55 protein-coding genes (1 of these 55 cut by a window edge) are annotated in these 55,756 nt (G+C 72.8%); 33 read left to right on the top strand and 22 right to left on the bottom strand.

Annotated elements, in window-relative coordinates:
• Positions 1 to 2,158, top strand: the 3' portion of a protein-coding gene (locus tag IH09_RS05375) for a vWA domain-containing protein (RefSeq protein WP_052854549.1). It extends 518 nt beyond the left edge of the window; only the last 2,158 of its 2,676 coding nucleotides appear in the window; its start codon lies beyond the left edge, outside the window; the stop codon is at positions 2,156 to 2,158.
• On the top strand, positions 2,155 to 3,573 hold the full coding sequence (locus tag IH09_RS05370) for an extracellular solute-binding protein (RefSeq protein ID WP_052854548.1): 1,419 nt from the start codon (positions 2,155 to 2,157) through the stop codon (positions 3,571 to 3,573). Before IH09_RS05375 ends, IH09_RS05370 begins: the two co-directional genes overlap by 4 nt.
• A gap of 63 nt (positions 3,574 to 3,636) precedes the next feature.
• On the opposite strand, the gene IH09_RS05365 is transcribed toward IH09_RS05370, so the two are convergent.
• The 3 genes from IH09_RS05365 to IH09_RS05355 form a co-directional block, all read right to left on the bottom strand.
• Positions 3,637 to 3,873 carry a hypothetical protein gene (locus tag IH09_RS05365; protein WP_052854547.1) on the bottom strand — a complete coding sequence of 79 codons (237 nt, stop codon included), beginning with the start codon at positions 3,871 to 3,873 and terminating at the stop codon, positions 3,637 to 3,639.
• A gap of 25 nt (positions 3,874 to 3,898) precedes the next feature.
• Positions 3,899 to 5,155: an inorganic phosphate transporter gene (locus tag IH09_RS05360; protein ID WP_052854546.1), complete on the bottom strand. Its 1,257-nt coding sequence runs from the start codon at positions 5,153 to 5,155 to the stop codon at positions 3,899 to 3,901.
• A 139-nt stretch (positions 5,156 to 5,294) separates the two neighbouring features.
• Complete coding sequence (locus IH09_RS05355; RefSeq protein WP_052854545.1) at positions 5,295 to 6,038, bottom strand: lysozyme; 744 nt, start codon at positions 6,036 to 6,038, stop codon at positions 5,295 to 5,297.
• 275 nt (positions 6,039 to 6,313) lie between these two features.
• Here IH09_RS05355 and IH09_RS05350 point away from each other — a divergent pair, with 275 nt between their 5' ends.
• The 6 genes from IH09_RS05350 to IH09_RS05325 all read left to right on the top strand — a co-directional run bounded on the left by IH09_RS05350 (position 6,314) and on the right by IH09_RS05325 (position 13,165).
• Positions 6,314 to 7,000 (top strand): class II aldolase/adducin family protein, encoded by a 687-nt coding sequence (locus IH09_RS05350; RefSeq protein ID WP_052854544.1) that lies wholly within the window; start codon positions 6,314 to 6,316, stop codon positions 6,998 to 7,000.
• 105 nt (positions 7,001 to 7,105) lie between these two features.
• Positions 7,106 to 8,233 carry an alpha/beta hydrolase gene (locus IH09_RS05345; protein WP_052854543.1) on the top strand — a complete coding sequence of 376 codons (1,128 nt, stop codon included), beginning with the start codon at positions 7,106 to 7,108 and terminating at the stop codon, positions 8,231 to 8,233.
• A gap of 203 nt (positions 8,234 to 8,436) precedes the next feature.
• Entirely contained in the window at positions 8,437 to 9,897 is a 1,461-nt protein-coding gene (locus IH09_RS05340) for a hypothetical protein (protein WP_094795499.1), read from the top strand.
• 229 nt (positions 9,898 to 10,126) lie between these two features.
• Positions 10,127 to 11,725 carry an ABC-F family ATP-binding cassette domain-containing protein gene (locus tag IH09_RS05335; RefSeq protein ID WP_052854541.1) on the top strand — a complete coding sequence of 533 codons (1,599 nt, stop codon included), beginning with the start codon at positions 10,127 to 10,129 and terminating at the stop codon, positions 11,723 to 11,725.
• Positions 11,726 to 12,048: 323 nt separating this feature from the next.
• Entirely contained in the window at positions 12,049 to 12,270 is a 222-nt protein-coding gene (locus IH09_RS05330) for a helix-turn-helix domain-containing protein (protein ID WP_052854540.1), read from the top strand.
• A 115-nt stretch (positions 12,271 to 12,385) separates the two neighbouring features.
• Positions 12,386 to 13,165, top strand: a complete 780-nt coding sequence (locus tag IH09_RS05325) for an enoyl-CoA hydratase/isomerase family protein (RefSeq protein WP_052854539.1) — start codon at positions 12,386 to 12,388, stop codon at positions 13,163 to 13,165.
• Between the two features lie 59 nt (positions 13,166 to 13,224).
• On the opposite strand, the gene IH09_RS05320 is transcribed toward IH09_RS05325, so the two are convergent.
• Positions 13,225 to 14,211 (bottom strand): hypothetical protein, encoded by a 987-nt coding sequence (locus IH09_RS05320; protein ID WP_318279391.1) that lies wholly within the window; start codon positions 14,209 to 14,211, stop codon positions 13,225 to 13,227.
• Between the two features lie 220 nt (positions 14,212 to 14,431).
• On the opposite strand from IH09_RS05320, the gene IH09_RS05315 reads away from it, so the two are divergent.
• From IH09_RS05315 to amaP, 5 genes are read left to right on the top strand one after another with little or no spacing between them, the layout of a single operon-like run.
• The gene (locus tag IH09_RS05315) at positions 14,432 to 14,896 is read left to right on the top strand and encodes an Asp23/Gls24 family envelope stress response protein (RefSeq protein ID WP_052854538.1); all 465 of its coding nucleotides are present in this window, start codon (positions 14,432 to 14,434) and stop codon (positions 14,894 to 14,896) included.
• Between the two features lie 56 nt (positions 14,897 to 14,952).
• On the top strand, positions 14,953 to 15,153 hold the full coding sequence (locus tag IH09_RS05310) for a hypothetical protein (protein ID WP_052854537.1): 201 nt from the start codon (positions 14,953 to 14,955) through the stop codon (positions 15,151 to 15,153).
• A gap of 6 nt (positions 15,154 to 15,159) precedes the next feature.
• The gene (locus tag IH09_RS05305) at positions 15,160 to 15,552 is read left to right on the top strand and encodes an Asp23/Gls24 family envelope stress response protein (protein WP_052854536.1); all 393 of its coding nucleotides are present in this window, start codon (positions 15,160 to 15,162) and stop codon (positions 15,550 to 15,552) included.
• Positions 15,549 to 16,211 (top strand): DUF6286 domain-containing protein, encoded by a 663-nt coding sequence (locus tag IH09_RS05300; RefSeq protein WP_052854535.1) that lies wholly within the window; start codon positions 15,549 to 15,551, stop codon positions 16,209 to 16,211. Before IH09_RS05305 ends, IH09_RS05300 begins: the two co-directional genes overlap by 4 nt.
• A gap of 5 nt (positions 16,212 to 16,216) precedes the next feature.
• Positions 16,217 to 16,822: an alkaline shock response membrane anchor protein AmaP gene (gene amaP, locus IH09_RS05295; RefSeq protein ID WP_052854534.1), complete on the top strand. Its 606-nt coding sequence runs from the start codon at positions 16,217 to 16,219 to the stop codon at positions 16,820 to 16,822.
• Between the two features lie 236 nt (positions 16,823 to 17,058).
• On the opposite strand, the gene IH09_RS05290 is transcribed toward amaP, so the two are convergent.
• The 5 genes from IH09_RS05290 to IH09_RS05270 form a co-directional block, all read right to left on the bottom strand.
• Positions 17,059 to 17,814 (bottom strand): SDR family oxidoreductase, encoded by a 756-nt coding sequence (locus IH09_RS05290; protein WP_052854533.1) that lies wholly within the window; start codon positions 17,812 to 17,814, stop codon positions 17,059 to 17,061.
• 4 nt (positions 17,815 to 17,818) lie between these two features.
• Positions 17,819 to 19,603, bottom strand: a complete 1,785-nt coding sequence (locus IH09_RS05285; protein ID WP_052854532.1) for a glycoside hydrolase family 15 protein — start codon at positions 19,601 to 19,603, stop codon at positions 17,819 to 17,821.
• Positions 19,604 to 19,659: 56 nt separating this feature from the next.
• On the bottom strand, positions 19,660 to 20,493 hold the full coding sequence (locus tag IH09_RS05280; RefSeq protein ID WP_052855070.1) for an SURF1 family cytochrome oxidase biogenesis protein: 834 nt from the start codon (positions 20,491 to 20,493) through the stop codon (positions 19,660 to 19,662).
• 83 nt (positions 20,494 to 20,576) lie between these two features.
• The gene (locus tag IH09_RS05275; protein ID WP_052854531.1) at positions 20,577 to 20,810 is read right to left on the bottom strand and encodes a hypothetical protein; all 234 of its coding nucleotides are present in this window, start codon (positions 20,808 to 20,810) and stop codon (positions 20,577 to 20,579) included.
• A gap of 63 nt (positions 20,811 to 20,873) precedes the next feature.
• A complete protein-coding gene (locus tag IH09_RS05270) occupies positions 20,874 to 21,917 on the bottom strand; it encodes a DEDDh family exonuclease (protein ID WP_404827231.1) in 1,044 nt (347 codons plus the stop codon).
• A 202-nt stretch (positions 21,918 to 22,119) separates the two neighbouring features.
• On the opposite strand from IH09_RS05270, the gene IH09_RS05265 reads away from it, so the two are divergent.
• Complete coding sequence (locus IH09_RS05265; RefSeq protein ID WP_240151071.1) at positions 22,120 to 23,091, top strand: sterol desaturase family protein; 972 nt, start codon at positions 22,120 to 22,122, stop codon at positions 23,089 to 23,091.
• Entirely contained in the window at positions 23,088 to 23,876 is a 789-nt protein-coding gene (locus tag IH09_RS05260; protein ID WP_052854530.1) for a lysoplasmalogenase family protein, read from the top strand. The genes IH09_RS05265 and IH09_RS05260 overlap by 4 nt, the downstream gene beginning before the upstream one ends.
• Positions 23,877 to 24,052: 176 nt before the next feature.
• On the opposite strand, the gene IH09_RS05255 is transcribed toward IH09_RS05260, so the two are convergent.
• Positions 24,053 to 25,558: a S8 family serine peptidase gene (locus IH09_RS05255; protein WP_052854529.1), complete on the bottom strand. Its 1,506-nt coding sequence runs from the start codon at positions 25,556 to 25,558 to the stop codon at positions 24,053 to 24,055.
• A gap of 331 nt (positions 25,559 to 25,889) precedes the next feature.
• Between IH09_RS05255 and IH09_RS05250 the strand changes: the two genes are divergently transcribed.
• The 3 genes from IH09_RS05250 (at position 25,890) to moaA (ending at position 29,032) form a co-directional block, all read left to right on the top strand.
• The gene (locus IH09_RS05250; protein ID WP_404827230.1) at positions 25,890 to 26,261 is read left to right on the top strand and encodes a DUF485 domain-containing protein; all 372 of its coding nucleotides are present in this window, start codon (positions 25,890 to 25,892) and stop codon (positions 26,259 to 26,261) included.
• Positions 26,258 to 27,895, top strand: a complete 1,638-nt coding sequence (locus IH09_RS05245; RefSeq protein WP_052854528.1) for a solute symporter family protein — start codon at positions 26,258 to 26,260, stop codon at positions 27,893 to 27,895. The genes IH09_RS05250 and IH09_RS05245 overlap by 4 nt, the downstream gene beginning before the upstream one ends.
• Positions 27,896 to 28,042: 147 nt before the next feature.
• Positions 28,043 to 29,032, top strand: coding sequence for a GTP 3',8-cyclase MoaA (gene moaA, locus IH09_RS05240; RefSeq protein ID WP_052854527.1), 990 nt, complete (start codon positions 28,043 to 28,045; stop codon positions 29,030 to 29,032).
• A gap of 10 nt (positions 29,033 to 29,042) precedes the next feature.
• Here the strand turns inward: moaA and IH09_RS05235 are convergent, their stop codons facing one another.
• Both IH09_RS05235 and IH09_RS05230 read right to left on the bottom strand, forming a co-directional pair.
• Positions 29,043 to 29,288, bottom strand: a complete 246-nt coding sequence (locus IH09_RS05235; RefSeq protein ID WP_052854526.1) for a hypothetical protein — start codon at positions 29,286 to 29,288, stop codon at positions 29,043 to 29,045.
• 197 nt (positions 29,289 to 29,485) lie between these two features.
• Positions 29,486 to 29,860: a DUF3099 domain-containing protein gene (locus IH09_RS05230; protein ID WP_052854525.1), complete on the bottom strand. Its 375-nt coding sequence runs from the start codon at positions 29,858 to 29,860 to the stop codon at positions 29,486 to 29,488.
• Between the two features lie 220 nt (positions 29,861 to 30,080).
• On the opposite strand from IH09_RS05230, the gene IH09_RS05225 reads away from it, so the two are divergent.
• Positions 30,081 to 30,359 (top strand): GlsB/YeaQ/YmgE family stress response membrane protein, encoded by a 279-nt coding sequence (locus tag IH09_RS05225; protein WP_052854524.1) that lies wholly within the window; start codon positions 30,081 to 30,083, stop codon positions 30,357 to 30,359.
• Between the two features lie 100 nt (positions 30,360 to 30,459).
• Here the strand turns inward: IH09_RS05225 and tyrS are convergent, their stop codons facing one another.
• From tyrS to IH09_RS05210, 3 genes are all read right to left on the bottom strand, one after another.
• Positions 30,460 to 31,872, bottom strand: a complete 1,413-nt coding sequence (tyrS, locus tag IH09_RS05220; RefSeq protein WP_052854523.1) for a tyrosine--tRNA ligase — start codon at positions 31,870 to 31,872, stop codon at positions 30,460 to 30,462.
• Between the two features lie 121 nt (positions 31,873 to 31,993).
• On the bottom strand, positions 31,994 to 33,424 hold the full coding sequence (locus IH09_RS05215) for a metallopeptidase TldD-related protein (RefSeq protein WP_052854522.1): 1,431 nt from the start codon (positions 33,422 to 33,424) through the stop codon (positions 31,994 to 31,996).
• On the bottom strand, positions 33,421 to 34,956 hold the full coding sequence (locus IH09_RS05210) for a metallopeptidase TldD-related protein (RefSeq protein ID WP_052854521.1): 1,536 nt from the start codon (positions 34,954 to 34,956) through the stop codon (positions 33,421 to 33,423). The genes IH09_RS05215 and IH09_RS05210 overlap by 4 nt, the downstream gene beginning before the upstream one ends.
• A 267-nt stretch (positions 34,957 to 35,223) precedes the next feature.
• Between IH09_RS05210 and fabG the strand changes: the two genes are divergently transcribed.
• Both fabG and fabI read left to right on the top strand, forming a co-directional pair.
• The gene (fabG, locus tag IH09_RS05205) at positions 35,224 to 35,928 is read left to right on the top strand and encodes a 3-oxoacyl-[acyl-carrier-protein] reductase (protein WP_052854520.1); all 705 of its coding nucleotides are present in this window, start codon (positions 35,224 to 35,226) and stop codon (positions 35,926 to 35,928) included.
• 5 nt (positions 35,929 to 35,933) lie between these two features.
• A complete protein-coding gene (fabI, locus tag IH09_RS05200) occupies positions 35,934 to 36,704 on the top strand; it encodes an enoyl-ACP reductase FabI (protein ID WP_052854519.1) in 771 nt (256 codons plus the stop codon).
• Positions 36,705 to 36,761: 57 nt separating this feature from the next.
• Here the strand turns inward: fabI and IH09_RS05195 are convergent, their stop codons facing one another.
• Positions 36,762 to 37,466: a FadR/GntR family transcriptional regulator gene (locus IH09_RS05195; protein WP_052854518.1), complete on the bottom strand. Its 705-nt coding sequence runs from the start codon at positions 37,464 to 37,466 to the stop codon at positions 36,762 to 36,764.
• 145 nt (positions 37,467 to 37,611) lie between these two features.
• On the opposite strand from IH09_RS05195, the gene IH09_RS05190 reads away from it, so the two are divergent.
• From IH09_RS05190 to IH09_RS05180, 4 genes are all read left to right on the top strand, one after another.
• Complete coding sequence (locus IH09_RS05190; protein ID WP_052854517.1) at positions 37,612 to 38,931, top strand: CynX/NimT family MFS transporter; 1,320 nt, start codon at positions 37,612 to 37,614, stop codon at positions 38,929 to 38,931.
• Between the two features lie 16 nt (positions 38,932 to 38,947).
• Positions 38,948 to 39,064: an SGM_5486 family transporter-associated protein gene (locus IH09_RS39635; protein ID WP_275126370.1), complete on the top strand. Its 117-nt coding sequence runs from the start codon at positions 38,948 to 38,950 to the stop codon at positions 39,062 to 39,064.
• 193 nt (positions 39,065 to 39,257) lie between these two features.
• Positions 39,258 to 39,467: a hypothetical protein gene (locus IH09_RS05185; protein ID WP_052854516.1), complete on the top strand. Its 210-nt coding sequence runs from the start codon at positions 39,258 to 39,260 to the stop codon at positions 39,465 to 39,467.
• 88 nt (positions 39,468 to 39,555) lie between these two features.
• Complete coding sequence (locus IH09_RS05180) at positions 39,556 to 40,074, top strand: SixA phosphatase family protein (RefSeq protein ID WP_052854515.1); 519 nt, start codon at positions 39,556 to 39,558, stop codon at positions 40,072 to 40,074.
• 154 nt (positions 40,075 to 40,228) lie between these two features.
• Here the strand turns inward: IH09_RS05180 and serB are convergent, their stop codons facing one another.
• Entirely contained in the window at positions 40,229 to 41,476 is a 1,248-nt protein-coding gene (gene serB / locus IH09_RS05175) for a phosphoserine phosphatase SerB (protein WP_052854514.1), read from the bottom strand.
• Between the two features lie 350 nt (positions 41,477 to 41,826).
• Here serB and IH09_RS05170 point away from each other — a divergent pair, with 350 nt between their 5' ends.
• Complete coding sequence (locus tag IH09_RS05170; protein ID WP_052854513.1) at positions 41,827 to 44,421, top strand: ABC transporter ATP-binding protein/permease; 2,595 nt, start codon at positions 41,827 to 41,829, stop codon at positions 44,419 to 44,421.
• A gap of 103 nt (positions 44,422 to 44,524) precedes the next feature.
• On the opposite strand, the gene IH09_RS05165 is transcribed toward IH09_RS05170, so the two are convergent.
• Both IH09_RS05165 and IH09_RS05160 read right to left on the bottom strand, forming a co-directional pair.
• Entirely contained in the window at positions 44,525 to 45,229 is a 705-nt protein-coding gene (locus IH09_RS05165) for a transglycosylase SLT domain-containing protein (RefSeq protein ID WP_052854512.1), read from the bottom strand.
• A gap of 313 nt (positions 45,230 to 45,542) precedes the next feature.
• Complete coding sequence (locus IH09_RS05160) at positions 45,543 to 46,244, bottom strand: nitroreductase family protein (RefSeq protein ID WP_190233208.1); 702 nt, start codon at positions 46,242 to 46,244, stop codon at positions 45,543 to 45,545.
• 302 nt (positions 46,245 to 46,546) lie between these two features.
• Here IH09_RS05160 and IH09_RS05155 point away from each other — a divergent pair, with 302 nt between their 5' ends.
• The 3 genes from IH09_RS05155 to IH09_RS05145 all read left to right on the top strand — a co-directional run bounded on the left by IH09_RS05155 (position 46,547) and on the right by IH09_RS05145 (position 48,817).
• The gene (locus tag IH09_RS05155; RefSeq protein WP_052854510.1) at positions 46,547 to 47,737 is read left to right on the top strand and encodes a GAF domain-containing sensor histidine kinase; all 1,191 of its coding nucleotides are present in this window, start codon (positions 46,547 to 46,549) and stop codon (positions 47,735 to 47,737) included.
• Positions 47,730 to 48,377, top strand: a complete 648-nt coding sequence (locus tag IH09_RS05150) for a response regulator (protein WP_052854509.1) — start codon at positions 47,730 to 47,732, stop codon at positions 48,375 to 48,377. Before IH09_RS05155 ends, IH09_RS05150 begins: the two co-directional genes overlap by 8 nt.
• Before the next feature lie 194 nt (positions 48,378 to 48,571).
• Positions 48,572 to 48,817 (top strand): chaplin, encoded by a 246-nt coding sequence (locus IH09_RS05145; RefSeq protein ID WP_052854508.1) that lies wholly within the window; start codon positions 48,572 to 48,574, stop codon positions 48,815 to 48,817.
• Between the two features lie 84 nt (positions 48,818 to 48,901).
• On the opposite strand, the gene IH09_RS05140 is transcribed toward IH09_RS05145, so the two are convergent.
• Complete coding sequence (locus IH09_RS05140; protein WP_052854507.1) at positions 48,902 to 49,720, bottom strand: hypothetical protein; 819 nt, start codon at positions 49,718 to 49,720, stop codon at positions 48,902 to 48,904.
• An 89-nt stretch (positions 49,721 to 49,809) separates the two neighbouring features.
• On the opposite strand from IH09_RS05140, the gene IH09_RS05135 reads away from it, so the two are divergent.
• From IH09_RS05135 to IH09_RS05125, 3 genes are all read left to right on the top strand, one after another.
• Entirely contained in the window at positions 49,810 to 50,619 is an 810-nt protein-coding gene (locus tag IH09_RS05135) for an ABC transporter ATP-binding protein (RefSeq protein ID WP_052854506.1), read from the top strand.
• Between the two features lie 59 nt (positions 50,620 to 50,678).
• Complete coding sequence (locus IH09_RS05130; protein WP_052854505.1) at positions 50,679 to 51,089, top strand: NfeD family protein; 411 nt, start codon at positions 50,679 to 50,681, stop codon at positions 51,087 to 51,089.
• Positions 51,090 to 51,210: 121 nt separating this feature from the next.
• Positions 51,211 to 52,146, top strand: a complete 936-nt coding sequence (locus IH09_RS05125) for an SPFH domain-containing protein (protein WP_052854504.1) — start codon at positions 51,211 to 51,213, stop codon at positions 52,144 to 52,146.
• Between the two features lie 304 nt (positions 52,147 to 52,450).
• On the opposite strand, the gene IH09_RS05120 is transcribed toward IH09_RS05125, so the two are convergent.
• Positions 52,451 to 52,954 carry an HNH endonuclease gene (locus tag IH09_RS05120; protein WP_052855064.1) on the bottom strand — a complete coding sequence of 168 codons (504 nt, stop codon included), beginning with the start codon at positions 52,952 to 52,954 and terminating at the stop codon, positions 52,451 to 52,453.
• A gap of 580 nt (positions 52,955 to 53,534) precedes the next feature.
• Positions 53,535 to 54,074 (bottom strand): YbhB/YbcL family Raf kinase inhibitor-like protein, encoded by a 540-nt coding sequence (locus IH09_RS05115; RefSeq protein ID WP_052854503.1) that lies wholly within the window; start codon positions 54,072 to 54,074, stop codon positions 53,535 to 53,537.
• Between the two features lie 754 nt (positions 54,075 to 54,828).
• On the opposite strand from IH09_RS05115, the gene IH09_RS05110 reads away from it, so the two are divergent.
• Positions 54,829 to 55,476 (top strand): DNA-3-methyladenine glycosylase, encoded by a 648-nt coding sequence (locus IH09_RS05110; protein ID WP_052854502.1) that lies wholly within the window; start codon positions 54,829 to 54,831, stop codon positions 55,474 to 55,476.
• Positions 55,477 to 55,756 lie beyond the last annotated feature (280 nt).

The following is a 55,756-nucleotide window of genomic DNA, read 5'->3' as shown; positions in this document are numbered from 1 at the left end:
CGGCGGCACCCTCTTCACCGGCGCCGTGGTGCGGGTACTCGAACACGGCATCCCCGGCAAGCCGTTCGTCACCTTCGAGGACCTCGTCCGCACGCTGCGCGAACGGCTCGCGCCGGAGCGGACGCCGATGGGCGACGTCTGGGAGCCGCGTTCGGCGAAGCAGAACACCGACGACGACGTCATCCTCTCCTTCGCCACGCCCGAGGTCCGGCCCTCGACCCCGCTCCGCGTCCGCCTGCGCCGCTGGTGGAAGCTCCGCCCGCACCACCGGTTGCGCGTGCTGCTCGTCCTGCTGGCCGTCCTCGCGCCCCTCGCCGCCAGCCTGGCCGTGCTGCACGCCAGGAGCGCGCCACCGGACTGCCCGCCCGCCCTCGAACTGCGGCTGCTCACCGCCCCCGAGGCCGAACCCACCCTGCGCCGGGCGGCCTTCGCGTACGAGATGTCCGCGCTCAACACCCGCCCGCTGGACGGCGAGGACGACCTGCCCGACGGCTGCCGGCGTACCCAGCTCACCGTCTACTCCGCCGCCAAGGACCAGGTCGGCCAGGGCTTCGCCGCCGCCGACCGCTGGCAGGGCGAGGCCCACGGCGGCGCCGCGGACACCTCCGCCGCCAAGGGCACCGACCCGCTCCGCCGGCCGGGACCGCAGCCCGACCTGTGGATCCCCGAGTCCACCGCCGACTACCTGGCGGCCCGCCGCACCATGCCCGCCGCCGGATCCCCGGCGACCCTCACCGACACCGGCCCGGTCGCCTACTCCCCGCTGGTCGTCGGCATCCCCGAGAGCGCCCACCTCGACGACGTCGAACAGGTCGGCACCCCCTGGCGGGACCTGCTCACCGGCACCGACGGCACCCACGGCGACCGGCACGCGCTCAGGCTGCTGCGCCCCAGCCCCGTCCTGTCCGGCACCGGCCTGCTGCACACCATCGGCCTCTACCTCGCCGACGACGGCTCGCCGATAGGCCCGGCGGGCACCCCCGAACCCTCCGTCGCCCAGAGCGCCGAACGCCGGCTCTCCGCCCCCGGCAGCCAGTACGCGGGCAGCACCGAACTGCTCTGCTCGCTGCGCCCCGACGCGGACGGGGCCGACGCCAACCGGCGCGCCCGGTCGGCGCCGCTGGTCTCCGAGAAGTCCCTCGCCGACTTCAACCTCGGCCGCGCCACCGGCAGTTGCCCGGCCCTGGGCGGTGCGCTCGCCCCCGCCGACCGGTACGCCGCCTACTACCCCAAGAACGTCCCGGCCCTCGACCACCCCCTGATCCGGGTCGGCTGGCAGGGCGCCGCGGACGCCGCACCGCGCCGGGCCGCCGTCGATCGCTTCGGCCGGTGGCTCCGCGATCCGGCGGGCGGTCAGCGCACACTCGTCGCGGAGGGCTACCGCGGAGTGCCGGACGAGGACGGCGCGATGCCCCGCCCCGGGGCGGGGTCACCGCTGCTGAGCAGCCGCGCCGACGCCGACCTCGACGCCCCCGTGGTCCCCTTCACGGCCGGCGGGGACCAGGTGGCGCGGGTGCTGGCCGGTTACGACAAGGCCCAGAAGGCCAGCCAGGTGCTGATCCTGCTGGACGCCTCCACCTCCATGGCGGCCGGCGGCCGGCTCCCGGCCGCCGTCGCCGCGGCCGGCCGCGTCCTGGAGATGGTCGGCGTCCACCACACCTACGGCCTGTGGACCTTCCCGGACCCCGCGCACCCCGACGCCCCCGACGCGGTGCGCCGGGCCGTCCCTCTCGGCAGCGCCGACCCGGCCCCGGGCAAGGCCGAACTGGACCGGATCGCGAAGGGCGCCCTGGTCGGGCACGGCGCCGCGATGGAGGAGGCGCTGACCGTCGCGGTGGGCGAGCTGAAGCGGTCCGATGTGGCCAACAAGGCCGTCGTGCTGATCATCGACCAGGACGACGGCGCCCCGCGGCGGGCCGCGGACGTCGAGCGGAGCCTCGTCGCGCTCCTGAAGAAGGCACCCGCGGTGCCCGTCCTGACGCTGGTGCTGGGCAGGGCCACCTGCGACGCCTTCGTCTTCAAGGGGCTGGCCGACGCCTCCCGGGGCCGCTGTGTCCCCGCCGGGCCCGCCGCCCCCGATCTGCTGGCCGGACTGGTCGCCTCGGTCGGTTCGGCGGGCGGCGCGGCCGGCACCCCGGCGGCCGAGGGGGGCCGGTGAGCGCCCCGCGCACCGCGCTGCCGGCCGCGCTGGTGTGCCTGACGCTCGCGGTGGCGGTGGGCGGCTGTACGGCCGGCCCGCCGCCCGCCCCCGAGAAGGGTGCCATCGTCCTGGCCACCGGCAGCGACCTCAGCAGCTCCGGCGTCCGCCGGGACCTGATCCGCGACTGGGAGCGGCGTACCGGCCGGGCGGTCCGGATCGTCACCCTCCCGGACACCGCCGACGGCCAGCGCAGCCAGCTGCTGGCGGCCGGGCAGTCCGGCAACAGCGGCTATGACGTGCTGAACATCGATGTGGCCTGGACCGCGGAGTTCGCCGAGGCGGGCGTCATCCGCCCCTGGGGCACCGCCCTGGACGGCGACTTCCTCGGCAGTGTGGTCAAGACCGCCGAGCACGGCGGCAGGATCTGGGGCGTCCCCTTCAACACCGACGCCGGGCTGCTCTACTACCGCAAGGACATCCTGCACGACTACGGATACGACCAGCCGCCGTCCAACTGGGGCGAGTTGAAGAACATGGCCGCCCAGGTCGCGGCCGCCTACAACCGCAAGGCCGCCAAGGACAGCACGTCCGCCGAGGCCGGTAAGGACGGCAAGGCCGCCGAGGGCACGGCCTCCGGCGGCGCCGTGCCGAAGATGTACGGCATGGTCGCCCAACTGCGGCCCTACGAGGGGCTGACCGTCAACACCCTGGAGGCCGCGTGGGCCAACGGCGGCGACCCGGAGGCGACCAGCTTCACCAAGGGCGAGCAGGTCGGCGCGCTCCAGCAGGGCGTCGCCGACATCAAGGACCGGCTGGACTCGATCATGCCGCACGAGGCCACGGCCATGGACGAGACGGAGAGCCGCCGCTGGTTCGCCGACGGCCGCGCCCTGTTCATGCGCAACTGGCCGGTCGAGTACGCCTCGGTCGCCGGGAAGCTCAAGGCCGGCGTCCAGTTCGACGTCGCCGAGCTGCCGGGCCGGCCCACCGACGGCAAACGGATGTCCGTCCTCGGCGGCCAGAACCTCGCGATCTCCGCCGACAGCGCCCGCCCGGACGGCGCCCGTGCCCTGATCGAGGCGCTGACCGGTCCGGCCGCCGAACGCTGCCTGCTGGAGCGGGGGTTCGCCGCGACCCGCGACTCGGCGTACCGGGAGGCGGGGAAGGCGCCCGTCTGCCCGCTGGCACCGGCGGCCGCCGACCGCGGCGAGTCCGGTGCGGCGCGGCCGCCGGCCGACCGGGAGCCGCCCTACACCCGGACGCTGTACGCGGCGCTGCGGGCGGCCGAACCACGTCCGCGCAGCGCCCACTACCAGACCTTCAGCAAGGTCGTACAGGTCCGGGTCTCCGAGTACCTGGGCAGCCGGGGCGGTACGGCCATCGCGGACGCGCTGGCCAGAGAAGCGGACGAGGCGCTCAGCGGCCGCGGCTGATGCCGCCGGCCGCCGAACGCCTCGCCGGGGTACCGGATCCGGGGCGCGCCGGCCCCGGGCGGATCAGGTGGCGACGATCAGATAGATGCCGTACGCCACGGCCGCCGCGCACAGCGCGAAGGCGGCCACCGCAGCGGCCCGCGCGCCCGCGCCGGGTCCGTCGGCCACCGCCGTCCCGCCCTCCTGGCGCGGCCTGCGGGACGTACCGACGATGCCGACGGTGAACAGGCCCACGATGCCGACCGTCACCACGAGGCTGACGCCGAAGACCTGGCCGAGAGCTGCCCATTCGATGTTCATGGCTGACTTCCTTGACTGAGGGCCGCTAGTGGCCGGCGGTCGCGGCACCGGCGTGCGGGGCGGCCACCTGGACGGGCGGGCCGGCCTGCGCGACGACGGCCGCGGGGGCCACCGGACCTGCCGGGGGAGGGGAGACGGTCTGCAACGCGGTGGTGACGACGCCCGCCGGCTCGGCGGGAGCGACCTCGTTGACGTTGGTGTGGTCGACCGGCTTGCGCCGGGAGGCGGCCCAGATCGCACCGCAGACGGCGAGCGCCAGGACCGCGACCGTGGCCACGCCCCAGTCGCCCTGGTCGGCCAGGAACGCGGCGCCCGCCGCGACGAGACCGGCGGCCGGCAGCGTCAGGCACCAGGCGATGACCATCCGGCCGGCGGTGGACCAGCGCACCACGCCGCCCTTGCGGCCCAGGCCCGAGCCCATCACGGAACCGGAGCAGACCTGCGTCGTGGAGAGCGCGAAGCCGAGGTGGGAGGAGGCCAGGATGGTGGCCGCGGCGCCGGTCTGGGCGGCGAAGCCCTGCGGCGGCTGGATGTCGGTGATGCCCTTGCCCATCGTGCGGATGATCCGCCAGCCGCCCAGGTACGTGCCGAGCGCGATGGCGATACCCGCCGAGGCGATGACCCACAGCGGCGGGTCGGAGTGCGGGGCGATCACACCGCCGGTGATCAGCGCGAGCGTGATCACCCCCATCGTCTTCTGGGCGTCGTTGGTGCCGTGGGCGAGCGAGACCAGGGCGGCCGAGGCGATCTGGCCCGCCCGGTAGCCCTTGGCGGTGTCCGCCTCGTCGCGGTTGCGGGCCAGCCGGTAGGTGAGCCGGGTCGCGGCCATCGCGGCGAGGCCCGCGACGATCGGGGCGGCCACGGCCGGGATGAGGACCTTCATGACGACGGCGTCGCCGTGCACCCCGCCGGTGCCGACGGACACCAGGGTCGCGCCGATCAGACCGCCGAAGAGGGCGTGGGAGGAACTGGAGGGGAGGCCGGCGAGCCAGGTCAGCAGATTCCAGACGATGGCGCCGACCAGTCCGGCGAAGATCACTTCAGGACGGAGGCCGGCGGACTCGTCGATGATGCCGCCGGAGATGGTCTTGGCGACCTCCACGGAGAGGAACGCGCCGCCGAGATTGAGCACCGCCGACATCGCCACCGCAGTCTTGGGCCGCAGCGCCCCGGTGGAAATGGTGGTGGCCATCGCGTTGGCCGTGTCGTGGAAGCCGTTAGTGAAGTCGAACACCAAGGCCGTGACGATCACGATCCCGATGAGAAGCGTGATGTGTTCCATTCACCCAGGCAATCAGTTCGAGGGCAGTTGACGCTGGGGACCGTACGGAGGGTGGGTGAACGGAAAGTGAACTGGGGCGGGCGTAGTGGTGACGCCCCCGCAGTGTTCACGCGGAGGCGCCTCCTGCGTCACCTGGGCATCACCCGGTGGCGAACTTCATGAGCTCTGCGGACGACCCCTGCCAGCGGTCCTGATCGCCGGGCAGCGGACCGCTCGTGGCGTACTGCCACAGGCTCAGGGCCGACCATCCGGCGGGCAGCGGCCCCGGCGAGCCCTGCCGGCTCGCCAGCCAGAGCGGATGGGTCGCACCGAAGGACCGGTCGCCGCCGGTGCAGTCGTTCCACCAGTGCGTCGTGGTGTAGATCACGGGCCGCCGGCCGGTGGCGCGGTGCACCTCGTCGGAGAAGGCGCGGATCCAGTCGGTCATCGCGGTCCGGCCCAGCCCGTAGCAGGGCTTCCCCTTGTGGTAGGGGTCGGGCTCGATGTCCAGGGCGGGCGGCAGCGTCCGGCCGTCCGCCGTCCAGCGGCCGCCGTTGCGCAGGAAGTACCGGGCCTGCACGCCGCCGGTGGACGCGTTCGGCAGCGCGAAGTGGTAGGCGCCGCGCAGCAGACCGGCCTGCCGGGCGCCGTCGTACTGCCCGCGGAAGAGGGGGTTGCGGTAGGTGTGCGACTCGGTGGCCTTGACGTAGACGAACCGGGCGCCCTTCGCGCGGGCGGCCGGCCAGTCGATGTCCTTCTGGTACGCGGAGACGTCATGGCCCAGGGGCCGGCTGTCCGCGGCGGCGGGGCGCTGGGCGAAGGCGGCCCCGGTGAGCGCGGCTGCCACGAGGACGACGGCGGTGACGAGGGAGGCGGCTACGGCTGTCGGACGGGCATGGGCCATGGGGTCCCTCAGTGCTCGCGACGTGCATGACAACGCTGAGCGTAACCGGACCTGTACGCAGGGCAGTTGCTCTCCGGCCAATTACCGCCGGCGGGCCGGTATCCCTATATGGGGGATACCGGACGGGCGGCCCCGTGCCGTACCGTGCCCCGGCCCACCCCGTACGGTGTCGCGAACGCTTCCCTACTTGCTGTCGTCGCTGTCGTCGCTGTCGTTGCTGTCACCGCGGCCACTGCCGCCGCCGCAGCCACTGCCGCCACCGTGCCGGAGGACATATGAAGGACCAGCCGGAGCCCGTCCAGCAGCCGGACCGCACCGCCCGCGCCTGGGCCGATCTCGTCGCCACCGCCCGCCGCACGGTCACCGACGGCCTCGTCGTCGGGACCTCGGGCAATGTCTCGGTCCGCGTCGGCGACCTGGTCCTGGTCACCCCCAGCGGCGTTCCCTACGACCGGCTCGGCCCCGCCGACCTCACCGCCGTCGACCTCGAAGGACACCAGGTCACCGGCGATCTCCGGCCGACCAGCGAACTCCCCATGCACCTGGCCGTCTACCGCACCACCCCGGCCACCGCCGTTGTCCACACCCACGCCCCGTACGCCACCGCCGTCTCCACCCTCGTCCCCGAACTCCCCCCGGTCCACTACATGGCCGCCGACCTCGGCGGCCCGGTCCGGGTCGCGCCCTACGCCCTGTACGGCAGCGACGAGCTCGCCGCGCACCTGCTCGACGCGCTGCGCGACCGCACCGGCTGCCTGCTCCGCAACCACGGCACGGTGACCTACGGCGACAGCCTCGACCAGGCGCTGGACCGCACCGCCCAGCTCGAATGGATGTGCCGGGTCTGGCTCACCGCCGCCTCCGTCCCCGGCCACACGCCGCAGCTGCTGTCGGCCGCCCAGCTCGACGAGGCCGGGGCGCGGCTGCGCGGCTACGGCCAGCGGACGGACCGCCGGGACTGAACCGGACCGGCCCCGCGCTGTCCCCCCTGGGCCGTCGCCACCGCCGTGTCACCCGGCCGCCGCCGCCCGCTGGCCGCGCCCGACGGCCCCGAGCACACTGGGGAGGTGCGCCTGGGGACCGTGGCGGCCGTGGCCGCCACCACTGTGATCGGTGCCGGCGCGGCCGCGGTGGCGGTCGGCCGGTACGCCGGCGACATCGCCCTGAAACCCTCGCCCGACCACCCGCTGCCCGGCGACCCCCGCCTCACGGTGCACTCCGCCACCGACGAACGGATCACCCTCACCCGCAGCCTCGTCTCCCTGCGGCCCGGCACCTACGGGCTCACGGGCGCCGGCTGCCACGCGGTGGTCGGCCCCGTCGTCCGGGACACCCCGCACGCCGCCGACGCGGTCGTCCGCCGCCTGGAGCGGGTCACCCACGGCGTCCTCACCCCGGGCGCCCGGATGCGGCTGACCCCGCAGGTGTACATCGGCAACCCGCGCGACGCCCTCGGCATCGACTGCGCCGACGTGGACATCCCCGGCGAACTGGGCGCCCTCCCGGCGTGGTTCGTGCCCGGCGTCCGCGACACCTGGGTGATCACCACACACGGCCTCGGCACCACCCGGGAGCACCCGATGGTGATCATGCCGTTCCTCCGGCGCCACCGGCTCCCGGTCCTCGACCTCGCCCACCGCAACGACATCGGCGCCCCGCAGACCGCCGACGGCTTCCACCACCTCGGCGACGCCGAGTGGCGCGATCTGGACGCCGCGATCCGCTACGCGATCCGCTACGGCGCCCGCGACGTCATCCTGCACGGCTGGTCCACCGGCGCGACCATGGCGCTGCGCGCCGCGACCCACTCCGCGCTGCGGGCCCGGATCAGCGGGCTCGTCCTGGACTCCCCGGTCCTCGACCGGCACGCCACGGTCCGCGCGCTGGCCGCCGCCCGGGGGGTGCCGCGCGCCCTGCTGCCGTTGGTCGTACGCGCCGCCGAGGGCGCCACCGGGCTGCCCGTCGACCGGCCGGCGGACGCCGCCGACCCGGCCGCGCTGACCGTCCCCACCCTGCTCTTCCACGGCCCGGACGACATCCTCGCCCCCTGGGAGGCGTCCCGGGCCTTCGCCGCCCGGCGCACCGAACTGATCACCCTGCGCCCGGTGCCGCACGCCCCGCACGCCGCGATGTGGAACGCCGACCCGGCCGGCTACGAGGAAGCCCTCCGCCGCTTCCTGATCCCCCTCATGTAGCCGCCCGGCCCGGCCGGGGCCCGCGACACCGGCCCGAAAGGGGTCCGCAACGCCCCGGGCGGCCCCGCCGCCCCGGTGGCGCGCAGGCGTCCAAGGGGACAACTCCGCACATCAGGGATGGGTCGCCGGGGTGGCGCGCCCCGGGGAAAGCACAACCCGGGTTCCGATTGGGCTTTCGGGCCGCCAGCGGCAAGACTGCTCCCGTGACGTCCCGTACTCCGCGCGACTCCCGGCTCCGAATCGTCCCCCGCCAACCGATTGCCGCCGCCCGCCGGGCGGTGAGCACCAGGGTCACCCGCCCGGCCCCGCGCCCGCCCGAGGGCACCCCGCCGCCCGCGGAACTGGCGCGGCAGGCGCGCGCCGTCCTGGCCGGCGCGGCCCGCCTGGCCCGCTGGGCCGAAAGCGCCGGCGGCCCGGACGCCGGTCTGCGGGCCGGATCCGACGGGGCGCTGCCGGCGGCCGCGGTCGAACGCGCGGCGCGGGCGCTGGAGCTGACCCCGCGGCGGGTCCGTGCCGACTGGGACCGGGCCCGGCTCTCCGGGCTCATCGAACTGCACGGCGGCGTCGCCCGCCCCGGCTGGCGGCTGCGCGCCTGGGACCGCGACGACACGGCCGCCCTGCGCGGCTGGGTCGCGCTCTTCGACGCCTGGTCGCTGGCGCGCGCCACACCGCCCGGCGCCGGACCGGCGCTCGTCGCCGAAGTCGTCGAGGCGGTACCGCAGTTGCTCTCGCTGCTGCATCTGTCGGCCGGGCCGGTACGGCTGCCGGTCCTGCTGGACATGCTCGACCAGCGCGTCACCGAGCTGCGCACGGAACGCTGCGAGGTCCCCAGCGGCCCGGCACCGGCCGCCCGGCCGCCGGCGCCCGGACCGGCCGTCCACGCCGCCGACGAGGCGGTGAGCGACGCCGCGGGGGCGTCGCTGACCGAGCTCCTCGGCTGGGCGCTGGACGCCCTCACGGCCGTCGGCGCGCTCGTCCCGCGCGCGGGCACGGACACCGCCGCCGAGGACGGGCCCGAGGCGCAGCTCACACCCCTCGGCAACTGGTCGGTGTGGGTCAAGCTGGAGCAGATCTGCGTCGCCGCCCAGAGCCCGGCCGGCCATATCGAACAGTCCGCGGAGGCGATGCTGCGCGGCTGCGCCCGGCTCACCCCGGGCCCGGCCCGCGCCGAGTACCGCGCCTGGCTCGCCGCCCGCTCCGTCGGCGCCGCCGTCGAGGAGCTGCTGACCGTCGCCCGCGGCGAGGACGCGCTGCTGCGCGGGCTGGCCTTCGAGGCGCTGCGCGCGGTCGGCGCACCGGCCGAGCCCGCCGTGCGCGCCGTGTCCGACGAGCCGGGGCTGCGGCCGTACGCCCTGCTGTGGCTGGTCGAGCACGAGGGCGGCGACCCGGAGACCGCGCCCGATGTGCTCACCCGCGAGGAATCGACCTGGCTGTGGGTGGACACCGCGGCGGCCGTCGCCGACCACGGCGAGATCCAGCTGCTGGTCCGCCACCTCGACTCGGCGGTCCAGGGCTCCGTACCGCGGCTCCTGGAGGAGGTGCGTGCCGTCGGTCACCCCCGCACCGTGCAGGTGCTGGTCGCGCTGGCCGCCGCGCACCCCGACCCGGCGCTCGCCAAGGCCGTGCGCCGGGCGGCGTTCCAGGTCCACACGGGCGGCGTCTGACCCGGGCGGACCACGGCGCCCACCGCGCCGGCGGGGCCGCGCCGTACGGCGTACCCCCGCCGGCCGCCGCCTGCGGCAGCCGTCCGGAAAAGCTGCTTGCCCGGAAAAAGTGCTTGCACAACACCGTTAGACTGCCCGTATGGCAGTTCTCCTCTGGGTTCATTAGACGGCGTAGACCGCTCTCGGACCGTCCGTCCAACCCGCCGTCTTCCTGCCCTGGAGTTTCCCCGTGATCACCGCTTCCGGCCTTGAGCTGCGCGCCGGCGCCCGCATCCTCATCGAGTCCGCGTCCTTCCGTGTCGCCAAGGGCGACCGCATCGGCCTGGTCGGCCGCAACGGCGCCGGCAAGACCACCCTGACCAAGGTGCTCGCGGGCGAGGGCATCCCCGCCGCCGGCACGGTCACCCGCTCGGGCGACATCGGCTATCTGCCGCAGGACCCGCGCACCGGCGACCTGGACGTCCTGGCCCGCGACCGCATCCTCTCCGCCCGCGACCTGGACTCGGTGCTCCGCAAGATGCGGGAGAACGAGGACCGGATGGCCAACGGCAAGGGCGCCACCCGCGACAAGGCGATGAAGAAGTACGAGCGCCTGGAGACCGAGTTCCTGACCAAGGGCGGTTACGCGGCGGAGGCGGAGGCCGCGACCATCGCCGCCAGCCTCGGACTGCCCGACCGCATCCTCGGCCAGCCCCTGCACACCCTCTCCGGCGGTCAGCGGCGCCGCGTCGAGCTGGCCCGGATCCTCTTCTCGGACTCCGACACCCTGCTCCTCGACGAGCCCACCAACCACCTCGACGCCGACTCCATCGTCTGGCTGCGCGACTACCTCAAGACCTACCGAGGCGGCTTCATCGTCATCTCGCACGACGCCGACCTGGTCGAGACCGTCGTCAACAAGGTCTTCTACCTCGACGCCAACCGCTCGCACATCGACGTCTACAACATGGGCTGGAAGCTCTACCAGCAGCAGCGCGAGGCCGACGAGAAGCGCCGCAAGCGCGAGCGGGCGAACGCCGAGAAGAAGGCCGCGCAGCTCCACACCCAGGCCGACAAGATGCGGGCCAAGGCGACCAAGACCGTCGCGGCCCAGAACATGGCCAAGCGCGCCGACAAGCTGCTCTCCGGACTGGAGGCGGTACGCGCCGCCGACAAGGTCGCCAAGCTGCGCTTCCCGGACCCGGCACCGTGCGGCAAGACGCCGCTGACCGCCGAGGGCCTGTCCAAGTCCTACGGCTCGCTGGAGATCTTCACCGACGTCGATCTGGCCATCGACAAGGGCTCCCGGGTCGTCATCCTGGGCCTCAACGGCGCGGGCAAGACCACCCTGCTGCGGCTGCTCGGCGGCGTCGAGGATCCGGACACCGGCGAGGTCCGTCCCGGCCACGGCCTCAAGCTCGGCTACTACGCCCAGGAGCACGAGACGCTGGACCCGGACCGCACGGTCCTGGAGAACATGCGCTCGGCCGCCCCGGACATGGACCTGGTCGCCATCCGCAAGACGCTGGGCTCCTTCCTCTTCTCGGGCGACGACGTCGACAAGCCCGCCGGGGTGCTCTCCGGCGGTGAGAAGACCCGGCTCGCCCTGGCGACGCTGGTGGTCTCCTCCGCCAATGTGCTGCTCCTGGACGAGCCGACGAACAACCTCGACCCGGCCAGCCGCGAGGAGATCCTCGGCGCGCTGCACACCTTCACCGGCGCGGTGGTCCTGGTGACGCACGACGAAGGCGCGGTGGACGCCCTCCAGCCGGAGCGCATCATCCTGCTGCCCGACGGCGTCGAGGACCTCTGGGGTCCGGACTACGCGGACCTGGTGGCCCTGGCCTGATCAAGACTGTCTGGATCATTCGGCCGACGCGTGATCCATCATCTGAGTGAGAGTGGCTCGTACACCGGCGAGCCTGCGAGGGAAAGACCGGGCCCGGCGGCCCGGTCTTTCCCTTTTCCGCCGCATACCCCCTGACCTGCCGGTTTTCGGAGCGCGCGGGGCGCGGACGGTCCGTAGGGCCGGGTGGAGGAGGGAATTCCGGGAGCCGTGACCCCGCGCGGAAGGGCAAAGGATGTCCTACGGACCTTGCTGAATGGGTGGCCAGGAAGCCGGGGAGGGGTGATCATGAGAGTCCAGAGCGCACTTCCCACGAGGAGGCACGGGTGGCCGAGACTCTGAAGAAGGGCAGCCGGGTAACCGGCGCCGCGCGCGAGAAGCTCGCGGCAGACCTCAAGAAGAAGTACGACTCCGGTGCGAGCATCCGGGCGCTGGCCGATGAGACCGGCCGCTCCTATGGGTTCGTCCACCGGATGCTCAGTGAATCCGGCGTGGTCCTGCGTGGCCGTGGCGGAGCAACGAGGGGCAAGAAGGCCGCCTCGGCCTGACGACCGCACTTCCGGGTAGCGACGGTGTCCCCCCGGTCGGCCGAGCCGCCGACCGGGAGGTTACCGTTCAGTCACTTTCGCACGCAGGTGCGGCTGGCTGACTCGGAGGCGCCTCATGACTCTGCTCGACAAGGACGGTGTGCGGCTCACCGTGGACGACGCGATCGCCACGGTGACCCTCACCAACGCGGCCAAGCGCAACGCGCAGTCGCCGGCCATGTGGCGGGCGTTGGCCGAGACGGGTTCGCTGCTGCCGGGAAACGTCCGGATCGTGGTGCTGCGCGGCGAGGGCAAGTCCTTCTCCGCGGGCCTCGACCGGCAGGCGTTCACGCCCGAAGGCTTCGACGGCGAGCCCTCGTTCCTCGATATGGCGCGGGGGACGGACAGTGAACTGGACGCCGTGATCGCCGAGTACCAGGAAGCGTTCACCTGGTGGCGGCGCACCGATCTGGTGTCCATCGCCGCGGTGCAGGGGCACGCCATCGGTGCGGGCTTCCAGCTCGCCCTCGCCTGCGATCTGCGGGTCTGCGCGCAGGACGCGCAGTTCGCCATGCGGGAGACCAGCCTGGGCCTGGTGCCCGATCTGACCGGCACCCATCCCCTCGTCGGGCTCGTCGGCTACGCCCGCGCCCTGGAGATCTGCGCCACCGGGCGCTTCGTGCACGCCGAGGAGGCCGAGCGGGTCGGGCTGGCCAACCTCGTGGTGCCCGCCGGTGAACTCGACGGCGCGGTGGCCGATCTGGCGGCCGCGCTCACCGCCGCGCCCCGGGACGCCGTCATCGAGACCAAGGCCCTGCTGGCCGGTGCGGCGGGCCGTACCTACGAGGAGCAGCGCACCGCCGAGCGGGCCGCCCAGGCGCGCCGGCTGCGCGACCTCGCGGGCCTGGGGGAGTAGCTCCCGCACCGCGGCCGCGGCGCCGGGCTTCTCCCGCCGGGTGCCGCAGCTCGGTGCCGTCAGCCGCGCGCCACGGCGGTGACCAGCACGGCGACCGTCTCCGGGCCGGGCTCCACGGCCGCCACCGCCGCCCGTACGGCGCGGGCGACGTCCAGCGGGCGGTGCCCGGCCGCGGTCGCCAGCTGCAGCAGCGCATGCCCGTCGGCGAGCCGGACCGGACGGGACGGTGCGCCGAGCGCCGCTGCGAGGCGGGCCACACCGGGGACGGCCAGCGCCGCGGCGGCCAACGCGTCCGGCCCCTCCCGCGTCGCGCCCGTCCGGGCGTCCGCCGCGGGGCCCGGGGTGTCCGCGGTGTCCGGGGGAGCCGCTGTCGTCCCGGGCGCCGCCGGTCCGGCTGCTTCCGTCTGTCCGGCCCGGCTGGCCTCGTCCGGTCCGTGCGGCTCGTGCGGCCCCTCCCGCGTCGCGCCCGTCCGGCCGTCCGCCGCGGGGCCCGGAGTGTCCGCGGTGTCCGGGGGAGCCGCTGTCGTCGCGGGCGCCGCTGGTCCGGCTGCTTCCGTCTGTCCGGCTCGGCCGGCCTCGTCCGGTCCGTGCGGCTCGTGCGGCTCGTGCGGCTCGTGCGGCTCGTCCGGCTCCAGGAGTCCGTCGGCCCGTAGATCCACCGCGGCCACCAGCAGCCCCAGCTCCCGCTCCGCCGCGTCCAGCAGCGCCGTGCGGAGCCGGGCGGCGGTGGCGGGCAGCGGGCGGTCGGCGGTCGCCGCGAAGTCCGCCGTGATGCGCAGCGGGCCCGGCGGGAGCGCGCTCGGCGGTGCCGGTACCACCGGCCGCGGGGCGCTGCCGGGGTCCGCGACGGACAGCCGCAGGGCGCCGACGCGTACCCCGGCCAGTAGGGCGACCGCCGCGCGCAGGGCGTCCGCGGCCGCGCGCTCGGTGATCCAGGACCCGTCCGCGGGTCCGCCGAGCGGCAGGATCCGGCCGGTTCCGAACTGCTGCCGGGCGGTCCGCGCCAGCGCGTCGTGGACCGTCCGCGCCACCTTGTTCGCGGTCACCGCGTCGCCCCTTTCCCGGACCGTGCCCCCAGCCTGCCGCAGATCTGCCCGCGGAGCAGGGCGGATGCCGGCCGGCACCCCGCCCTGCACTCCGCTGCCGCATTTTCCCGGCGGACCAGGAGAACCGGCCCTACTGTGATAAACGGGAAAACAACGCCGAACTCCACCAAAGGGAACCAGGCGGACGGGCCGCTTCTCGCCCGGGAAAGGGTGAACGGTGATGAACGACAGCGCACCGGAGTCGGAAGGCGGGAAGCCGCTCGGCACCAGACGGGGCGGCGGCGACCCGGCGACCCGCGGGCGGACCACCATCGCCGACGGTGTCGTCGAGAAGATCGCCGGGCTCGCGGCCCGCGATGTCGCCGGCGTCCACACCATGGGCAGCGGTCTCGCCCGCACCCTCGGCGCGGTCCGCGACCGGGTGCCCGGCGGGGGCCGGTCGGCCACCGCGACGCGCGGGGTGAAGGCCGAGGTCGGCGAGGTGCAGACCGCGCTGGACCTGGAGATCGTGGTCGACTACGGCGTCTCCATCGCCGATGTCGCGCGGGACGTCCGGGAGAACGTCATCGCCGCCGTCGAACGGATGACGAGCCTGGAGGTCGTCGAGGTCAATATCGCGGTCAGCGACGTCAAGCTGCCCGACGAGGAGGACGAGGACGAGGAATCGGAGCCGCGGCTCCAGTGACCGGGCCCGTCCGCAGCGGTGGCGATCCGACCGGAGCGGTAGCGAAGGAGCGCACGATGAGCATGGCCGTGGTCGGCCTTCTGGCCGGTATGGCGCTGGGCTTCGCCGGGTACTTCGGCGGGTTCGGGGCCTTTGTCCTGGTGGCGGCGCTGGGCGCCATCGGGTTCGTGGCGGGCAGATTCCTCGACGGGGACCTGGAGCCCGGCGACTTCTTCCGTTCGCGCACGCGCGGCAGCGACCGCGACCGGCGGCGGTGAGGGCGGATGGCCACGGTGTCCCCGGCCGCCGCGGTCGCCGCCGTACCGGCGGGCGAGCGGGGCGCGACCCGCGTCGCCGACCGGGTGGTGGCGAAGATCGCCGCGGCGGCGGCGCGCGAGACGCTGCGCGCGGCGTCCCCAGGGGCCCCCACGGACGCGCACGCGACGGTGACCGTCCACCGCCGGGACGGCCGGCCGGATTTCGGCGAGGCCCGGGTCCGGGTGACCGTGGAACTGGGCTACCCCTGCGACATCGGCGCGCGGTGCGGTGAGGTGCGCCGCCGCGTCATCGAGCAGGTCACGGAGCTGGCGAACATGACGGTGCCCGAGGTCGCCGTGGAGGTCGAGCGGCTGCACTCGCCGCTGCTGGACGGCACGGACCGGGGACGGGTGCGATGAGCGACGACGCCGCCGGGCCCGTGGGCACCGGCCCGCCGCCCACCCTCGACAAGCCGGACGGCGGCGCGGACGGGCCGGCGCCGTCCGGGCCGGCGGATCCCCGTACGGCGGACGGCGGCCGGGCCGGACGGTTCTGGTCGGCCCGCCGGGTACCGGCCGTCCTCGTCTCCCTGGTGCTCTGCGGCGCGGCCGGACTGCTGCTCTACGACGTGGCCGCGGTGCGCGCCGGCCGCCCCGCGATGGCCTGGCGCCGGCGGCTCGCCCACGAACTGGCCACCCGTCACCTCGACGACCCCTGGGTGCTGGGCGGTGCGGCGGCCGCGCTGCTCATCGGGGTGTGGCTGATCGTGCTGGCCGTCACCCCCGGGCTGCGCGGGGTACTGCCGATGCGGCGCACCGCCCCGGACATCCGGGCCGGACTCGACCGGACGGCCGCCGCACTGGTGCTGCGCGACCGCGCCATGGAGGTCTCCGGGGTCCGGTCCGTACGGGTGTCCGTCGGCCGCCGCAGGGCCAGGGCACGGGCCGTCGCCCACTTCCGGGAGCTGGCGGAGGTCCGCGGCGATCTCGACGCGGTGCTCGGCGAGGGACTGCGGCAGCTGGGGCTGGCGCACCGGCTGGGCCTGTCCGTACACGTCCGGCGCCCGACGAAGAGGTGAGCGCGATGCGCGAGGTCCGCGGCACCGCCAACCGGATACTGCTCGGCCTGACCGGCGCGGTGCTGCTGGGGACCGGCGGCGCGGTGCTGCTGGGCGGGCTGGGCCTGCCCGCGGCCTGGCATCTCGGACTGCCCGGCGGCTGGCCCTGGACCGCGCCCGGCGACGTCCTGGTCCCCGCGCGCACCCGCACCCGCTGGACGGACAGCGGCTGGTGGTGGCCGGCGGTGATCGCCGCGCTCGCCGTGCTCGTGCTGCTCCTGCTGTGGTGGCTGCTGGCCCAGTTCCGCAGGCACCGGCTGCCCGAGGTCCTGGTCGACAGCGGCGACGGCGAGGGCGCCGTGGTCCGCGGCCGGGCGCTGGAGGACGTCCTCGCGGCCGAGACGGTGGCGCTGGAGGGCGTCGACCGGGCCGGGGTGGTGCTGACCGGCCGCCGGACGGCGCCGCGGCTGCGGGCCGTCCTGCTGCTCGCCCCGCACGCCGATCCGGGCACCGTCGTGCTGCGCCTGTCCGGCGAGGCGGTGGCGCGGGCGCGCCGTTCGGCGGGGCTCGACCGGCTACCGGCGCACGTCCGGCTGCGCGCCCGGGGGCACCGGGCGGAACGGGTCAGCTAGCGGGCTTCCGGCGGATCTCCGCGGCGTCGCGGTGCCCTGCGCGCCCTCCCCCGGCTTCCGCCGGGAGGTGTCCCCACGCGGCGTTGCCGAAGTGCCCCCGTAGCTCCGTCATGAAGACATCCCGGCGCCTTGCGATCGCACGCACCAGCACCGCTCCTTCCGCCACGGAGATCCGCCAGAAGCCCCCAGGCCACCGCGCCGGGCGGCCCCGCCCGGCGCGCCCGCCCGGCGGCGTGTCAGAACCCGTGCCCGGCGCCGCCGTCCACCGGCACCATCACCCCGGTGAGGTACGACGCGGCCGGCGACAGCAGGAACGCCGCGGTTCGGCCGAACTCCGCCGGCTCGCCGTAGCGGGCCAGCGCGATCGTCGCCGTGTTGCGGGCCCGGGAGCGCTCCGGATCGCCCGACAGGGCGTCGAGCTGGGCCATCCGGTCGGTGGCGATCCGGCCGGGCAGTAGGCCGACGACACGGATACCGCGCGGGCCCACCTCGTCGGACAGCGACTTCGCGAAGCCGGCGAGCCCCGGGCGCAGGCCGTTGGAGATGGTCAGCCCGGCGATCGGCTCGTGGACCGAGAGGGAGAGCACGAAGCCGATCACGCCGCCCTCGGTCAGTTCGGCGGCGGCCGTGCGGGCCAGCCGTACCGCGCCGAGGAAGACCGACTCGAAGGCCGACCGCCACTGTTCGTCGGTGTTGTCGGCGGCCGAGCCGGGCGCCGGACCGCCCACGCTGATCAGCACGCCGTCGAAGCGGCCGAACCGCTCGCGGGCGGTCGCGATCAGCCGCGCGGCGGCGTCCGGGTCGGCGTTGTCGGCCGCCACCCCGAGGGCGCGCTCGCCCAGTGTGGCGGCGGCCGCGAGCGCGCTCTGCTCGGTGCGTCCGGTGAGCACGACGTTGGCGCCGTCGGCGACCAGTTCGCGGGCGGTGGCGAAGCCGAGGCCGCGGGTCGCGCCGGTGAGGAGGTACGTCCGGTCCCTGAGTCCAAGATCCATGGCCCTAGTCTGCCTCCGCGTCGCCGAACAGCGCGAGGGCGGTCCCGACCAGACCGATATGGCTGAATGCCTGCGGGAAGTTGCCCAGTTGGCGCCGGGCGGCCGGGTCGTACTCCTCGGAGAGCAGTCCCACGTCGTTGCGGAGCGCGAGCAGCCGCTTGAACAGTGCGCGGGCCTCTTTGGGGCGGCCGGTCAGGTGCAGGGCGTCGGCGAGCCAGAACGAGCAGACCAGGAACGTGCCCTCGCCGCCCGGCAGCCCGTCGATGGAGCCGCCCTCGGTGCTGTAGCGGCGCACCAGCCCGTCGTGGGACAGCTCCCGGCGGACCGTGTCGACGGTCGAGACGACCCGCGGGTCGTCACCCGGCAGGAAACCGACCCGGGGGATCACCAGGGTCGCGGCGTCCAGGTCGGTGGAGCCGTAGGACTGGGTAAAGGTGCCGCGCGCGGCGTCGTAGCCGCGTTCGCAGACCTCGCGGTGGATGTCGTCGCGCATCGCCCGCCAGCGGTCGATGTCCCCGCGGGCCTTCGGATACGCCTCCAGTGCGCGGACCGCGCGGTCGGCGGCGACCCAGGCCATGACCTTGGAGTGCACGAAGTGCCGGCGCGGCCCGCGGATCTCCCACAGCCCCTCGTCCGGATCGCGCCAGGTGGACTCCAGGTAGTTCACCAGCGAGCGCTGGATGTTCCAGGCGTGCGGCTCCGACGGCAGCCCCGCCGTGCGCGCGATGTGGAAGGAGTCCAGCACCTCGCCGTAGACGTCGAGCTGGCGCTGGTCGACGGCGGCGTTGCCGATCCGTACGGGGACGGAATCGGCGTAGCCGGACAGCCACGGCAGCTCCGCCTCGGGCAGCCGCCGCTCGCCCGACAGCCCGTACATGATCTGGAGGTCGTCGGGGGCGCCGGCCACCGCGCGCAGCAGCCAGTCCCGCCAGGCGCCGGCCTCCTCCAGGTAGCCGGCGGAGAGCAGGGAATTCAGGGTGAGGCTGGCGTCGCGCAGCCAGCAGTAGCGGTAGTCCCAGTTGCGGACGCCGCCCAGCTCCTCGGGCAGCGAGGTGGTGGGGGCCGCGACGATGCCGCCGGTGGGCGCGTAGGTGAGGGCCTTGAGGGTGATCAGCGAACGGATCACGGCGCCGCGGTGCGGACCGTCGTAGCGGCACCGCGCGGACCATTCGCGCCAGTCGTCCAGAGTGCAGTCGAGGGCCTCGAACGGGTCGGTGGCGGGCGGGCGGGGCTTGTGCGAAGGGTGCCAGGTCAGGACGAAGGCGGCCCGCTCGCCCTCGGTGAGGGTGAAGTCCGAGCGGGTGCTGAAGTCCTTTCCGTACGTGGTGACTTGGGGTGGGGTGCGCAGCCACACCGAATCGGGGCCGGCGACCGCGACCCGGCAGCCCTTGGAGTGCCGCATCCAGGGCACCACCCGCCCGTAGTCGAACCGCAGCCGCAGCACACCGCGCATCTCGACGCTGCCGCTGATCCCCTCGGCGATCCGGACGATCTCGGGCGCGCGGTCGCGCTGCGGCATGAAGTCGGTGACCTTGACGGTGCCGGTGGGGGTCTGCCAGACGGTGTCCAGGACGAGCGAATCGCCGCGGTAGGAGCGCTCCGGGCGGGCGATCAAGGATGTCGGCGCCAGCTGCCAGTGGCCGTTGTCCCGGCTGCCGAGGAGGGCGGCGAAGCAGGCGCCGGAGTCGAAGCGGGGCAGACACAGCCAGTCGATGGAGCCGTCGCGGCAGACGAGTGCGGCGGTCTGGAGATCGCCGATGAGCGCGTAGTCCTCGATAAGTGGGTGCACTCAGCGCACCCTTCCCGCCGGGCGGGTCCGCTACGCGGTGGTAGCGGCTGTCCGGGCTACGGCCCGGCGGGCGCCGGTGCCACCGCCTCGGCGGCCTGCTCCGCCGCGTCGGTCCCGTCCGCCGCGGCCTCCTCGGCGGCGGCCGCCGCCCGGTCGCGGCGCTCGCGGCGGACCAGGATGAACCAGCCGACCGGCACGGCCGCCGCGAACAGCCACCACTGGATGGCGTACGCCATGTGCGGGCCGATGCTGTCGTGGTCGGGCGCGGGAACCAGCTCGGGCTTGCCGTCGGCCGCTTCGGGCCCGGTCTGCTCGATATAGCCGCCGAGCACCGGCCGGGCCAGCCGCTTCGCCTGCTCCGCGCTGCTGATCAGCATGACCTGGCGGTCCGGCAGGCCCTTGGTGTTCTTGATGCCGCTCTCGGCGCTGGTCTCGTCGGCCATCATCCGGCCGGTCACCATGACCGTGCCACGCGGGGCGGGCGGCACGTCGGGGTACTTGGTGAGATCGTTGCCGGCCGGGATCCAGCCGCGGTTGATCAGCACCGTTTCGCCGTTGCCGAGCAGCAGCGGCGTCAGGACGTAGGAGCCGATGCTCTGCTCGTCGGCGGCGGTGCGGCGGCGGACGACGACCTCGTGCGCGGTGTCGTACGTACCGGTGGCGGTGACCCGGCGCCACATGTCGTCGCGGGGCAGCGCGCGGCCGGGGGCGGTCAGGTCGGTGACCGGGACCGGGCGTGCGGCGAGGTTCGCCGCGATGAGCTGGTTCTGCGCGACCTTGTGCTCATGGCGGTGGAGCTGCCAGTAACCCAGCTTGATCATGACTGGGATCAGGACGAGTCCCACGAGGGTGAGGATCACCCACTGCCGGGACAACAGGAAGCGGTACACGGCTTCGACGGTACCCGGCGGGCGGTGGCCCCGGAGCACGGGGTCCGCCGGAGAGCCGGACCGCCCGCGGCGCGGCGGCGCGCTCAGACCCGGTCGACGATGCCGGTTCGCCCCTCCGAACGGGCGCAGTGCGCCCCGCAGAACCACTGCCCCTCGGCCTCGACGCCCTGGCCGATGATCTGGCACCGGCAGTGCTCACAGATCGGCGCCATGCGGTGGATCGCGCAGGAGAAGCAGTCGAAGACGTGAATCGCGCCCTGTGCGTGCACCTCGAACGTCATGCCGTAGTCGTTTCCGCAGACCTCACAACGTGCCATGCGCCACAGGGTGCGGGCGGGCCGGGTGCGGGGCGCGGCCCCGGCGCGCGTGTTGGGCGTGCTTCACCCGGAAGCAGGCGCCTGGTCCGCGGGGACCACGTCCCGCAGCAGCTGCATGAAGGCCGCCTCGTCGATCACGACCGTGCCGAACGACGCCGCCTTGGCGGTCTTGGAGGTCCGCGCGTCGGGGTCGTTGGTCACCAGCAGGCTGGTCAGCCGGGAGACGCTGGTGGCGATGTGCAGCCCGGCCTCGATCGCCCGGTCCTCCAGCAGCTCGCGGTCCACCGAGGTGTCACCCGAGAAGGCGACCCGCATCCCCTGGACGAGGCGCCCGCCGGTCTCGTAGCGCCCCGGGTTGGGGTACGGGCACGCGGGGCGCTTGCGGGCCGGCCGCCAGGAGGTGGGGCGGTACGCCGGCGCGGACCGGTGCTGCCGGGGCGCGGGGGAGTCCGACCACTCCGTCAGCGGCTGGCAGCCCAGCAGCGGCAGCCGCAGATTCTCCTGGGCGGCCCGCCGCAGGCTGGGGCGGAACGCCTCGGCCAGCACCCGGGCGTCGTCCAGGGCGTGGTGGGCGTGCTCCTGCACGACGCCGTAATGGGCCGCGAGGGACTCCAGCTTGTGGTTGGGCAGCGGCAGCCGCAGCTCCTTGGAGAGCGCGATCGTGCACAGCCGCTGGTGCACCGGGGCGGTGGCGTGGGCGCGGGCGTACTCGCGGGAGATCATCGACCAGTCGAACATCGCGTTGTGCGCGACCAGCACGCGGTCCGCGAGGCGCTCCGAGAGCTGCGGGACGATCTCCGGGAAGAGCGGGGCGTCGGCCAGCACCGCGCTGGTGAGGCCGTGGATCCAGACCGGGCCGGGATCGCGCTGCGGGTTGACGAGGGTGTACCAGTGGTCCTGGACCTCGCCGTGTGCGTCGAGTTGGTACACGGCGGCGGAGATGATCCGGTCGTCGCGGGCCAGGCCGGTGGTCTCCACGTCGACCACCGCGTACCCCTGGGGATACGCGGCGGGCCAGGGAGCCGGCGGTGTCTGCGGGCCCGGCTGCTGCCCGATCTTCGGCGTGATCGAGGGGGCTGCTGCCATACGGTCTTCGAGCATGGTCAATGAGGATACGGGCCGCCACTGACAGCCACCGAACCGCCGTCGGACGCCGGGCACCGCAGCCCCCGCCGGGCCGCGGGCCGGGGCCGCCGCCGAACCGCCCCCGCCGGCCTCCGCACCGCACCACACAGCTGACGGCGCGTCTCACATACTTCTCGGTAACAACCTCTAGCGGCGCCCCTGTTACCGCATTTATGGTGCGGGCATGCCGCATCTGCCCGATGTCGTCCTGTGGTCCGTACCCGCCTTTGTCCTGCTCACGGTGGTGGAGATGGTGAGCTGCCGCCTGCATCCGGACGAGGACGCGGCGGGCTACGACGCCCGGGACGCGGCCACCAGCGTCGGCATGGGGATCGGCAGCCTCGTCTTCGACGCGCTGTGGAAGATACCCATCGTGGTGATCTACACCGCGCTCTACGCACTCACCCCGCTGCGCATCCCCGTGCTGTGGTGGACGGTGCCGCTGATGCTGCTCGCGCAGGACTTCTTCTACTACTGGTCGCACCGCGGGCACCACGTCATCCGCATCCTGTGGGCCTGCCATGTGGTGCACCACTCCAGCCGGAAGTTCAACCTCACCACCGCGCTGCGCCAGCCGTGGACCACCTGGACCGTCTGGCCGTTCTATCTGCCGATGATCGCGCTCGGGGTGCATCCGGCGGCCGTCGCGTTCTGCTCGTCGGCGAACCTCGTCTACCAGTTCTGGGTGCACACCGAGCGGATCGGCAAGCTGCCCAGGCCCTTCGAGGCCGTCCTCAACACGCCCTCCCACCACCGCGTCCACCACGCCTCGCAGGGCGGCTACCTGGACCGCAACTTCGGCGGCATCCTGATCGTCTGGGACCGGATGTTCGGCTCGTTCGTGCCGGAGACCGAACGGCCGGTCTACGGCCTCACCAAGAACATCGACACCTTCAACCCGCTCCGGGTGGCCACCCACGAGTACGCCGCCATCGCGCGCGACCTGCGGGCCGCGGGGAGCTGGCGCGAGCGTGCCGGACGGGTGTTCCGCGGACCGGGCTGGCAGCCGGCGGCGGGCGGACCGCCGGAGGGTGCCGGCGCCCTCGCGGCGGCCGGCGACAGCTCCGGGCGCGGCGGGGGACGTTCCCGGGGCGCGCCGCGGGCGACCGCCGGGCGCGCGGGGAAGCGGGCCGGCGCGGGGGAGCGGGCCGCATGAGCGCACCACAGCCGCGGGCGCGCGCCGCGCGGGCGCTGCTCGTCGTGTGCGCCGTCGTGGCCGTCGCCCATCTCGTCGCCCTCCTGGTCCGCGCGGGCGCCGGGACGGCGGGCGGGCCCGGCGCCGTGGCCGACGCCGCCGTCCACCTCACCAAGCCCGCGCTGATGCCGCTGCTCGCCGGATACCTCCTCGTCCGCGGCGGCCCCCCGCTGCCCGCGGCCGGGCTGCTGTTCGGCTGCGGCGGCGACACCTTCCTCCAACTCGACGGCGACACCGCCTTCCTGGTGGGCATGGGCTCCTTCGCCGCCGGACACGTCTGCTATCTGACGCACTTCGTCCGGCGCGGGGCGCCCGCCTCCGCCGCCCTGGCCCGGCGCGGTTCGCCCGCGGCCGGCCGGCGGTCCCGTACGGCCGCGGCCGCCGTGGCGTACGCCGTCGCGCTGACCGCCACCGTCGCGCTGCTCTGGCCGGACCTGCCGCACGGGCTGCGCATCCCGGTGGCGGGGTACAGCCTGCTGCTCACCGCGATGGCCTTCGGCGCGCTCCGGGCCGGGCCGTGGGCCGCGCTCGGCGGGCTGCTCTTCCTGCTCTCGGACACCCTGCTCGCGACCGGGATCGCCGACTGGCCCCAGCTTCCCGTCCCGCAGTTCTGGGTCATGCTCACCTACACCGCGGCCCAGTCCGCGCTGGCCGTCGGCATCCTGCGGTCCGCCGCGACCGGTCCCCGGCCCCCGGTCCCCTCCCGTCCGGCGCCGGTGTACGGCGAGGCGGGTACGGCCGTCTGAGCCGGCCACCTGTCGCCGTCGCCGTCCGAGGTGGCCGCCGGTAAGGCTGTCCGGCGCGGACCGCGCTCGCCGCCCACCTGAGCCCGCGACGAGGGCCGACGCTCCGGCGGACCGGACCGGACCGGGCCGGAGCCCGGACCGGGCCGGACCGCGAACCGTCCGGCCCGGCGGGGGAGTTACTTCCGTACCGCGTTCAGCGCGTTGACGATGCCGTAGCCGAAGTGGCTGTTGACATGCTTCGTGCCGGTGCAGCTCGCGGTGCCCGTGGGGCAGCCCGGGTTGTCCGCCTGCTGCTTGAGCAGCCACTGGATCTCCTGCGGACCGGCCTTCGGGTGGACGCTCTTGAGCAGCGCCGCGACGCCCGCGACATGCGGCGACGCCATCGACGTGCCGGCCAGGTAGGCCCAGTCGCCGCCCGGCATCGTGGAGAGGATGTTGCCGTTCTTGGCGGGCAGCTCGGGCACCTGCGCCGAGTCACCGCCCGGCGCGGCCACATCGATCTGGCCCAGACCGTAGTTCGAGTAGCCCGACTTGAGCTGGTGCGAACCGGTCGCCGCGACCGTCACCGTGCCCGGCACCTGGGTGGGCACGTCCCAGCAGGTCTTCGGGCTGACGGAGCGGGTGACGGGGGTGGAGTCGTTGGGGCTGCCGGTGTCGACGACCTTGTCGGCGCCCAGGTCGAGGTTGGAGTTGCCCGCCGCGGCGACGTTGACCGCGCCCTTGCGCTGGGCGTACTTCGCGGCCCGGCCGACGGCGTCCAGGATGGCGGCCTGGTCGGCGTCATCCTTGCAGTTGAACATCCAGGGATCGACGTAGTAGCTGTTGTTGGTGACCTGCACACCGTGGTCGGCCGCGAAGACGAAGGCGCAGACGACGCTCTCGGCGTAGAACATGCGCGTCTTGGGCTCACTGACCTTGATGGCGGAGAACTTCACGCCCGGGGCGACACCCGCCACGCCGACGCCGTTGCGGGCCGCGGCGATGGTGCCCGCGACATGCGTGCCGTGGTAGTCGGTCTCCGGGTCGTAGGGGCGCCAGGCACCCTTGGACGTATCGGCCACCCCGCCCACGCAGTTGGCGGACTGCTTGGCCGAGAAGTTCGGCCGCAGGTCCGGGTGGGTGTCGTCCACGCCGGTGTCGATGACGGCGACGGTGACGTTCCGGCTGCCGGGGTTCACCTTCGCGGCCTTGTCGGCCTTGATCGCGGCGATGTCCCACTGGAGGGGCTCCAGCGGCTCCTTGCCGTTCGCCGCGGCGGCCGCGCCGGCCGCCTTGAGCTGGGCCTTGGGCAGCTCGACCTTCTGCGGTTTGCCGATGTCGGTGGTGCCCGTCGCCTTCATCGGCGCGGTGCGGGTGGCGCCCGCCGACTGCACGCCGTGCACGGTCCGGACGGCGGCCGCGAAGCCGGGGTTGGCCGAATGGACGACGATCACGCCTATCTGCTCATGGGCGGTGATCACCTTCCCCCCGGCCCTGGCGATCGCCTTCTTCACCTTGCCGACCGTGGCGTGACCGGGCGTGGTGTTCACGACGTACGAGAGCAGCGGGCCGTCGGCCGTCACCGCGGTGGCCTCCGGGGTCGCGGCGGTGGCCGCGTTCGGGAGGAAGCCGAGGGAAGCGGTCAGCGCCAGTCCGAGCGGTACGGCCAGCGCCCGCACCCGTCTGGATCGGAGATGTGCCATGGGTACTCCACCTCATCCGTGAGGCCGCCCGTGCGCGGGTCGCGCACGGGCGGCTGCATGACAGGTGAAGTTATCGGCGATCACCGGCGAACATCAATGGATTGGGGAGAAAACCCTTCAGAGACGGCGAATTGGCATGGACTGCGGCAGCTCCGCCGGCGGCCGGGGCGCCGCGGGCGCGGGTTCCCCGGGTGCTCCCCGGCCCGCCCCGGAATTCAGCCAACCGACCCCTGTCGCAGCGGTTCCGCCGGCCCTACGATGCGTGATCCACGTCACTTACCCGAGCTTTACCGGCGGGCTCGCCGCCGGCCGCCACCCCTCAGGAGACCCCGTGAGCACCGCACCGCCCGCCGACCCGGGACTGCCCGAGCCGTCCACAGATCCCGGTCCGCCCGGTCCGCCCGACTACGCCGCGGCCCAGTCGAGTCCGGAATTCGCCGAACTGCGCCGCTCCCACCGCTCGTTCGCCTTCCCGCTCACCGTCGCGTTCGTCCTCTGGTACCTCGGGTACGTCCTGCTGTCGAGCTACGCCGGCGGGTTCCTGGCCGTCCAGGTCTTCGGCCACGTCAACGTCGCCTTCCTGCTCGGCATCGCCCAGTTCGTCACGACCTTCCTCATCGCCTGGTGGTACGCGCGCCACGCCGCCACCCGGCTCGACCCCAAGGCCGAGGCCATCAAGTCCCGCCTGGAGGGCGACGCATGAACCCCGTACGGCAGTCCCTCGCCCTCCAGCTCGCGGCCGGCGGCGCGGGCGAGCACCGCACCCTGATCATCACGCTCTTCGCGGCCTTCGTCGCCGTCACCCTCGGCATCACCGTATGGGCCGGCCGGCAGACCCGGGGAGCGGAGGACTTCTACGCCGGGGGCCGGCAGTTCAGCGGCTTCCAGAACGGCCTGGCCATCTCCGGCGACTACATGTCCGCCGCGTCCTTCCTCGGCATCGCCGGAGCCATCGCGCTCTTCGGCTACGACGGCTTCCTCTACTCCATCGGCTTCCTCGTCGCCTGGCTCGTCGCGCTGCTGCTGGTCGCCGAACCGCTGCGCAACTCGGGCCGGTTCACCATGGGCGACGTCCTCGCCTACCGGATGCGCCGGCGCCCGGTCCGCACCGCCGCGGGCATCTCCACCATCGTCGTCTCGATCTTCTACCTGCTCGCCCAGATGGCCGGCGCGGGCGCCCTGGTCACCCTGCTCCTCGGCATCACCAGCGAGACGGGCAAGATCCTGGTCGTCGTCCTCGTCGGCATCGTGATGATCCTGTACGTCACCATCGGCGGTATGAAGGGGACGACCTGGGTCCAGATGGTCAAGGCGGTGCTGCTGATCGCCGGCACCCTGCTGATCACGTTCCTGGTGATGCTCAAGTTCCACTTCAACATCTCCGCGCTGCTCGGCGCCGCCGCCGAGAACAGCGGCAAGGGCGCCGCCTTCCTGGAGCCCGGTCTGAAGTACGGCGCCACCGCCACCTCGAAGATCGACTTCATCTCACTGGGCATCGCCCTCGTCCTGGGCACCGCCGGCCTGCCGCACATCCTCATCCGCTTCTACACGGTCCCCACGGCCAAGGCCGCCCGCAAGTCCGTGAACTGGGCGATCGGCATCATCGGCGTCTTCTACCTGATGACCATCGCGCTCGGCTTCGGCGCCGCCGCCCTCATCGCGCCCGGGACGATCACCGCCTCCAACAAGGCCGGCAACACCGCGGCCCCGCTGCTCGCCCAGGAGATCGGCGGCGGTGCGGGCTCCACCGGCGGCGCGATCCTGCTCGCCGTCATCTCGGCCGTGGCCTTCGCCACCATCCTCGCGGTGGTCGCCGGACTCACCCTGGCCTCGTCCTCGTCCTTCGCCCACGACCTGTACGTCAACGTCCTCCGCAAGGGCGCGGCCACCGAGAAGGAGGAGGTCCGGGCGGCCCGCTGGGCGACCGTCGGCATCGGCGCCGTCGCCATCGTCCTCGGTGTCTTCGCCCGCGGCCTGAACGTCGCGGGCCTGGTCGCGCTCGCCTTCGCGGTCGCCGCCTCCGCCAACCTTCCGACGCTCCTCTACAGCCTCTTCTGGAAGCGGTTCACCACCCCCGGCGCCCTGTGGTCCATCTACGGCGGGCTCATCTCCTCCGTCCTGCTGGTCCTCTTCTCACCGGTCGTCTCCGGCAAGGAGACCTCGATGTTCCCCGGCGCGGACTTCGCCGTCTTCCCGCTGGAGAACCCGGGACTGATCTCCATCCCGCTCGGCTTCCTGCTCGGCTGGCTGGGATCCCTGCTGTCCAAGGAGGAGCCGGACGCCGCGAAGTACGCCGAACTGGAGGTCCGCTCGCTCACCGGGACCGGCGCGCACTGAGCCGCCCCGCCGCCCGGGGCCGGGGTGCCGTCGTAGCCCGCCATGACGGCACCCCGGCTCACCCCGTGCTTCTTCGGCCCGCTCGCCGTCCGGCCCATCGCGTAGGCTCGAAGGGTACTGATCAGTCATTCCGGCGGAGGGGGCCCTGTGCTCATCGACACCTATGGTCGCGTTGCCACCGACCTGCGCGTCTCGCTGACCGACCGGTGCAATCTCCGCTGCACCTACTGCATGCCGGAAGAGGGCCTGCAATGGCTCGCCAAACCGGATCTGCTCAGCGACGACGAGATCGTCCGGCTCGTCCGCATCGCGGTGACCGACCTGGGCATCGAAGAGGTCCGCTTCACCGGCGGTGAACCGCTGCTCCGCCCCGGCCTGACCGGCATCGTCGAGCGCGTCGCCGCCCTCACCCCCCGCCCCCGGCTCTCCCTGACCACCAACGGCATCGGCCTGGCACGGACCGCCGACGCGCTGCGCGCCGCCGGCCTGGACCGCGTCAACGTCTCCCTGGACACCCTGCGGCCGGACGTCTTCCAGACCCTGACCCGCCGCAAGCGCCACGCCGATGTGCTGCGCGGCCTGGCGGCGGCCCGCGCCGCCGGTCTGACCCCGGTCAAGGTCAACACCGTCCTGATGCCGGGCCTCAACGACGACGAGGCCCCCGACCTCCTCGCCTGGGCGGTAGAGAACGACTACGAACTCCGCTTCATCGAGCAGATGCCGCTGGACGCCCAGCACGGCTGGCAGCGGGACGGCATGGTCACCGCCGGTGACATCCTCGCCTCGCTGCGGACCCGCTTCACGCTGACCCCCGAGGACTCGGCCGAACGCGGCTCCGCACCCGCCGAACGCTGGATCGTCGACGGCGGCCCGCACCGCGTCGGCGTCATCGCCTCCGTCACCCGCCCGTTCTGCCGGGCCTGCGACCGCACCCGCCTCACCGCCGACGGCCAGATCCGTACCTGCCTGTTCGCCACCGAGGAGACGGACCTGCGGGCCGCCCTGCGCTCGGACGCACCGGACGCGGAGATCGCCCGCCGCTGGAAGCTCGCGATGTGGGGCAAGAAGGCGGGATCCGGGCTGGACGATCCGGCCTTCCTCCAGCCCGAGCGTCCGATGTCCGCGATCGGCGGCTGAACTGCTCCGCTCAGCGGTCGGCGGCCGACGCCTCCCACTCCGCCAGCGTCACCACATCCTTCAAGAAGCCGCGCATCCCGAGGAATTGCGACAGATGCTCCCGGTGCTCCTCGCAGGCCAGCCAGGTCTTGCGGCGGTCCGGAGTGTGCAGCTTCGGGTTGTTCCAGGCCAGCACCCACACCGCGGCCGCACGGCAGCCCTTGGCGGAGCAGATGACGGCGCTCTCGGGGGAGTTCGGGGGATTCGGGGAGTTCACAGCCTCAACCCTACGTCCGCGGCGACCGCGGACATGACGACGCCGGGCAGCCACGGGGGGAGCCGCCCGGCGTCGGTCCGTCGCTCCGACGGGGGATGCGGAGCGCGTACGCAGTATGTCATGGGGGATGGTGACTGGTGCACCGGAACCACATGATTGATCTGAGCTTTTCTTGAGCCTTCGAGGCCGCGCGCGGCTCAGCCGCGGTCGCGCCCCGGGTCCGCGGTGCCCGCCTCCGCGGGCTTCACCCCGGATTCGGCCCGGTCGTCCGGGCCACCCGCCGGCAGCTCCGGCCGGGTCGGCGCCGCCACGAAGGTCGAGGGGAACGAAGGGACGTTCTCCCGGCCCGCGTTGGCGATGACGACCGCGATATAGGGAAGACCGAGGCCCAGCACCAGCGCCGCGATGGCGATGGGCCGCTCGACGTTCCACAGCACGACGGAGAGCACCACCGCCACCGTCCGCACCGCCATCGAGATCACGTAGCGGCGCTGCCGGCCCCGCACATCCTCGGACAGCCCCGTACGCGCTCCCGTGATCTGGAAGGCCCCGGTGCTGCGCTGCTTCCGCATCACGTTCCACCACCTGGTCAGTCGTGCCGGATTCTCCCCGGTTCCGGACACTTCCCACGGTACGCCGCGGCTGCGCCGCGTTCGAGACCGGGGCGTGCCACCGGACGACCGGGTCCGGCCGGACACCCGGTGGACGACCCGCTCCGGCGTGCGCCGTACCCGGTGCGGAGCGACACTGACGGGGCACGGTTCCCCGCACCGCCCCGCACGAGGAGGCGACATGAACTGGTTGTGGGCCGTCATCGTGGGCCTGATCCTCGGCCTGATCGCGAAGGCCATCCTCCCGGGCAAGCAGCAGATCCCGCTCTGGCTGACCGTGATCTTCGGCATGCTGGGCAGCGTCCTCGGCAACTGGCTGGCCACCGGCATCGGGGTGAACGACACCAAGGGCGTCGACTGGACCAGGCATCTGCTGCAACTGGTCGGTGCGATCGTCATCGTCGGCGTCGGCGACCGGCTCTGGGCGGTGCTCCGCGGCAAGAAGGGACACGCCGCCTGAGAGCGCGGGCACACCCGCACGGCCCACCTGCCCCACAGCACACGGCGGCGGCCGGTGCGCGTCGGACGCGCACCGGCCGCCGCCGTACGGGAGCCAGGTGTCAGACGTCCTGGCGGCCGTCGAGCTGGGCGAGCTTGCGCCCGGCCTTGAGGTAGGCGGTGCCCGGCGCACCGGCCAGCTTCTCGGCCAGCACCTCGGCCAGCGGCCGTACCGACTCGGCCTCCGCGAGCACCATCGTCCGCTGCCCGTCCGCACCCTCCACGACCAGCCGCAGCGCGTTCTGCTTGGCCAGCCGTCGCGCGGCCGACGCGCTCGGGGTGAACTCCAGCACCTTCGTCAGGACCGCGGCCACCGTCTCCGCGCCGTGCGCGGCGACATCGACGACCGGCAGCGACTCGACATCGGCGAAGGACTTCTTGGAGAACTGGGCGGTGAATCCGGCCCGCGCCGCCATCGCCGCGTCCAGCCCGTACAGCGCGGCCACGACCTCGCCCGCGAGGATCTTCTTGAGGTCCATCGGGTGCAGCGAGCGGTCCGTGACGCGGCCCAGGACGAGCGCGATCTCCTCGTCCGTCCACTCCGTCCACGCCTTGAGGTACGGCTCCATCAGCCGGTCGGGGACCGACATGATCTTGCCGAAGACATCGTCGGCGGGCGCGCTGAGCCCGACGTAGTTGCCCTTGGACTTGGACATCTTGGCGCCGGTGCCGTCCGTGCCCTCGATCAGCGGCATGGTCACCACCAGCTGCGGCTGCTGACCGCGCAGCTCCATCAGCTTGCGGCCCATCTGGAGGTTGAGCAGCTGGTCCGAGCCGCCCAGCTCCACATCGCACGCCAGCGCCACCGAGTCCAGCCCCTGGGCGACGGGGTACAGCAGCTCCGTCATGGTCAGACCGGAACCGGCGGCCAGCCGGTTGCGGAAGTCCTCGCGCTGGAGCAGCTGCGAGGCCGGCACCTGGGAGAGCAGCGCGAGCAGCTCGGGGAAGGTGTACGGCGCCAGCCACTCGCTGTTCTGCCGGAAGCTGACCTTCTCGAAGTCGAAGAAGGGCCGCACCTGTTCGCGGTAGGTGGCGAGGTTGCGTGCGATGTCGTCGTCGGTCAGCGGCGGGCGCTCGGCCGTACGGCCCGACGGGTCGCCGATCTTGGCGGTGAAGTCACCGATGATCAGCGTGACGTCGTGGCCCAGCCGCTGGAACCGGCTGAGGACGATCAGCGGCACCGCGTGCCCCAGGTGCACATCGGTCGCCGTCGGGTCGATGCCCAGCTTGATGTGCAGACCGCGACCCGCCGCCCGGCGCTCCTCGATCCGCTCGGCGAGCTTCTCCACGCCCGGCAGCACCTCGACCGTACGGGCCGCGATCAGCTCGGCCTGCTCCTTGGCGGGCAGGTCCGTCAGGTCGAGATAGCGCCGGGCGCCCGTCTCCTGGAGCAGCTCCTGGACGGTGGTGTCCGCGGAGAGGTCGGCGGAGAGCAGCGTGGTGGCGCGGGCGACGGATTCGCCGAGGCGTGTCATGGCGTTCCTGATCGATCGTGGTTCCCAAACGGGAGGACAGTCCCACAGTCTATGGGCCGCGGGCCCGGTCACCGGCCCGGGACGGCCGCCGGCCGGCCCCGGGCCCCGGCCGGCGTCCCCGTCACACCCCGCGGCTGACCGAACTCATGTGGAAGTCCGGGATGCGCAGCGCGGGCATCGCGGCCCGGGTGAAGTGGTCGCTCCACTCCCGCGGCAGGGTCCGCTCCGTACGGCCCGCCTCCGCCACGCGCGCCAGCAGGTCCACCGGCGACTCGTTGAAGCGGAAGTTGTTGACCTCGCCGGTCACCTCGCCGTTCTCCACCAGATAGACGCCGTCGCGGGTCAGACCGGTCAGCAGCAGCGTCGCCGGATCGACCTCGCGGATGTACCACAGGCAGGTCAGCAGCAGTGCGGGCCCGTCGTGGCCGCTCGCCGCCACCATCTCGTCCAGCGAACGCGAACCGCCGCCCTCCAGAAGGAGGTTGTCGATACCCGGCGCCACCGGAAGGCCCGTCAGCGCCGCGCTGTGCCGGGTGGTCACCAGCTGGTTGAGCACCCCGTCGCGCACCCAGTCGGTGGCCGCCAGCGGCAGCCCGTTGTCGAAGACCGACGCGTCGTCGCCGGACCGGTGCGCCAGGACGAACGGCGCGCACTCCAGGCCGGCCGCCCGCGGATCGCTGCGCAGGGTCAGCGGCAGCTCGGACAGCCGCTCGCCGAGCCGGGTGCCCGCCCCGGGCCGGTCCGCCGCGTCGCTCCCGGCCGGCCGGGAGAAGACCGTACGGCCCTCCGCGGCGTCCCGGGCGGCCGACGACCACAGCTGATAGATCAGCAGGTCCGCGACGGCGGCCGGCGGCAGCAGCGTCTCGTACCGTCCGGCCGGCAGCTCGGTCCGCCGTTCGGCCCAGCCCAGCCGGCGGGCCAGCTCGGCGTCCAGGTCCCGCGGGTCGACATCGGTGAAGTCGGCCGTCGCGCGGCCCGTCCAGGCCGAGCGGGTGTGGTCCGGTGACTTGGCGTTCAGCTCCAGCGTGCCGGTGGGCTGGTCGTGCCGCAGCCGCAGCCCGGCGGAGGTGCCCAGATAGGACGTGACGTGCTCGTGGCGCGCGAAGCCGTACAGCTCGCGGCCGCCGGCGCCGGCCTGCCGGAAGGACTCGCCGAGCGCCGGCGCGAACGCCGCGAAGACGTCCGAGGAGGTCTCGGCGGGGGCGTCGGTGAAACCGGGCGACGGGCCGTCCCCGCCGACCAGCGGCTGGGCGTCCTCGGCGGGGCCCGCCGCACGCGCCGCCGCCTCCGCGGCCCGCACCAGCGGCTCCAGATCGTCCGCGGTGACCGCCGACCGCGAGACCACACCGGACGCGGTGCCCTGCCCGCCGTCCACCGTCGCGACGACGGTCAGCGTACGGCCGCGGGTGACGCCGTTGGTGGTGAGCGCGTTGCCCGCCCAGCGCAGGTTGGCGCTGGAGTTCTCCTCCGCGATCACCACGCAGCCGTCGGCCCGCGACAGCTCCAGGGCCCGTCCGACGATCTCGTGCGGTGCGCTGCTGCGCGGGCTCATCGGCCGGCCTCCTGCGTCGTGTTGAGAATGTTCACGCCTTTGAAGAGGGCCGACGGGCAGCCGTGCGAGACGGCCGCGATCTGCCCCGGCTGGGCCTTGCCGCAGTTGAAGGCGCCGCCCAGGACATAGGTCCCCGGCCCGCCGACCGCGGTCATCGAACCCCAGAAGTCGGTGGTGGTCGCCTGGTACGCGACATCGCGCAGCTGCCCGGCCAGCCGCCCGTTCTCGATGCGGAAGAACCGCTGACCGGTGAACTGGAAGTTGTACCGCTGCATATCGATCGACCAGGAGCGGTCGCCGACGACGTAGATACCGCGCGTCACCCCCGAGATCAGCTCCTCGGTGGACGGCCCGTGCGGCGCCGGCCGGAGCGAGACGTTCGCCATCCGCTGCACCGGCACATGGCCGGGCGAGTCCGCGTGCGCGCACCCGTTGGAGCGCTCGAACCCCGTCAGCTTCGCCATCCTGCGGTCGAGCTGATAGCCGACCAGCGTCCCGTCCCGGATCAGGTCCCAGGACTGCGCGGCCACGCCCTCGTCGTCGTAGCCGATGGTCGCCAGACCGTGCTCGGCCGTCCGGTCGCCCGTCACGTTCATGATTCCGGAGCCGTACTTCAGCTCCCCGAGCCGGTCGAAGGTGGCGAACGAGGTGCCCGCGTACGCCGCCTCGTAGCCCAGCGCCCGGTCCAGTTCGGTGGCGTGCCCGATCGACTCGTGGATCGTGAGCCACAGATTGGAGGGATCCACCACCAGGTCGTACGCACCGGCCTCGACGCCCGGCGCCCGCATCTTCTCCGCGAGCAGCTCCGGGATCCGCGCCAGCTCGCCGTCCCAGTCCCAGTGGCCGCCGGTCAGGTACTCCCAGCCGCGGCCGGCCGGCGGCGCGAGGGTCCGCATCGAGTCGAACTCACCGCTCGCCGGGTCCACCGCGACCGCCGTCAGATGCGGATGCAGCCGCACCCGCTGCTGCGTGGTGCTCGTACCGGCGGTGTCCGCGTAGAACTTGTTCTCCTGGACGGTCAGCAGCGAGGCGTCCGCGTGCGCCACCCCCGGCGCCGCCAGCAACCGCCCGCTCCACTCCGCCAGCAGCCCGGTCTGCTCGGCGTCCGGCACCTCGAACGGATTGATCTCGTACGACGAGACCCAGGTGCGGTCCGGATACGCGGGCTCCCCGGCCAGCTCCACCCGGCTCCCGCCGGCGCCGGACGCCTCCAGGACCTTGGCCGAGAGCTGCGCCATCGCCACCGCCCGGGACGCCACCCGCGCCGCCGCGTCCATCGTCAGGTCGACCCCGGACGCGAACCCCCAGGCGCCGCCGTGCACCACCCGCACCGCGTACCCGAGATCGGTGGTGTCGCTGGACCCGGACAGCCGGCCGTCCCGCAGCCGCCGGGCGGCGCTGCGCACCCGCTCCAGGCGGAAGTCGGCGTGTTCGGCGCCCAGCGCGCGGGCCCGCGCGAGCGCGGCATCGGCCAGCGCGCGCAACGGCAGCGCCAGGAAGGTCTCGTCAAGGGCATGGGGTGAAGCGGGCACGGCATCCTCCCGTAGTCGGCGCCTGCATCATGCCCTGTGCCGCGCCCCGGGCCCAGACCGCACCGGGCGGTGGCGGAACGGCCGGCGGGCCGCGGAGGTACGGCCGACGGGCCGCGGCGGAGTCCGGGCGGACCCGGCGGGTTCTGTCGGGACCCGACAGTGACCGGCGTGCGCGGCTGTCCGGCCTCGATTCCTCATCGGGGCCCGGTGACCGATAGTTTCGTATCGAACGCAGTACGACCGACAGAAAACGGAAAGGGTGATCTTTTGAGCCGCTCGGTTCTGGTCACCGGAGGCAACCGCGGCATCGGCCTTGCCATTGCCCGTGCCTTCGCCGAGGCAGGCGACAAGGTCGCCATCACCTACCGCTCCGGCGAACCGCCGGAGGGGTTCCTGGCCGTGAAGTGCGACATCACGGACAGCGAGCAGGTCGAGCAGGCGTACAAGGAGATCGAGGAGAAGCAGGGCGCGGTCGAGGTGCTGGTGGCCAACGCCGGCATCACCCGCGACCAGCTGCTGATGCGGATGTCCGAGGAGGACTTCACCTCGGTCGTCGAGACCAACCTGACGGGCGCGTTCCGGGTGGTCAAGCGCGCCAACCGCGCGATGCTGCGGGCCCGCAAGGGCCGGATCGTGCTGATCTCGTCCGTGGTCGGCCTGCTGGGCGGCGCGGGCCAGGCGAACTACGCGGCCTCCAAGGCCGGTCTGGTGGGCTTCGCCCGCTCGCTCGCCCGGGAGCTGGGCTCGCGCAACATCACCGTCAACGTCGTCGCCCCCGGCTTCGTCGACACGGACATGACCCGTGCGCTCACCGATGCGCAGCGGGACGTCATCATGAAGCAGGTGCCGCTCGCGCGCTATGCGCAGCCCGAGGAGATCGCCGCCTCGGTCCGCTTCCTGGCCTCGGAAGAGGCCGCGTACATCACTGGAGCCGTCATTCCCGTCGACGGCGGATTGGGCATGGGTCACTGATCAGCATGAGTGGAATCCTCGCAGGCAAGCGCATCCTGGTCACCGGAGTGCTGACCGAGTCGTCGATCGCGTTCCAGGCGGCCAAGGTCGCGCAGAACGAGGGCGCCGAGGTCATCCTCACCGGCTTCGGCCGACTCTCCCTCGTCGAGCGGATCGCCAAGCGGCTCCCCAAGCCCGCTCCGGTCATCGAGCTGGACGTCACCAACCAGGAGCAGCTCGACGGGCTCGCCGACAAGATCCGCGAGCACCAGGGTGAGGACGCCCGGATCGACGGCATCGTGCACTCCATCGCCTTCGGCCCGCAGGGTGCCTTCAACTTCCTGGGCGCGTCCTGGGAGGACGTGGGCACCGCGGTGCAGGTCTCGGCGTACTCGTACAAGTCGCTCACCATGGCCTGCCTGCCGCTCATGGAGCGCGGCGGCGCGGTCGTAGGGCTCACCTTCGACGCGCAGATCGCCTGGCCGAAGTACGACTGGATGGGTGTGGCCAAGGCGGCGCTGGAGAGCACCAACCGCTACCTCGCCCGCGACCTGGGGGCGAAGAACATCCGCTGCAACCTGGTCTCGGCCGGCCCCCTCAAGTCCATGGCCGCCAAGTCCATCCCGGGCTTCGAGGAGCTCGCGGACGTGTGGAACCACCGCGCCCCGATCGGCTGGGACCTGGCCGACCCGGAGCCGGCCGGCCGTGGCGTCGTCGGGCTGCTGTCCGACTTCTTCCCGCGGACGACCGGTGAGATCGTGCACGTCGACGGTGGCGTGCACATGATGGGTGCCTGACACCCGGCGCACCGCCGTGCTGCCCGTCCCGGTCCGCCGGGGCGGGCAGCACGCGTTTCACCGGCCGGGTCCGGCCGCCGCCTCGTGCTCCACGAGGGCGAGACGGCAGCCGAAGGGGTGCGCGCTCGCCTCGGCGGCGGCCCGGTCGCCGTCGCCCGCCCGGATCGCCGCGACCAGGCGGGCATGGTCCTGGTGCGCCTCGGGCCGCAGCACCCCGCCCACACCGGCCCGCACCGAGTCGCGCACCACACCCCCGAGATCGGCGTAGAGCCCGGCCAGGACGTCGTTGTGCGAGGCCGCCACGACCGCCATGTGCAAGGTCGCGTCCGCCGCCACGAACGCCTCGGCCGCACCGGACTCCCAGGCCCGCTCGCGCCGCTCCAGCAGTACGTCCAGCTGCCGCAGGTCCTGTGCGCTGCGGCGACTCGCGGCGAGCCGGGCCGCCGCCGCCTCCAGCGCGCTGCGCAGCTCGGCGACGTGCCCGGGGTCGGCGTCCGCGAACCGCCGGTGCATCACCCCGGCCAGCTCGCTGGTGGCGGCCACATAGGTGCCCGAGCCCTGCCGGATGTCGAGCAGTCCGTTGTGGGCGAGCGCCCGGACCGCCTCGCGCACCGTGTTGCGGGCCACCCCGAGCTGCTCGACGAGCTCCGGCTCGGTGGGGATACGGGAGCCCACGGGCCACTCACCGGAGGCGATCTGGGCGCGCAGCTGCGCGATCACCTGGTCGGCCAGTGCGGACCGGCGGGGCGAGGTCAGGGACATGGCGGTGCTCCTGGATACCGGGGCGGGCGGACGGCGGTGGCACGGACGGCGGCGGGCCCTTCCGGCACCCGGTGCCGCCCGGGACCGCCGGGGCTGCCGATATTGCCTGGACAGCAATTCATCCTATGATTCTATGATGCCTGCCATGCCCGATGAAGACCTCGCCACACCCGGCCCCGCGGCCGGCTCCCGGACGACCTCGGCGGCGCCCCCGGCCCCGCACCCCACAGGGGACGCCCCGGCCGGTGCCCCGGAGACGGATTCCCGGCCGGCCCCCCGCTGGCTGGCGGGGGTCGTGATGGCCGGCCTCGTCCTCGCCGCACTCAATCTGCGCCCCGCCATCACCAGCCTCGGCCCGCTCATGAAGGAGGTCCGCGAGGGCCTCGGCATGAGCGCGACCGCCGCCGGACTGCTGACCTCCGTACCGGCCCTGTGCTTCGCCGCCTTCGGCATCGCGGCACCCCGGCTGGCCAGGCGCTGGGGCCCCGGCGCGATCGTCTGCGCCGGGATGGCCGCGATCGCCGTGGGCGTCGCGGTACGCCCGTTCACCGGCGGCACCGCCGGCTTCCTCGCGGCCAGCGTGCTCGCCCTGGCCGGGATCGCGGTCAGCAACGTCCTGATGCCGGTCGTCATCAAGAGCTGGTTCCCCGACCGGGTCGGGCCGATGACCGGTCTTTACTCCATGGCGCTGGCCCTGGGCACCTCACTCGCCGCGGCGGTCACCGTCCCCATGACCGCGGCGCTCGGCGGCGGCTGGCAGCTGGGCCTGGCCGTGTGGGCGGCCGTCGCCGTCGTCGCCGTACTGCCCTGGCTCGCCGTCGCCCGGCAGCACCGGGCCAACCCGGGCCCGGCCGTGGGCGGCCCGGCGGGCCCCGGTGCCGCACCGATACGGATCACCTCGTCGCCGACCGCCTGGGCGCTGGCCGTCTTCTTCGGTCTCCAGGGCACCGCCGCGTACGTGACGATGGGCTGGATGCCGCAGATCTTCCGCGACGCCGGGGTCTCCGCGGGCATGGCGGGTGTGCTGCTCGCGATCACGATGGCGATGGGTGTGCCGCTCTCCTTCGTCATGCCGTGGCTGGCCTCCCGGCTACGGCACCAGGGCCCGCTGGTGGCGGTGCTGGGTCTCTGCGGGATGGCCGGATACACCGGACTGTGGCTGGCCCCGGCCGCCGGCTCCTGGGCCTGGGTGCTGCTGATGGGCATCTCCAACTGCGCCTTCCCGCTGGCCCTGACCATGATCGGGATGCGGGCCGGCAGCGCCGCGGGCGTCGTCAAGCTCTCCGCCTTCGTGCAGAGCGTCGGCTATCTGATCTCCGTCCCGGGGCCGCTGCTGGTCGGCATGCTCTACCAGCACAGCGGCGGCTGGGGGCTGCCGATCGCGATGATGGCCGGGCTGATGGTGCCGCAGATCGTGGCCGGAGTGCTGGCCGGCCGGGACCGCCGCATCGAGGACGAGGGGTGAGTGCCACACTGGGCGCATGCCAGTGCTCGAACCGAATCCGCAGGGCGGCCACAAGAAGCTGCTCCTCGTGCTGGGCGCCATGCTCGGCGTGACCGTCATCATCGCGATCATCGCGAGCTTCGCCGCGGGATGACCGCGCCCCGGACCGCCGCGGGGTGGGGGAAACCCCCTGTCCCCTAGGGGGCGGGACCCAGGGGTGAGTAGGTGGTTTCCCGGATGGGACCGGCGGCCGAAGATCCGTAGCCTCGAAGAACACCGCACCACCGCGGTGGGCGCGCCGCCGACGGCGGCGCGCGGTTCTTCGATGCGCCATGGAGGCGATCCGCATGTCCGCCGCGTTCGGCACCTCGTCCGTCGAGAAGGCCCGTGGCCTGCGGACCCGGCTGCCGTGGTGGGCGCTGGCCCTGCCGGTGGTCTCCTTCGTCGCCCTGCTGACGCTCCTGGCGGGCTCCGCCGAGGCGCGTGCGGCGAGCGCCCCGCAGAGCCTGGGCGCCCTGCTGGAATACCTCGCGCGGTTCGTGGGCGTCGGTGCCTGATGCCCGCCCGCGCCCGGCGCTCACCCGGCAGGACGGAGCGCCTCAACACCCCGCGCCCCGTGCCGCCTTTCGTGCGAAGCTGGGACGCATGAGCGCCGATACACCCCGCCGGATTGTCCTTCTCCGACACGCAAAGGCCGAATGGTCGCAGGACAGCGACCACGAGCGCCCGCTGGCCGACCGCGGCCGTATGGACGCCCCGGCCGCCGGCCGCCGGCTGGCCGGAACCGGGATCACCCCCGATCTGACCCTGTGCTCGACCGCCGCCCGTACCCGCGAGACCTGGAAGCTCTTCGTCTCCGAGCTCCCCCAGCGGCCCAAGACCGTCTACGACGAGCGGCTCTACGAAGCCTCCCTCGGCGAGCTCCTCGCGCTGCTGAACGAGACCGCCGAGGATGTGCAGGACCTCCTGGTGGTCGGCCACAACCCCGGGATGCACGCCCTCGCCGACGCGCTCGCGGGCGAGGCGGAGGGCGATCTGCTCGCGCGGATGAACCGCTCCGGTTTCCCGACCGCGGCGATGGCCGTGATCGAGTTCACCGGCTCCTGGAAGTCCGTGGAGCACGGCGTCGGCCGCCTCGTCGCGTATCTGACGCCGCACGAGTGAGCCGCCGGGCCGGCCGGCGCGGGTGAGACGGGAGACCGTCCGCAGCCATGACGGCCGACGGCACTTTCCGTGACGCCGAGAGGGGCCCCGGCACGCGCCGGGGCCCCTCTCCGCCGTTGTTTCCCGGACCGTCTCCGGCCGGGCCCGGCCCGCCTCAGCCGATATGGGTGTCCGCGGCCTCGACCTCTTCGCGGGTGATGCCCAGCAGATACAGCACGGTGTCCAGGAACGGCACGTTCACCGCGGTGTGCGCCGCCTCGCGTACCACCGGCTTGGCGTTGAAGGCGACACCGAGCCCCGCCGCGTTGAGCATGTCGAGGTCGTTGGCGCCGTCGCCGATCGCGACGGTCTGATCGAGCGGCACCCCGGCCTGCTCCGCGAAGCTGCGCAGCAGCCGGGCCTTGCCGGCCCGGTCCACGATGTCACCGGTCACCCGGCCGGTGAGCTTGCCATCGACGATCTCCAGAGTGTTGGCGGCGGCGAAGTCCAGCCCGAGCTCCTCCCGGAGCGCGTCCGTGACCTGCGTGAACCCACCCGATACGACGCCCACTTGATAGCCGAGCCGCTTGAGCGTCCGCACGAGGGTCCGGGCCCCGGGGGTGAGCCGTACCTCCTTGCGTACGGTCTCCACCACGGACGCGTCCAGCCCGGCCAGCAGCGCGACCCGGGCGTGCAGCGACTGCTCGAAGTCCAGCTCGCCGCGCATCGCCGCGGCGGTCACCTCGGCGACCTCGGCCTCGCAGCCGGCGTGCGCCGCGAACAGCTCGATCACCTCGTCCTGGATGAGCGTCGAATCGACGTCCATGACGACCAGCCGCTGGGCCCGGCGTTGCAACCCGGCCGCGACGACCGCGACATCCACGCCGAGCTCGGCGGCCTCGGGGGCCAGCCGCGAGCGCAGCGCATCCGTCGCCACACCGGAGACCGCGAACTCGACCGCGGTCACCGGATACTTGGCAAGCCGGAAAATACGGTCGATATTGCCGCCCGTGGACGTTATGGCCGCGGCGATGGCGGCCGCCGACTCCGCGGTGAGCGGGTGCCCCAGCACGGTGACGTGCGAACGGCCGCTGCCGCGCGGCCGGTTGTCACCCCGGCCGGAGATGATCTCGGCCTGGAGGTGCAGCGAATCGGCCCAGCTGTGCACGGTGGCCCGCAGGTCGCCCTCGGACGAGCCGATGGCGTCCCGGGCGGGGGCGGGCGCGGTGACCAGCACGCACAGCACGATGCGGCCTCGGGTCACCACCTGCTCGATGTCCACGACATCGACGGAGTAGGCGGCGAGGGTGTCGAAGAGTCCGGCGGTGATGCCGGGCCGGTCCTTCCCGAAGATCTTCACGAGAAGGGTGGGTACGTCATCGCCCGGTACGGCGGTGGCAGGGGGAATCTGCGATGCGCTCATGGTGCCCTTACGGTAACCGCCCGGCCCGGCCGTCCGTACAGGTGTCCGTGGGTCGGACCGGTGAGCCGCCGCCGTCCGGCGGTGGCGGCGGGCGGCGGGCGGCGACGGTGGGTGACCCGCCGCGTACCGAGTTGCGCCGGAACGCGCGTGATTCCCGGGAACCGGGGGATCCGTCCGCTCTTCCGCCCCTCCGGAAGCGTTTGGCGACCGCCAACAGGAGCGCCCTGCACTCCAGTCGCGCCCCCGGCCGCGTCCCGGTTTCCGGTCGGCGGGCCGAGCCTGAAATAGTTCGTCACGATGATCGCCATCCCTGGACTTCCCATGCAGGGCGTCACTCGGGGGACTATGTAATGGGGCATGGAGTGTCTGAACTCGTACTCGAACTGAACGGTAGAACCTGGCCGCTCGACCCGTCCCGGTCCTACACCGTGGGGCGCGATCCGCAGGGCGACATGGTGCTCGACGACGCCCGGGTCTCCTGGCGGCACGCCACCGTACGGTGGGCCGGTCACAGCTGGATCATCGAAGACCAGGGCAGCACCAACGGCACCTATGTCCAGGGCCGGCGCATCCATCAGATGGAGATCGGCCCGGGTGCGACGGTGCATCTGGGCAATGCCACCGACGGCCCCCGGGTGAGCCTGTCCGCGGGCGCGGCGCAGGCGGCCGACGCCTACCGCGCGCAGCCCGCGACGGCCCCGCCGCAGCAGGCCGCCCCGGGGTGGCAGGCACCGCCCGCGCACCGGCAGCCCGGTCAGCAGAGCTGGCAGGCGCCGCCCGCGGAGCAGCAGCCGTACGTCCCGCCGCAGCAGGCCCGGCAGCCCCCGCCCCGGCAGGCCGCGCCCGCACCGCAGGCCGCGCGGCCGCAGGAGAGCCCCGCCCGGCAGCCGGACGGCGAGGCCCCGCCGGTCCACGGCGACCGCAGCCCGACGATGTTCCACCGCCTCGACCTCGGCCGGGTCATGCGCATCGGCCGTGCGCTGGAGAACGAACTGGTCGTCTCCGACCTCCAGGTCTCCCGGCACCACGCCGAGTTCCGGGCCACCCCCGACGGCCGCTTCGAGATCCGCGACCTGGGCAGCCACAACGGCACCTACGTCAACGGCCAGCCGGTCCCCAAGTCCGGTACGAAGCCGATCGGCCCGAACGACATCATCGGCGTCGGCCACTCGACCTTCCGGCTGGTAGGCGACCGCCTGGAGGAGTTCGTCGACACCGGCGAGGTCTCCTTCTCGGCCCGCCACCTCACGGTCACCGTCGACGGCGGCAAGCAGATCCTCAAGGACGTCTCCTTCGGCGTCCCCGAGAAGTCGCTGATCGCCGTCATCGGCCCGTCCGGCTCCGGCAAGTCGACGCTGCTCAAGGCGCTGACCGGCTACCGCCCCGCCAACGAGGGCGACGTCCTCTACGACAACCGGAACCTCTACAAGCAGTTCGCCGAGCTGCGCCAGCGCATCGGCCTGGTCCCGCAGGACGACATCCTGCACAAGGAACTCACCGTCGCCAAGGCCCTCAAGTACGCCGCCAAGCTCCGCTTCCCCGGAGACACCGCGGAGTCCGAGCGCGAGGCCCGGATCGGCGAGGTGCTGCGCGAGCTCAAGCTCGACATCCACAAGGACAAGAAGGTCACCTCGCTCTCCGGCGGCCAGCGCAAACGCGTCTCGGTCGCCCTGGAACTGCTCACCAAACCGTCGCTGATCTTCCTGGACGAGCCGACCTCCGGCCTCGACCCGGGCATGGACCGCGATGTCATGCAGCTGCTGCGCGGCCTCGCCGACGACGGCCGTACGGTGCTGGTCGTCACCCACTCGGTGGCCGAACTCGCCCTCTGCGACAAGCTGCTGGTGATGGCGCCGGGCGGCGGTGTGGCCTACTTCGGCCCGCCCGGGGAGGCGCTGAACTTCTTCCAGTACGACACCTGGGCGGATGTCTTCTCGGCCTTCGAGAACTACCGCGACTACGACTGGATGGGCCGCTGGCGCGGATCCCCGCACTACCAGATGTACGCCGCGGACATCGACGCCGTGGCCGCGCAGTCGGTGGCGGTCCAGCGGCCGCCGGCCCGGATGCAGAAGTCCCAGAGCTGGGGCTCGCAGCTGTGGACGCTGATGCGGCGCTATGTCTCGGTGCTCGCCTCCGACCGGGGCTTCCTGGCCCTGATGGTGGCCCTGCCCGCGGTGCTCGGCGTGGTATCGATCCTGATCCCGAGCGACTACGGCTTCGGGTACGGACCGGACAACAAGAGCCGGACGAACCGCGACGCGAGCACGATCATGCTGGTCCTGGCGGTCGGCATGTGCTTCTCCGGCGCGGCCAACTCCGTCCGTGAACTGATCAAGGAGCGGGTCATCTACGAGCGCGAGCGGGCCACCGGCCTGTCGCGGTCGGCGTACCTGATGTCCAAGGTGATCGTGCTCGGCGTCGTCACGGCCTTCCAGGGCCTGATCATCACGGCGATCGGCTTCACCCCCCGGACGATGCCCGCCGAGGGCCTGCTGCTGGCACACCTGCCGGCCGTCGAGATGGCCCTGGCGGTCATCGCGCTCGGCCTCACCTCGATGATGTTCGGCCTGGTCATCTCCGCGCTGGTCAGGACGGCCGAGAAGACCATGCCGCTGCTGGTCATGTTCGCCATCGTCCAGGTCGTCTTCACCGGCGTGCTCTTCCAGCTCTTCGACACCGTGGGCGTCAGCCAGTTCTCCTGGCTGATGCCGTCGCGCTGGGCCGTCGCGGCGATGGGCGCGACCGCCGATATGAACACGCTGCTGCCGTGGGACCCGGGCAACCCCGCCCAGGGCATTCCCGCCAACCCCGACCCGCTGTGGAAGCACCAGACCGGCGTCTACGTGATGGACATGATCATTCTGACCTGCCTGGGCCTCGCGCTCGCCTTCGCCGTCGCCCGGCTGCTGCGCCGCCACGAGCCGGAGGTCATGCGCAAGTAGCGCGGCCGTGCTCCGTACCGGAGCGCACCGCACACACCGCCGAGGGGCGGCACCCGGTGTCGGGTGCCGCCCCTCGGCGGTGTGTGCGGGACGAACTCCCGGCTCAGTAGGCCGAGTTGACGTTGTCCATCGAGCCGTAGACGGCGGCCGCGTACTTGCAGGCGGCGGTGATGTTGGCGACCGGGTCGAAGATGTCCCAGGAGGTGCCGTCGACGTGGTACGCCTGGAAGGTCGGCTGGATGACCTGGAGCAGGCCCTTGGACGGGGTGCCGTTCTGGGCGTTGACGTCCCAGCCGTTGACGGCCTGCGGGTTACCGGTCGACTCCCGCATGATGTTGCGGTGGATGCCGTCGTAGGAGCCCGGTATGCCGTGGCGGCCCATGATGTCCAGGGCTTCCTTGATCCAGCCGTCCAGGTTGTTGGTGTACGCGGTGGCGGCCGGCTGCACCGCGGTGGCGGTGGCCGAGAGGGTGTTGCGCAGGGTGGACCGGCTCGCGGCCGTCTGCTGCGTGCGCTCCTTGTCGGCGGCGGTCTTGGCCTTGGCGGCGGCCTCGGCCTTGCCCTTCTCGGCGGAGGCGTCGGCCTGCTTGGCGATCGTCGCCTGCTGGGCCTCGGCGACGGAGCCGACCGTGGCGAAGGCGACCGGGCGCACGTCCTGGGCGGCGGTCCGGTGCGCGCCCTGGTCCGCGTCGGCACCCGGGACGGCGGCGAAGACCAGCGCGGCGGCGCCGGCCACGGCGACGCCGGCGGCGGACAGCTTGTGCGTCCGGTTCAGGCGACCGACTCCGGGAATGGCGGACTTGGGCATGACGAATGGACCTTCCGATGGGGAGCGCCGCACGGGCCGTGGGTGGCGGAGAACGCCGAGGTGTGATCACGGCGCCGAGCGACGGGAGCCATTCTTAGCGGCCGAAAATTCGCCGGGCAAGGCTGCGAAATACGATCCGGGTTAGTGGAACCGGGGGGTCGCGCGCCGCGTCGCAGACGGTCGCTTCCCAGCTCACACCGTCTTTATCCGGCCACTAACCCGGGTCGTAAGTGACCTGCGCCCTATGCGCGGGGTCACATCGGGCGGACGTTTATCCCGTCCGTGGTGTTAGCTCATGCACACTTTTCGGGCGTCAGACCTCAACCATCACCTGGTCAAGGGACTTTCGGACCAAATCGGGCACTTCGCAGTCCGGTGCCGGATAGCCCACCGGAATGACCGCGAAGGCTTTCTCGTTGGCGGGCCGCTCCAGGACCTCCTGGAGGAACCGCATGGGGCTCGGTGTGTGCACAAGCGCCGCCAGCCCCGACAGATGCAGCGCGGACAGCAGCATGCCGACCGCGATACCGACCGATTCGTCCACGTAGTAGTGCTTGCGCTTGGTGCCGTCGGCCCCCAGCCAGTGCCGCTGCTGGAAGACGACGATCAGCTGCGGTGCGTCGGTCAGATGGGGCTTCACCTCGTCCGTGCCCAGCGGCCGCAGCGCCGCCAGCCACTCCTCGCCGAGCCTCCCCTCGTAGGCGGCGCGCTCCTCCTTCTCGGCCGCCGCCCGGATGCGGCGGCGCACCTCCGGGTCCTTGACCAGGACGAACGTCCACGGCTGCTGATGCGCCCCGGACGGCGCGGTGGCGGCGCAGGCGATCGCGTCCCGCACCACCTGCTCCGGGACCGGATCGGTGGAAAACTGCCGGACCGTCCGCCGCCGGTCCATCCGCTCCCGCAGTTCGGCGGCGCGGGCGAGCGATTCGCCGGTGGGCATCCGCTCGGGCCGGTACGGCACCGGCCGGTAGGGGTCGCCGTGGGTCGGTATCCAGTTCCTCGTTGCGTCAGACATGTACCGAGTCTGGAACCGGGGACGGCGGCAGGAGGCGGAGATCCCCGAATTCGCGCCACGTGCGGCGTCGCAGCCGGTCCCGCCGCCTCGTATGCGAAGGGAGAGGACTGTCCACACCTGTCCCTATATAAGGGGACCTATTCCCATTAATGACTTCTGCTCCTTGGCGCTGCCCGGCCGCGCGACAGCGGCAGCGCGCCCGCTCCAGGAAAGACGGAGGCCGTCCGGCCTAGGCCGGTGGACCGAGGCACCGGCGCCCGTTGGCCGATACGGGCCCATCACGGCGCCGGTACCGTGAAGCCATGACCAACGGACCAGGGGCGGGGATCCCCGCGGTGAGCAGCGCGATCCTGGCGATGAGCAGGCATCTCGAAGTGCGCGACGTCCTCAAGACGATCGTCGCCTCGGCCCGTGAACTGCTGGACGCCGAGTACGCGGCCCTGGGCGTGCCGGACGACCACGGCGGCTTCGCCCAGTTCGTGGTGGACGGCATCAGCGACGAGGAGTGGAAGGCCATCGGCCCGCTGCCTCGCCAGCACGGCATCCTCGCCGCGATGCTGCACAGCGCCACCCCCGAGCGCCTCGCCGACGTCCGTGCGGATCCCCGCTTCGGCGGCTGGCCCGCCGCCCACCCGGACATGTCCGACTTCATCGGCCTGCCGGTCGCCGACGGGGACGAGATCCTCGGCGCGCTCTTCCTGGCCAACAAGCGCCGCGACAAGCCCTCTGCGTCCGGGCCGTCCGGCGGGGACGGCTGCCCCTTCACCGCAGGGGACGGCTGCGGCTTCACCGAGGAGGACGAGCGGCTGCTCGGCATACTCGCCGAGCACGCCGCCATCGCGCTGACCAACGCCCGCCTCTACGAGCGCAGCCGCGAGCTGACCATCGCGGGGGAGCGGGCCCGGCTCGCCCACGAGCTGCACGACGCGGTCGCCCAGAAGCTCTTCTCGCTCCGGCTGACCGCCCAGGCCGCCACCGCGCTGGTCGACCGCGACCCGGCCCGCGCCAAGGGCGAACTCCACCAGGTCGCCCTGCTGGCCGCCGAGGCCGCCGACGAACTGCGCGCCGCCGTCATCGAGCTGCGGCCCGCGGCCCTGGACGAGGACGGCCTGGTCGCCACCCTGCGCTCCCAGGTCCAGGTCCTGGACCGGGCCCACACCGCGTGCGTCACCTTCGAGGCGCACGGCGTGCGCGTACTGCCGTCCGCCCAGGAGGAGGCGCTGCTCAGGGTCGCCCAGGAGGCGCTGCACAACGCCCTGCGGCACTCCGGGGCCGGGCGCGTCGCGGTCACCCTCGCCCGGTACGGCCAGGGCGCGCTGCTGCGCATCGCCGACGACGGCCGCGGCTTCGACACCCGCGCGGTCCGCCGGGCCGGCCGTCACCTCGGCCTGGTCTCGATGCGCGACCGGGCCGGCAGCGTCGGCGGAAAACTCACCGTGGAGTCGGAGCCCGGCAAGGGCACCACAGTCAAGATGGAGGTGCCCGGTGGCTGAGACCGGCGCAATTCGCGTACTGCTCGTCGACGACCATCAGGTCGTACGCCGCGGGCTGCGGACGTTCCTGGAGATCCAGGACGACATCGAGGTGGTGGGGGAGGCGTCCGACGGCGCCGAGGGCATCGCTGCCACCGAGCAGCTGCGCCCGGACGTCGTCCTGATGGACGTCAAGATGCCCGGTACGGACGGTATCGAGGCGCTGCGGAAACTCCGCGAACTGGCCAACCCCGCCCGCGTGCTGGTCGTGACCAGCTTCACCGAACAGCGCACCGTCGTCCCGGCGCTGCGCGCGGGCGCGGCGGGCTATGTCTACAAGGATGTCGATCCGGAGGCGCTGGCCGGCGCCATCCGGTCCGTACACGCCGGGCACGTCCTGCTCCAGGCCGAGGTCGCCGACGCGCTGCTCTCCCAGGACGAGGGCGGCAGCGGCCAGGGCCGCGGTACGTCACTGACCGAGCGGGAGCGCGAGGTTCTCGCGCTGATCGCCGACGGGCGCTCCAACCGCGAGATCGCCCGAGCGCTGGTGCTGTCCGAGAAGACGGTCAAGACGCATGTCTCCAACATCCTCATGAAGCTCGACCTCGCGGACCGGACCCAGGCCGCGCTGTGGGCGGTCCGGCACGGCATCGGGGCCTGACCGCCGCGCCCGCCGGGCGGCGCGGCAAGGCCGTCGGCACTACACCAGCCGGCAAGCAGAAAACCGCCCTCCGGTGCGAGATTCATACTGTCGTGTAGTCGTAGCCCATCTGGCGTATCCCCTTCCGGCGGCGGGCCGTTCTCCAGTGCAGTCGTGGCGGCTGGCCACGACAACAGCAACGAGGAGCAAGAGAAGTGAAGAACATCAAGCGGGTAGCGGCCATCACGATGGTGGCGGGCGGTCTCGCCGTCGCGGGCGCCGGAGTCGCCTCCGCGCACGCCGCTCCGCAGGCCCAGGGCATCGCGCAGCACTCGCCCGGCGTCGTTTCCGGCAACCTCGTCCAGGTCCCGGTCCACGTGCCCGTGAACGCCTGCGGCAACACCATCAGCGTCATCGGCCTGCTCAACCCGGCCTTCGGCAACTACTGCGCGAACTTCTGATCGCAGCTCCGCCGTCCCGACACGGCGTACCCGGCCCCGCAGGCACCCCGCCTGCGGGGCCGGCCCCGTATGGGCGGCCGGACCTCAGCGCCCGCCCCGTCGCTCCCGCTCCTCCACCGCGGAGTTGTACGCCGCCACCTGCGCCCGCCGGGCCGTCCGCTCCACCGGCCGCAGCGCCTCGGCGCGGGCCGTGATCTCCGACGCGCTCACCGCCCCACCGTGCTCCCGGCCGTCCCCGCCGACCCGCTGCGCGATGCCGATCAGCGCCCCTACCCGCTGCGCCAGCTCCAGCACCCGCACCGCACGCGGCGGATAGCCCGGGGCCAGCACCTGCCGGCTGGCCTCCGCCCGCGCCCGGTAGGCGTCCAGCGCCGCCTGCGCGACCGGACCGGCCCCGGCCACATCCAGCTTCGAGAGCACCTCGGTCGCCTCCCGCAGCGCTTCGGCCAGCTCCCGCTCCGCCTCGCCGAGCGACGGCACGTCGGCCGGCGGCGCCTCCCGCACCGGCAGGCAGTGCCAGACCACCTCCACATGCACATCAGGCCCGGCGGCGCCCTCCGCCCCGGCCTCGTATATCTCCGGAACCAGTCCCAGACCGGCCCCCACGGCGAGCACCGCCTCCTCGGCCTCCAGCGCCCGCGCGTTGAACTCCGGCGGGCCGCTCAGCCCCAGCGGGTGGCCGGGCGCCGGCAGCGCCACCCGCAGGCCGGTCGCCCCCAGCATCCGCAGCCGCCCCAGCGCCAGCGTCAGCCCGACCGGCGACGCCTCCCCGGGCAGGCCCGCCACGCGGTGCACCGCATCGTCCGCGGCGATCCGGTCCGCGGCTTCATCAGGTGAGACAAGTCCGGCCAAAAGGGCATTACCCCACGAGGCCAGCAGTCCCGATCGTGGTTCATCGAGCATGCTCCCCAGCCTAGGGAACGGCACTGACATCGAGTGGCGTAGGTTTGCCAGGGGGATGCGCCTACCGGCGCACAGACGACCGAGAAGCAATGGGAGACAACGCGCTCATGAGCGATGTGCTGGAGCTGGTGGACGTATCCGTGGTCCGCGAAGGACGGGCTCTGGTGGACCAGGTTTCCTGGTCGGTGAAGGAGGGGGAGCGCTGGGTGATCCTCGGCCCCAACGGCGCCGGCAAGACCACCCTCCTGAACGTCGCCTCCAGCTACCTTTTCCCGAGTACCGGCAGCGCCGTGATCCTCGGCGAGCGGCTCGGCAAGGTCGACGTCTTCGACCTGCGCCCGCGCATCGGTATCGCCGGCATCGCGCTCGCCGACAAGCTGCCGCGCAGCCAGACGGTCCTGCAAACCGTGCTCACCGCCGCGTACGGCATGACCGCGAGCTGGCAGGAGAGCTACGAGGACGTCGACGAACAGCGCGCCCGCGCCTTCCTCGACCGCCTCGGCATGACCGAATACCTCGACCGGAAGTTCGGCACCCTCTCCGAGGGCGAGCGCAAGCGCACCCTGATCGCCCGCGCGATGATGACCGACCCCGAGCTGCTCCTGCTGGACGAGCCGGCCGCGGGCCTCGACCTCGGCGGCCGGGAGGACCTGGTGCGCCGCCTCGGCCGCCTCGCCCGGGACCCGTACGCGCCCTCGATGATCATGGTTACCCACCACGTCGAGGAGATCGCCCCCGGCTTCACCCACGTCCTGATGATCCGTCAGGGCAAGGTGCTGGCCGCCGGCCCCCTCGATCTCGAACTGACCTCCGGCAATCTCTCCCACTGCTTCGGCCTCCCGCTTCTCGTCGAGCGCCGGGACGACCGCTGGACCGCCAAGGGCCTGCCCCTTTCCTGACCCATTGCGCCCTGTCCCGGGCCGCCCGGCGGATCTACCATGAAGCCGTGGATCCATGGGTGTGGTGGCTGATCGCCGCCGTAGGACTGGGCATTCCGCTCGTCGTGACCGCGCTGCCCGAATTCGGGATGCTCGCGGTCGGCGCCGTCGCCGGTGCCGTCACCGCGGGTCTCGGCGGCGGCGCGATCCTGCAGTTCATCGTGTTCGCCGCCGTCTCGGTCGCGCTGATCGCGGTCGTCCGCCCCATCGCCAACCGCCACCGCCACCAGAGCCCGCGGCTGGCCTCCGGCATCGACGCACTCCGGGGCAGGAGCGCCACGGTCCTGGAGCGGGTCGACGCGGACGGCGGCCGTATCAAACTCGCCGGCGAGGTCTGGTCCGCCCGCGCCCTGGACACCGATCAGGTCTACGAACCCGGCCGACAGGTCGATGTCGTCGAGATCGAAGGTGCCACCGCCGTCGTCATCTGACGCGACCACCGGCATCTGACCCGAACCCCCTGCGCAACACGCCACGATTCTGAAAGACTGATCAACCGCCAAGCCGGTCACCGGCCGGCACGGACCAGCATCGAAAGGCACGGGAGCCGCTTTGGAACCGGTCATCATCGTCCTGATCATCCTGGTGGTGCTCGTGTTCATCGCACTCATCAAGACGATCCAGGTCATCCCGCAGGCCAGCGCCGCCATCGTGGAGCGCTTCGGCCGCTACACCCGCACCCTGAACGCCGGCCTGAACATCGTCGTCCCGTTCATCGACACCATCCGCAACCGCATCGACCTCCGCGAACAGGTCGTGCCGTTCCCGCCGCAGCCGGTGATCACCCAGGACAACCTCGTCGTCAACATCGACACGGTCATCTATTACCAGGTGACGGACGCCCGCGCCGCGACGTACGAAGTCGCCAGCTACATCCAGGCCATCGAGCAGCTGACCGTCACGACCCTGCGCAACATCATCGGCGGTATGGACCTCGAACGGACCCTGACCTCCCGTGAGGAGATCAACGCGGCACTGCGCGGCGTTCTCGACGAGGCCACCGGCAAGTGGGGCATCCGCGTCAACCGCGTCGAGCTCAAGGCCATCGAGCCGCCGACCTCCATCCAGGACTCGATGGAGAAGCAGATGCGCGCCGACCGTGACAAGCGTGCCGCCATCCTCCAGGCCGAAGGTGTCCGGCAGTCCCAGATCCTCACCGCCGAGGGTGAGAAGCAGTCCTCGATCCTGCGCGCCGAAGGTGACGCCAAGGCCGCCGCGCTGCGCGCCGAGGGCGAGGCGCAGGCGATCCGGGTGGTCTTCGAATCCATCCACGCCGGCGACCCGGACCAGAAGCTGCTCTCCTACCAGTACCTCCAGATGCTCCCGAAGATCGCCGAAGGCGACGCCAACAAGCTCTGGATCGTGCCCAGCGAGATCGGCGACGCCCTCAAGGGCCTCGGCGGCGCCCTCGGCAACTTCAACCCGGCGGGCGGCGGCGGCTTCACCAAGCCCACCGCGCCGAACCGCCAGGCACCCCCGATCGACTGACACCCGCGCCCCCTGGTGCCTGATCGGAGCCCACCGCACCGATCAGGCACCAGGGGGTTCTGCGTGCGCATCCGGCACGCAGCCGCTGCCCTCGTGGCTCGGTGTCGGCACGACCGACACCATCGCCGGATCCGGCACCCAGATCACCGTCCCCGTACCGCGATCGCCGGAGCCTGCGCCCACCGCCCTGCGCACGGACATCACTGCCGCCGGCCTGGCCGCCATCGTCCAACTCCTCATCGCATGAAGAGAAATGAGGAGAGTGGAGGGGCGAGGCAAGGCAGGCGAGATGTTCGCGATGCCCTTAGGCCGGCAGCGCCAGCCAGTCCGGCAGCTCCTCCCGCACGGAGGCCCCGAGCGCCGACAGCATCGCGTCCGCCGGCGTCGGCTCGAACGGCCGCCGCAGCAGCCGCATCCCCGCCTGTTCGGGCGTACGGTCCGCCTTGCGGTGATTGTCCTCGGCGCAGCAGGCGACGGTATTCAGCCAGTTGTCCCCACCGCCGCGCGACCGCGGTACGACATGGTCCACGGTCGTCGCCCGCCGGCCGCAGTACGCGCACCGGTGCTGGTCCCGCACCAGCACCCCCCGCCGCGACCACGGCGCCCGTCTTCGGAACGGCACCCGCACGTACCTGCTGAGCCTGATCACCCGTGGCACCGGCACCTCCACCGCGGCGGCACGCATACGCAGCCCCGGGTGCGCATGCTCCACCACGGCCTTGTCCTGCATCACCAGCACCACCGCACGCCGCAGCGACACCGTCGACAGCGGCTCGAAGCTCGCATTGAGCACCAGCGTTTCCCGCATCACGTCCACCTCCCGGACCCCGTTCGCCCTGCGGCGAAGTGGCTCCACTGTGCAGCGGAACGGATTCCCCGGACAACGCAATTTCCGTATGCCACAAGGGAAATGACGCAGGATCAGAAAGTGAACGGGAGGTTCGCGCGCAGCATCCGGGCGCGGGGCCGGCAGGCGCTCCGGATCCCACCCCCGTGTACCTATGGGATCCGGAGCGAACGGCAGCCGACGCGGATGCCCGACACATGTACGGACTCCGGCGAACGGCGGGACGACACACCTGCGCCCCGCCGCCCCCGCCACTGCGGTACCAGCTGCCCGACGACCGTTTCCGTGCCGTCAGCCAGGTACCACTCTGCGTGCGGGGAGCGCCGGGGCGCAACGGGATTAAGGGGCTCCTGGCGGATCTCCGCGGCGTCGCGGCGCCTGGCACGCCCTCGCCCGGCTGCCGCCGGGAGGTACCCCCACGCGGCGTTGCCGAAATGCCCCCCATAGCTCCGCTATGAAGACATCCCGGCGCCTTGTGATCGCACGCACCAGGCACCGCTCCTTCCGCCGCGGAGATCCGCCAGAAGCCCCCTAAGGGCGCTCAGCCCTCCGCGGGCGCCTCGAACTCGGCGACCAGCTGGGCCCGGCCGAGCGTATGGAACCGCAGATTGAAGCCCACCACCGCGGGCGAGGCATCGGCGTCGGGGCCGAGCTTCTCCTGGTCCACCGCGTACACCGTGAACACATACCGGTGCGGACCGTCCCCGGGCGGCGGCGCCGCACCCCCGAAGTCCCGCGTCCCGTAGTCGTTCCGGACATGGACGGTGCCCTCGGGCAGCCCCTTCATCTCGCCGGAACCGGCGCCGGCCGGCAGCTCCGTCACCGTCGCCGGAATGTCGAACAGCGACCAGTGCCAAAAGCCGCTGCCCGTCGGCGCGTCCGGGTCGTAGCAGGTGACGGCGTAGCTCTTCGTCCCCGCCGGAGCACCGTCCCACCGCAGCTGCGGTGAACGGTTCCCCGCGGCGTAAACCTGCTCCGGCCGCAGCGTCCCGCCGGGCTCCACCTCGTCGCTGAGCACCGTGAACGCCGGTACCTGCGGGTGGAAATCGTGCGGGAGCGGCCGCCGCTTCAGCTCGGACACCTCGACACCTCCTGGTCGCTTGCTGACACCTGTCCGGCCAGATTAGAGCCAGTTCCGGCGACCGCCGCCCGCCACCGGCCACGGGTTGCGACAACCGGCCCGGTCCGCCCCCTCCGCAGCCGTCCGGCCGGACCACCGCGAACAACCGGTAGTAGGGGACCGGTCCCCTTGCGGAACAGCCCAGCCCCCTGCCCCTCGCCGACACCACCATGCATCCCGCGTGCATCCCACGTTTCCCGCGGTCGCCGGCGACCAACGCCATCTCGATCTGGCCCTGCCCCCGGTATCGCTGCGGCGCGAAGAACCCGCTCTCCCGATAGAGGGGCAGCCGCTGTCATGCCCGACGGATATGCCCCTACAGGTCCGGGCCACGGAACCCTGGAGCACGAGCTGGCCGAGAGCATCCGGAGACACCTGTTGGCCGGAAGCGGATCGGCAGCCCGCACCGGGACGAGGCCACCGACTCCACCGCACGGGCGGCCGCTGGCCCTGCCGTCCCCTCGGGACTCACCCGGCCTCCCATCCCGTACGGCCGCCGCCCGAGGAATGCCGTGACGGGATATCTCCCATGGAACCCGCCGAATCTCCGGACCGCACCACACGATGTGCACGGCGGCAGCCCACACCGTGACGGCCCCGCACAGCCGCACCCCGGCAAACCCCGCGTCCGTCTCCGTCACCCCCCCCGCGCTGCCACTTCCGGCCTGGGCCGGAGCCGCCGCAGCCTCCGCCCGCTGCACTACGCTCGGACGGCATGACCGACGCCCCCGACCTGCCGCTCAGCCGAGACTTCTTCGACCGCCCCGTACTGGAGGTAGCGCCCGACCTCCTCGGCCGCACGCTCATGCGCCACACCCCCGAGGGCCGGATCGCACTCCGTTTGACGGAGGTCGAGGCATACGACGGCGAGCGGGACCCCGGTTCTCACGCCTACCGAGGCCGCACCGCGCGCAACGCCTCCATGTACGGCCCGCCCGGTCACGCGTACGTCTACTTCATCTACGGCATGTGGTTCAGCCTCAACCTCGTCTGCGGCCCCAAGGGCCATGCGAGCGGTGTCCTGCTTCGCGGCGGGGAGATCCTCACCGGTACGGAGCTGGCCGCCGCGCGCCGCCCCAAGGCCCGCAGCACCCACGAACTGGCCAAGGGCCCGGCCCGCCTGGCCACGGCCCTCGACATCGACCGCACCCTGGACGGCACCGACCTGTGTGCCGGCGGCGACGCCCCTCTCTCCGTCCTGCACGGCCGCCCGGCAACCCCTGGCCAGGTACGCAGCGGCCCGCGCACGGGCGTGGGCGGCGACGGGGCCGACCACCCCTGGCGCTACTGGATCGACGGTGACCCCACAGTCAGCCCCTACCGCCGACATGCCCCACGCCGCCGCACCACAACAGCCACTTGACTCCGCAGGGCAGACCGCCTAACGTGTCCCGAGCCGCTTGAGACGGGCAGCGCTATCTGCGCAGGCCGACAGGCGGCACAACCAACCACTACGAACGCTTCCCTTAACGGGTCGGATTTCGCGTTGCCGGAATTCGATTCCACGGCCCGATTATGAGCCGTCAGGGAATTCCGCTAAAGTGGTGATCACGCCGAAAGGCGAAACCCCTCCGACGGGTAATCGGAACCGAATTCGAACCGGAAACGGAACGGACCGGGTCTGATAGAGTCGGAAAGGCCGG

It is taken from the genome of Streptomyces celluloflavus (genome assembly GCA_000720995.1).
Classification (GTDB): domain Bacteria; phylum Actinomycetota; class Actinomycetes; order Streptomycetales; family Streptomycetaceae; genus Streptomyces; species Streptomyces celluloflavus.
This window is presented reverse-complemented; position numbering and strand designations above follow the sequence as displayed.

Excerpts from the sequence above, each read along its gene's own strand:
- IH09_RS05365 (WP_052854547.1), bottom strand. The coding sequence starts at position 3,873 with ATGAACATCGAATGGGCAGCTCTCGGCCAGGTCTTCGGCGTCAGCCTC.
- IH09_RS05360 (WP_052854546.1), bottom strand. The coding sequence starts at position 5,155 with ATGGAACACATCACGCTTCTCATCGGGATCGTGATCGTCACGGCCTTG.
- IH09_RS05355 (WP_052854545.1), bottom strand. The coding sequence starts at position 6,038 with ATGGCCCATGCCCGTCCGACAGCCGTAGCCGCCTCCCTCGTCACCGCC.
- IH09_RS05350 (WP_052854544.1), top strand. The coding sequence starts at position 6,314 with ATGAAGGACCAGCCGGAGCCCGTCCAGCAGCCGGACCGCACCGCCCGC.
- IH09_RS05325 (WP_052854539.1), top strand. The coding sequence starts at position 12,386 with ATGACTCTGCTCGACAAGGACGGTGTGCGGCTCACCGTGGACGACGCG.
- IH09_RS05315 (WP_052854538.1), top strand. The coding sequence starts at position 14,432 with ATGAACGACAGCGCACCGGAGTCGGAAGGCGGGAAGCCGCTCGGCACC.
- IH09_RS05310 (WP_052854537.1), top strand. The coding sequence starts at position 14,953 with ATGAGCATGGCCGTGGTCGGCCTTCTGGCCGGTATGGCGCTGGGCTTC.
- IH09_RS05305 (WP_052854536.1), top strand. The coding sequence starts at position 15,160 with ATGGCCACGGTGTCCCCGGCCGCCGCGGTCGCCGCCGTACCGGCGGGC.
- IH09_RS05300 (WP_052854535.1), top strand. The coding sequence starts at position 15,549 with ATGAGCGACGACGCCGCCGGGCCCGTGGGCACCGGCCCGCCGCCCACC.
- amaP (WP_052854534.1), top strand. The coding sequence starts at position 16,217 with ATGCGCGAGGTCCGCGGCACCGCCAACCGGATACTGCTCGGCCTGACC.
- IH09_RS05290 (WP_052854533.1), bottom strand. The coding sequence starts at position 17,814 with ATGGATCTTGGACTCAGGGACCGGACGTACCTCCTCACCGGCGCGACC.
- IH09_RS05275 (WP_052854531.1), bottom strand. The coding sequence starts at position 20,810 with ATGGCACGTTGTGAGGTCTGCGGAAACGACTACGGCATGACGTTCGAG.
- IH09_RS05265 (WP_240151071.1), top strand. The coding sequence starts at position 22,120 with ATGCCGCATCTGCCCGATGTCGTCCTGTGGTCCGTACCCGCCTTTGTC.
- IH09_RS05260 (WP_052854530.1), top strand. The coding sequence starts at position 23,088 with ATGAGCGCACCACAGCCGCGGGCGCGCGCCGCGCGGGCGCTGCTCGTC.
- IH09_RS05255 (WP_052854529.1), bottom strand. The coding sequence starts at position 25,558 with ATGGCACATCTCCGATCCAGACGGGTGCGGGCGCTGGCCGTACCGCTC.
- IH09_RS05245 (WP_052854528.1), top strand. The coding sequence starts at position 26,258 with ATGAACCCCGTACGGCAGTCCCTCGCCCTCCAGCTCGCGGCCGGCGGC.
- IH09_RS05230 (WP_052854525.1), bottom strand. The coding sequence starts at position 29,860 with ATGCGGAAGCAGCGCAGCACCGGGGCCTTCCAGATCACGGGAGCGCGT.
- IH09_RS05225 (WP_052854524.1), top strand. The coding sequence starts at position 30,081 with ATGAACTGGTTGTGGGCCGTCATCGTGGGCCTGATCCTCGGCCTGATC.
- tyrS (WP_052854523.1), bottom strand. The coding sequence starts at position 31,872 with ATGACACGCCTCGGCGAATCCGTCGCCCGCGCCACCACGCTGCTCTCC.
- IH09_RS05215 (WP_052854522.1), bottom strand. The coding sequence starts at position 33,424 with ATGAGCCCGCGCAGCAGCGCACCGCACGAGATCGTCGGACGGGCCCTG.
- fabI (WP_052854519.1), top strand. The coding sequence starts at position 35,934 with ATGAGTGGAATCCTCGCAGGCAAGCGCATCCTGGTCACCGGAGTGCTG.
- IH09_RS05195 (WP_052854518.1), bottom strand. The coding sequence starts at position 37,466 with ATGTCCCTGACCTCGCCCCGCCGGTCCGCACTGGCCGACCAGGTGATC.
- IH09_RS05190 (WP_052854517.1), top strand. The coding sequence starts at position 37,612 with ATGCCCGATGAAGACCTCGCCACACCCGGCCCCGCGGCCGGCTCCCGG.
- IH09_RS39635 (WP_275126370.1), top strand. The coding sequence starts at position 38,948 with ATGCCAGTGCTCGAACCGAATCCGCAGGGCGGCCACAAGAAGCTGCTC.
- IH09_RS05185 (WP_052854516.1), top strand. The coding sequence starts at position 39,258 with ATGTCCGCCGCGTTCGGCACCTCGTCCGTCGAGAAGGCCCGTGGCCTG.
- IH09_RS05180 (WP_052854515.1), top strand. The coding sequence starts at position 39,556 with ATGAGCGCCGATACACCCCGCCGGATTGTCCTTCTCCGACACGCAAAG.
- serB (WP_052854514.1), bottom strand. The coding sequence starts at position 41,476 with ATGAGCGCATCGCAGATTCCCCCTGCCACCGCCGTACCGGGCGATGAC.
- IH09_RS05170 (WP_052854513.1), top strand. The coding sequence starts at position 41,827 with ATGGGGCATGGAGTGTCTGAACTCGTACTCGAACTGAACGGTAGAACC.
- IH09_RS05165 (WP_052854512.1), bottom strand. The coding sequence starts at position 45,229 with ATGCCCAAGTCCGCCATTCCCGGAGTCGGTCGCCTGAACCGGACGCAC.
- IH09_RS05160 (WP_190233208.1), bottom strand. The coding sequence starts at position 46,244 with ATGTCTGACGCAACGAGGAACTGGATACCGACCCACGGCGACCCCTAC.
- IH09_RS05155 (WP_052854510.1), top strand. The coding sequence starts at position 46,547 with ATGACCAACGGACCAGGGGCGGGGATCCCCGCGGTGAGCAGCGCGATC.
- IH09_RS05140 (WP_052854507.1), bottom strand. The coding sequence starts at position 49,720 with ATGCTCGATGAACCACGATCGGGACTGCTGGCCTCGTGGGGTAATGCC.
- IH09_RS05135 (WP_052854506.1), top strand. The coding sequence starts at position 49,810 with ATGGGAGACAACGCGCTCATGAGCGATGTGCTGGAGCTGGTGGACGTA.
- IH09_RS05120 (WP_052855064.1), bottom strand. The coding sequence starts at position 52,954 with ATGCGGGAAACGCTGGTGCTCAATGCGAGCTTCGAGCCGCTGTCGACG.
- IH09_RS05110 (WP_052854502.1), top strand. The coding sequence starts at position 54,829 with ATGACCGACGCCCCCGACCTGCCGCTCAGCCGAGACTTCTTCGACCGC.